The sequence below is a fragment of the Actinocorallia libanotica genome (genome assembly GCF_039525175.1).
GTDB classification, from domain to species: Bacteria; Actinomycetota; Actinomycetes; order Streptosporangiales; family Streptosporangiaceae; genus Actinocorallia; species Actinocorallia libanotica.
Genome location: NZ_BAAAHH010000043.1, coordinates 1 through 54,778 on the forward strand (window position 1 = coordinate 1; position 54,778 = coordinate 54,778).

General features: G+C 72.7%; 41 protein-coding genes, 1 rRNA gene and 1 pseudogene. 25 read left to right on the forward strand and 18 right to left on the reverse strand.

Going from position 1 to position 54,778, the window contains the following annotated elements:
• The 4 genes and pseudogenes from ABD140_RS34035 to ABD140_RS34050 all read right to left on the reverse strand — a co-directional run.
• Positions 1-427, reverse strand: a pseudogene (locus tag ABD140_RS34035) (glycosyltransferase family 2 protein); the annotation flags it as partial.
• On the reverse strand, positions 388-3,042 hold the full coding sequence (locus ABD140_RS34040) for a glycosyltransferase (protein ID WP_344245995.1): 2,655 nt from the start codon (positions 3,040-3,042) through the stop codon (positions 388-390). The gene ABD140_RS34040 and the pseudogene ABD140_RS34035, both read right to left, overlap by 40 nt.
• 92 nt (positions 3,043-3,134) lie before the next feature.
• Positions 3,135-3,401 (reverse strand): WhiB family transcriptional regulator, encoded by a 267-nt coding sequence (locus ABD140_RS34045; protein WP_344245997.1) that lies wholly within the window; start codon positions 3,399-3,401, stop codon positions 3,135-3,137.
• Between the two features lie 186 nt (positions 3,402-3,587).
• Positions 3,588-4,499, reverse strand: a complete 912-nt coding sequence (locus tag ABD140_RS34050; RefSeq protein WP_344245999.1) for a hypothetical protein — start codon at positions 4,497-4,499, stop codon at positions 3,588-3,590.
• Positions 4,500-4,644: 145 nt separating this feature from the next.
• On the opposite strand from ABD140_RS34050, the gene cofD reads away from it, so the two are divergent.
• The 3 genes from cofD to ABD140_RS34065 all read left to right on the forward strand — a co-directional run bounded on the left by cofD (position 4,645) and on the right by ABD140_RS34065 (position 7,831).
• A complete protein-coding gene (cofD, locus tag ABD140_RS34055) occupies positions 4,645-5,592 on the forward strand; it encodes a 2-phospho-L-lactate transferase (protein ID WP_344246001.1) in 948 nt (315 codons plus the stop codon).
• A complete protein-coding gene (locus tag ABD140_RS34060) occupies positions 5,589-6,857 on the forward strand; it encodes a coenzyme F420-0:L-glutamate ligase (protein ID WP_344246003.1) in 1,269 nt (422 codons plus the stop codon). The genes cofD and ABD140_RS34060 overlap by 4 nt, the downstream gene beginning before the upstream one ends.
• A gap of 125 nt (positions 6,858-6,982) precedes the next feature.
• Positions 6,983-7,831, forward strand: coding sequence for a hypothetical protein (locus tag ABD140_RS34065; protein ID WP_344246005.1), 849 nt, complete (start codon positions 6,983-6,985; stop codon positions 7,829-7,831).
• 88 nt (positions 7,832-7,919) lie between these two features.
• Here the strand turns inward: ABD140_RS34065 and ABD140_RS34070 are convergent, their stop codons facing one another.
• The 3 genes from ABD140_RS34070 to manB form a co-directional block, all read right to left on the reverse strand.
• On the reverse strand, positions 7,920-8,456 hold the full coding sequence (locus ABD140_RS34070; RefSeq protein WP_344246007.1) for a DUF4240 domain-containing protein: 537 nt from the start codon (positions 8,454-8,456) through the stop codon (positions 7,920-7,922).
• Positions 8,457-8,593: 137 nt separating this feature from the next.
• Positions 8,594-11,137, reverse strand: coding sequence for a bifunctional FO biosynthesis protein CofGH (locus ABD140_RS34075; protein WP_344246009.1), 2,544 nt, complete (start codon positions 11,135-11,137; stop codon positions 8,594-8,596).
• A 111-nt stretch (positions 11,138-11,248) separates the two neighbouring features.
• Positions 11,249-12,316 carry a mannose-1-phosphate guanylyltransferase gene (manB, locus tag ABD140_RS34080; RefSeq protein WP_344246011.1) on the reverse strand — a complete coding sequence of 356 codons (1,068 nt, stop codon included), beginning with the start codon at positions 12,314-12,316 and terminating at the stop codon, positions 11,249-11,251.
• Between the two features lie 86 nt (positions 12,317-12,402).
• Here manB and ABD140_RS34085 point away from each other — a divergent pair, with 86 nt between their 5' ends.
• Together ABD140_RS34085 and trxA are read left to right on the forward strand one after the other, a co-directional pair.
• Positions 12,403-13,344: a lysylphosphatidylglycerol synthase domain-containing protein gene (locus tag ABD140_RS34085; protein WP_344246013.1), complete on the forward strand. Its 942-nt coding sequence runs from the start codon at positions 12,403-12,405 to the stop codon at positions 13,342-13,344.
• A complete protein-coding gene (gene trxA, locus ABD140_RS34090; protein ID WP_344246015.1) occupies positions 13,341-13,664 on the forward strand; it encodes a thioredoxin in 324 nt (107 codons plus the stop codon). Before ABD140_RS34085 ends, trxA begins: the two co-directional genes overlap by 4 nt.
• Here the strand turns inward: trxA and ABD140_RS34095 are convergent.
• A complete protein-coding gene (locus ABD140_RS34095) occupies positions 13,645-14,712 on the reverse strand; it encodes a glycosyltransferase family 4 protein (protein WP_344246017.1) in 1,068 nt (355 codons plus the stop codon). The genes trxA and ABD140_RS34095 overlap by 20 nt on opposite strands.
• Complete coding sequence (locus tag ABD140_RS34100) at positions 14,709-15,617, reverse strand: glycosyltransferase family 2 protein (protein WP_344246019.1); 909 nt, start codon at positions 15,615-15,617, stop codon at positions 14,709-14,711. The genes ABD140_RS34095 and ABD140_RS34100 overlap by 4 nt, the downstream gene beginning before the upstream one ends.
• Positions 15,618-15,750: 133 nt before the next feature.
• Between ABD140_RS34100 and ABD140_RS34105 the strand changes: the two genes are divergently transcribed.
• Positions 15,751-17,262: an LCP family protein gene (locus tag ABD140_RS34105; protein ID WP_344246021.1), complete on the forward strand. Its 1,512-nt coding sequence runs from the start codon at positions 15,751-15,753 to the stop codon at positions 17,260-17,262.
• 24 nt (positions 17,263-17,286) lie between these two features.
• Here ABD140_RS34105 and ABD140_RS34110 read toward each other — a convergent pair whose 3' ends face one another.
• Positions 17,287-19,326: a hypothetical protein gene (locus ABD140_RS34110; protein ID WP_344246023.1), complete on the reverse strand. Its 2,040-nt coding sequence runs from the start codon at positions 19,324-19,326 to the stop codon at positions 17,287-17,289.
• 77 nt (positions 19,327-19,403) lie between these two features.
• Here ABD140_RS34110 and ABD140_RS34115 point away from each other — a divergent pair, with 77 nt between their 5' ends.
• The 6 genes from ABD140_RS34115 to ABD140_RS34140 all read left to right on the forward strand — a co-directional run bounded on the left by ABD140_RS34115 (position 19,404) and on the right by ABD140_RS34140 (position 27,819).
• The gene (locus ABD140_RS34115) at positions 19,404-20,156 is read left to right on the forward strand and encodes a TIGR03089 family protein (protein ID WP_344246025.1); all 753 of its coding nucleotides are present in this window, start codon (positions 19,404-19,406) and stop codon (positions 20,154-20,156) included.
• A 17-nt stretch (positions 20,157-20,173) separates the two neighbouring features.
• Positions 20,174-21,601 (forward strand): LCP family protein, encoded by a 1,428-nt coding sequence (locus ABD140_RS34120; RefSeq protein ID WP_344246027.1) that lies wholly within the window; start codon positions 20,174-20,176, stop codon positions 21,599-21,601.
• Between the two features lie 44 nt (positions 21,602-21,645).
• The gene (locus ABD140_RS34125) at positions 21,646-22,719 is read left to right on the forward strand and encodes an acyltransferase family protein (RefSeq protein WP_344246029.1); all 1,074 of its coding nucleotides are present in this window, start codon (positions 21,646-21,648) and stop codon (positions 22,717-22,719) included.
• Between the two features lie 186 nt (positions 22,720-22,905).
• A complete protein-coding gene (locus ABD140_RS34130; RefSeq protein ID WP_344246031.1) occupies positions 22,906-25,098 on the forward strand; it encodes a bifunctional glycosyltransferase/CDP-glycerol:glycerophosphate glycerophosphotransferase in 2,193 nt (730 codons plus the stop codon).
• A gap of 76 nt (positions 25,099-25,174) precedes the next feature.
• On the forward strand, positions 25,175-26,485 hold the full coding sequence (locus tag ABD140_RS34135) for an FG-GAP and VCBS repeat-containing protein (protein ID WP_344246033.1): 1,311 nt from the start codon (positions 25,175-25,177) through the stop codon (positions 26,483-26,485).
• Between the two features lie 137 nt (positions 26,486-26,622).
• On the forward strand, positions 26,623-27,819 hold the full coding sequence (locus ABD140_RS34140; RefSeq protein ID WP_344246035.1) for a phospholipase D-like domain-containing protein: 1,197 nt from the start codon (positions 26,623-26,625) through the stop codon (positions 27,817-27,819).
• 67 nt (positions 27,820-27,886) lie between these two features.
• Here ABD140_RS34140 and ABD140_RS34145 read toward each other — a convergent pair whose 3' ends face one another.
• The 3 genes from ABD140_RS34145 to ABD140_RS34155 form a co-directional block, all read right to left on the reverse strand.
• A complete protein-coding gene (locus tag ABD140_RS34145; RefSeq protein WP_344246037.1) occupies positions 27,887-31,246 on the reverse strand; it encodes a bifunctional glycosyltransferase/CDP-glycerol:glycerophosphate glycerophosphotransferase in 3,360 nt (1,119 codons plus the stop codon).
• Between the two features lie 105 nt (positions 31,247-31,351).
• Positions 31,352-32,827, reverse strand: coding sequence for an MptA/MptB family glycosyltransferase (locus tag ABD140_RS34150; protein WP_344246039.1), 1,476 nt, complete (start codon positions 32,825-32,827; stop codon positions 31,352-31,354).
• Positions 32,782-34,299 (reverse strand): hypothetical protein, encoded by a 1,518-nt coding sequence (locus ABD140_RS34155; RefSeq protein ID WP_344246041.1) that lies wholly within the window; start codon positions 34,297-34,299, stop codon positions 32,782-32,784. The genes ABD140_RS34150 and ABD140_RS34155 overlap by 46 nt, the downstream gene beginning before the upstream one ends.
• Before the next feature lie 47 nt (positions 34,300-34,346).
• Here ABD140_RS34155 and ABD140_RS34160 point away from each other — a divergent pair, with 47 nt between their 5' ends.
• Positions 34,347-35,735, forward strand: a complete 1,389-nt coding sequence (locus ABD140_RS34160; protein WP_344246043.1) for a glycosyltransferase family 39 protein — start codon at positions 34,347-34,349, stop codon at positions 35,733-35,735.
• On the opposite strand, the gene ABD140_RS34165 is transcribed toward ABD140_RS34160, so the two are convergent.
• Positions 35,708-37,615: a glycosyltransferase family 2 protein gene (locus ABD140_RS34165; RefSeq protein ID WP_344246045.1), complete on the reverse strand. Its 1,908-nt coding sequence runs from the start codon at positions 37,613-37,615 to the stop codon at positions 35,708-35,710. The genes ABD140_RS34160 and ABD140_RS34165 overlap by 28 nt on opposite strands.
• Before the next feature lie 127 nt (positions 37,616-37,742).
• Between ABD140_RS34165 and ABD140_RS34170 the strand changes: the two genes are divergently transcribed.
• The 6 genes from ABD140_RS34170 (at position 37,743) to ABD140_RS34195 (ending at position 44,531) form a co-directional block, all read left to right on the forward strand.
• A complete protein-coding gene (locus ABD140_RS34170) occupies positions 37,743-39,152 on the forward strand; it encodes a glycosyltransferase family 39 protein (RefSeq protein WP_344246047.1) in 1,410 nt (469 codons plus the stop codon).
• Between the two features lie 80 nt (positions 39,153-39,232).
• Positions 39,233-40,390, forward strand: coding sequence for a cytidylyltransferase domain-containing protein (locus tag ABD140_RS34175; RefSeq protein ID WP_344246049.1), 1,158 nt, complete (start codon positions 39,233-39,235; stop codon positions 40,388-40,390).
• 1 nt (position 40,391) lies between these two features.
• Complete coding sequence (locus ABD140_RS34180) at positions 40,392-41,267, forward strand: N-acetylneuraminate synthase family protein (RefSeq protein WP_344246051.1); 876 nt, start codon at positions 40,392-40,394, stop codon at positions 41,265-41,267.
• Entirely contained in the window at positions 41,264-42,232 is a 969-nt protein-coding gene (locus tag ABD140_RS34185; RefSeq protein ID WP_344246053.1) for a glycosyltransferase family 2 protein, read from the forward strand. The genes ABD140_RS34180 and ABD140_RS34185 overlap by 4 nt, the downstream gene beginning before the upstream one ends.
• Positions 42,229-43,578, forward strand: coding sequence for an alpha-2,8-polysialyltransferase family protein (locus tag ABD140_RS34190; protein WP_344246055.1), 1,350 nt, complete (start codon positions 42,229-42,231; stop codon positions 43,576-43,578). Before ABD140_RS34185 ends, ABD140_RS34190 begins: the two co-directional genes overlap by 4 nt.
• Entirely contained in the window at positions 43,575-44,531 is a 957-nt protein-coding gene (locus tag ABD140_RS34195; protein WP_344246057.1) for a glycosyltransferase family 2 protein, read from the forward strand. Before ABD140_RS34190 ends, ABD140_RS34195 begins: the two co-directional genes overlap by 4 nt.
• Before the next feature lie 9 nt (positions 44,532-44,540).
• On the opposite strand, the gene ABD140_RS34200 is transcribed toward ABD140_RS34195, so the two are convergent.
• Together ABD140_RS34200 and ABD140_RS34205 are read right to left on the reverse strand one after the other, a co-directional pair.
• Positions 44,541-45,695 (reverse strand): DUF6716 putative glycosyltransferase, encoded by a 1,155-nt coding sequence (locus ABD140_RS34200; RefSeq protein WP_344246059.1) that lies wholly within the window; start codon positions 45,693-45,695, stop codon positions 44,541-44,543.
• Positions 45,692-46,657, reverse strand: coding sequence for a hypothetical protein (locus tag ABD140_RS34205; protein ID WP_344246061.1), 966 nt, complete (start codon positions 46,655-46,657; stop codon positions 45,692-45,694). Before ABD140_RS34205 ends, ABD140_RS34200 begins: the two co-directional genes overlap by 4 nt.
• Positions 46,658-46,812: 155 nt before the next feature.
• On the opposite strand from ABD140_RS34205, the gene ABD140_RS34210 reads away from it, so the two are divergent.
• The 3 genes from ABD140_RS34210 (at position 46,813) to ABD140_RS34220 (ending at position 50,456) form a co-directional block, all read left to right on the forward strand.
• A complete protein-coding gene (locus ABD140_RS34210; RefSeq protein ID WP_344246063.1) occupies positions 46,813-48,381 on the forward strand; it encodes an arylsulfatase in 1,569 nt (522 codons plus the stop codon).
• A gap of 116 nt (positions 48,382-48,497) precedes the next feature.
• On the forward strand, positions 48,498-49,352 hold the full coding sequence (locus tag ABD140_RS34215; RefSeq protein ID WP_344246065.1) for a sulfotransferase family protein: 855 nt from the start codon (positions 48,498-48,500) through the stop codon (positions 49,350-49,352).
• An 87-nt stretch (positions 49,353-49,439) separates the two neighbouring features.
• Positions 49,440-50,456, forward strand: a complete 1,017-nt coding sequence (locus ABD140_RS34220) for a glycosyltransferase family protein (protein WP_344246067.1) — start codon at positions 49,440-49,442, stop codon at positions 50,454-50,456.
• On the opposite strand, the gene ABD140_RS34225 is transcribed toward ABD140_RS34220, so the two are convergent.
• A complete protein-coding gene (locus tag ABD140_RS34225) occupies positions 50,376-50,963 on the reverse strand; it encodes an HD domain-containing protein (protein ID WP_344246069.1) in 588 nt (195 codons plus the stop codon). The genes ABD140_RS34220 and ABD140_RS34225 overlap by 81 nt on opposite strands.
• Positions 50,964-50,993: 30 nt before the next feature.
• On the opposite strand from ABD140_RS34225, the gene ABD140_RS34230 reads away from it, so the two are divergent.
• Genes ABD140_RS34230 through ABD140_RS34240 form a run of 3 tightly spaced genes read left to right on the forward strand, consistent with a single transcriptional unit; the run spans position 50,994 to position 54,589 of the window.
• Positions 50,994-51,506 carry an SRPBCC family protein gene (locus ABD140_RS34230; protein ID WP_344246071.1) on the forward strand — a complete coding sequence of 171 codons (513 nt, stop codon included), beginning with the start codon at positions 50,994-50,996 and terminating at the stop codon, positions 51,504-51,506.
• Positions 51,507-51,555: 49 nt separating this feature from the next.
• Positions 51,556-52,254 (forward strand): acetoacetate decarboxylase family protein, encoded by a 699-nt coding sequence (locus tag ABD140_RS34235; RefSeq protein WP_344246073.1) that lies wholly within the window; start codon positions 51,556-51,558, stop codon positions 52,252-52,254.
• A gap of 28 nt (positions 52,255-52,282) precedes the next feature.
• Complete coding sequence (locus ABD140_RS34240; RefSeq protein WP_344246075.1) at positions 52,283-54,589, forward strand: HelD family protein; 2,307 nt, start codon at positions 52,283-52,285, stop codon at positions 54,587-54,589.
• A 116-nt stretch (positions 54,590-54,705) separates the two neighbouring features.
• Here ABD140_RS34240 and rrf read toward each other — a convergent pair.
• A 5S ribosomal RNA gene (gene rrf / locus ABD140_RS40235) occupies positions 54,706-54,778 on the reverse strand; the annotation flags it as partial.

Sequence of the window (54,778 nt, forward strand, 5' to 3'; positions counted from 1 at the left end):
GCTGCCCGTCCGGCCGCCGGACGGGCAGCTCGCCGCCGGGCAGCGCCAGCACCACCACGAGCAGGACCGCCACCCCCTGCACGATCACCCACTTGGGCCACAGGGGGTCGTGGCGCTCCAGCGTGAAGACGCCGCCGCCCGCCGGTACCCGCCACGACGCGGCCCAGCCGTCCGCCGTCCCCGCCTCGGCCGCGGCGCCGTCGAACCGGCCGGTCCAGCCGCCCGCGGGCTCGGCCAGCAGGAGCTCGCGCCCCTCCTCCCCCGCCGGGATCGACACCCGCGCGGCCGTCTCGCCGGACTCCAGCGGGGTGATCTCCCCGCCGTCCACCAGCATCAGCCGCCCGCCGGGCTCGGCCAGCCGCCACACCGCGAAGTCCGCGCCGCGGCTCAGCCGCACCAGCTCGGGCACCGCGTCGAGCACCCCCACCAGGTTCCCCTGGCCGCCGGGGTCGCGGACCACGAGGTGGTGCACGCCCATGCGGCCCAGCCCCGCCACGCCCTCCGGCGGCCAGCCGGCCGACGAGCTCGACCGGCCGCTCCCGCGCCGCGCAGCAGCGGGTAGGCGAAGCCGCCGTCCTCGCGCAGGCCCAGCACGAGCGCGCGGGCGCCGGAATCGTCGACCGCCGCGGAGACGAACGCCGGCAGCGGGCCGCTCCCGGCCGCGCCGACCGGACCGCGCACCCCGGTGCCGATCCAGACGGCGCCCGCCAGCAGGGGCGTGCTCACCGCGATCAGCACCGAGCAGGCGCCGCCCACCCGGTAGAGCCAGTCGCGGCCGGACAGCAGTTCCACGGCGCGCTGCAGCGCGGCGCCCGCGGTGAGGATGAGGCCGCCCGCCGCGATCGCCAGCGGCACACCGGGCCAGGCGGGGGCGCCCTCCCCCGCGACCTCGGTGACGGTGGTCGCCGAGACCGCGACCGCGGTGAGGAGGCCGATGAGGATGAGCGCCCAGCCGCCCAGCACCGCGGTGCGGCGGGTGCGCAGCGGCAGCGCCGCGACGGCCAGGGCCAGCAGCCCGGCGGTCGCCCAGCCCAGGTCGGTGCCGGGGCCGCCGGGGTCGAGGGTGAAGACCGACAGTGCGGAGAGCTCGCGGTCGACCAGCTCCGGCCGGTGCAGCCCGGCCTCCAGCAGGAGCCGCGAGGGGTGCAGCACGAGGCCGACGGTCGTGGGGAGCAGCAGCAGCGGCGGGACGGCCAGCGCGATCACCGCGTCCAGCGGCCGGCCCGTGCCCGGCCACCACAGCGCCAGGCAGCCGATGACCGCCACCATCAGCCAGGTCAGCGGCACGAACGCCATCGCGACCGTCAGCAGCGCCGCCAGCGCCCACGCCGCGCGCCGGGCGTGCCGGGCGTCCACCCTGCCCTCCGGCAGGCGCAGGACCCGCGCGCCCGCCAGCCCGATCGGCGGCAGCAGCACGTACACCAGGCAGGTGCCGAACCTGCCCGCCGCGATCGCCCCGCTGACCACGGGCAGCAGCGCGTAGGCGAGCGCGATCCAGACGCGGATGGCGGCGGCCGGGACCCGGCGGCGGCCGATCAGCCGCGCCGCGCGGCGCCCGACCGGCAGGCCCACCGGGACGAGCCGCTTGGCCACCAGGTAGGCGGTGAGCCCCGACAGCGGCACGCAGCCCAGCAGCAGGCCCGCCACGGCCAGCGAGGGCTTTCCGAAGGAGAGCACCGAGAGCCCGGCCAGCACCGCCGTCCAGGGCGGGGAGGCGTCGGCCGAGCCGAGCCCCGCCGGATGCCAGCCGGAGGTGTAGGCGGCCCACAGCTCGCCCGCGCTCTGGGTGAAGGGGACCAGCGCGCCGCCGCCCAGGCTCCCGCCCGCCGCCAGCAGCGACCTGCCGGCCAGGAAGGCCACCGCCGTCAGCACGAGCAGCACCACCGCGCCGGGGTGGGCCAGGACCCGGCGGACCGCGCCCAGCCCCACGCTCAGACCGCGGTCGGGCGGCGGCTCCTCCTCGTCGGTCAGGTCGAGCCCGTACTCGCCGGGCGCGATCATCGACGCGAGCCGGTCGGCCAGCTTGCGCAGCGTGACCAGGCGCGGCTGGAGCCGGCGGACCGAGCGGTAGACGTGGGAGCGGCCCTCCGCCCGCGCGGCGCGCAGGGCGCGCAGCCGCAGCGGACCGCCCAGCACGTCCCGCACGGCGTCGAGCTCGTCGCGCAGCGCCGCCGGCTTCTTGGCCATCAGCAGCCCGATGATCCGGACCAGGGAGCCGAACATCAGCCGGGCGAAGGTCACCAGGGCCGGGCGCAGCGGCTGGTTGGCCAGCAGCACGTACATCGCGTTGCGCCGGTCCAGCCTGCGGTGGGAGACGGGCTGCTCGCGCAGGCCGCGCGCGGAGGCCTCGGCGTGGAAGACCACGGCCTCGCTGGTGGCCGCCACCCGGTGGCCCGCGGCGTGCACCCGCCAGCCGAGGTCGACGTCGTCGCGGAACAGGCCGAACGCCGGGTCGAGGCCGCCGGTCCGCTCCCACACGTCGCGGCGGATGAGCATCCCGGCGGTGCTGACGCCCAGCACGTCGGGGGTGCCGTCGTGCTGGCCCTGGTCGAACTCGCCGCGGTCCACGCCGGTCTCGCGCCTGCCCTGGCCGTCCAGGGAGACGCCGACCTCCAGCAGGAGCCGCCGGTCCTCCCAGTCGCGCAGCTTGGGCCCCACCAGCCCGATGTGCGGGTCGGCGTCGGCCTCGGCGAGCAGGTGCTCCAGCGCGCGGGGGGCGGGCGCGGAGTCGTCGTGCAGGATCCACACCCACTCCACCGCGTCGGGGACGCCGATGGGGATGTGCGCGGCGGGCTGCTCCAGGGCGCGGGCCACGGCCTCGGCGAAGGGCACGTCCCGGTCCAGGGTGAGCAGGTTGCCGGGGCCGACGACGCCGGCGATGACGGCGGGGCCCTTGTCGGTGCTGCCGGTGTCGACGACCACGAGCCGCTGGATCCGGCGGGACTGGGTGAGCAGCGCCTTCAGCGTCTCGGGCAGCCACCGCGCGCCGTCGTGGGCCACGAGCACGGCGGTGACCACATGCCGGTCGGAGGTGAGCGCCACGGTTACTCGCAGGGGAAGGCGGGGGCAGGAGAGGTCAGCCGCGCGGGGGCCGCGCGGCTGACCACTTTACTCACAAGTACGGAGGGGGACCGCTAGACGGCCGCGCGCTTCAGCTTGCGCCGCTCCCGTTCCGACAGTCCGCCCCAGATACCGAACCGCTCATCATGCTGGAGCGCATACTCCAGACATTCCGCACGCACCTCGCAAGCCCGGCACACCTTCTTGGCTTCGCGGGTCGAGCCGCCCTTCTCCGGAAAGAACGCCTCCGGATCCGTCTGAGCGCACAGGGCGCGCTCCTGCCAGCCCAACTCTTCGCCGTCTTCCGCGCCGTGCGCCAGCGGGATCACGACCTCGCCCACGCGCACCTCCTAGCCGCCCCCGTGAAACCCCGACAACCGCCTCCCCCGATCTCGGCCACGGGGTATGACGCCAGAACTACACACGAGAAATTACACGTGTGTAGTCCCTTGCGCGTCAAGCGCTCCAGGAGTAAAGCAGGACGGACCAGGGCCTTACCTGACGAAATCAGATGGCTACGGAGGGGATTATTGCGGTCCTTGATCGCCCCGATACCAGTTCTGGTCATTCTGCTGGGGCTGGGCGGTCGGCTCCTCGCCGCCGAACTGGCGGGTCCACTGGCCCTGGTCGGCCTGCTGCTGGCCGTACTGCTGCTGGCCCTGCTGCGGCTGGCCGTACTGCTGCTGGGGCTGGCCGTAGTCCGGCTGGCCCTGCTGACCCGGCTGGCCCTGCTGCTGGCCGTAGTCCGGCTGCGCGGGCGGCTGGCCGTACTGCTGGCCCGGCTGGCCGTACTGCTGCTGCTCGGGAGCGCCGTACTGCTGCTGCTGCTCGGGGGCGCCGTACTGCGGCTGGCCCTGCTGCTGGCCGTACGGGTCCTGGCCGTACTGCGGCTGGCCGCCGTACTGCTGGCCCGGCTGGCCGTACTGCTGCTGGCCGTAGGAGTCCTGGCCGTACTGCGGCTGCGCACCGTAGACCTGCCCGCCCATGCCCTGCACCGGCGCCGGACGGGCCGGCTGCAGCTGCTGGAAGTGGAGGAAGACGAAGTAGGCGGCCGCCCCGCACACGACCAGCTTGCTCACCGCCCAGAAGAACATCGCAGCCTTGGAGGCGCCCCCGGGGCCCTCCGCCACCAGGCCCGCCAGCAGCGAGAGCAGGCCGAACAGCAGCGCACCGCCCGCCACGCCCAGCGCGGTCAGCACCACGTTGCGCGCCTGCGGCGAGGTGCGCCCCCAGGTGGCCAGGATCACGGCGGCCACTACGGCCAGCGCGAGCTGCAGGTTGGCGAACAGGCCGTAGCCCGCGGACTCGCTGTAGGCGCTGCCGGTGAAGCCCCCGTAGGAGAAGAGGTTGATCAGCCCGGCCAGCAGTTGCAGACCCGCCGCCCCGATGAGGGCGAAGGCAGCCGGCTCACGCAGTTTCTGCAGCGCTTCGGTGTTCACGGGGAATTCACTCCATACCGGGGGATGAATGGCGGTTCTTCTTGGGGCGGGAAGACTACCGTTTGCCGACGACAGCTTCGCACATCACCACCTACAGCGTCAGGCACCAGCGGATCATCACAGCGGGGATGCAAGACTGGCCCGTGTGAGAATCGTGGTTCTGGCCGGAGGGATCGGCGGCGCCCGCTTTCTGCGCGGGCTGAGGGCGGCGGCGCCGGACGCCGACGTCACCGTCGTCGGCAACACCGGTGACGACATCTACCTGTTCGGGCTCAAGGTCTGTCCCGATCTGGACACCGTGATGTACACGCTGGGCGGCGGCATCAACGAGGAGCAGGGCTGGGGCCGGCGCGACGAGACCTTCGTCGTCAAGGAGGAGCTCGCCGCCTACGGCGTGGAGCCCACCTGGTTCGGCCTCGGCGACCGCGACTTCGCCACCCACATCGTGCGCACCCAGATGCTGGACGCGGGATATCCGCTCTCCCAGATCACCGAGGCGCTGTGCGACCGCTGGGAGCCCGGCGTGCGGCTGCTGCCGATGACCGACGACCGCGTCGAGACGCACGTCGTCGTCGAGGACGAGAAGGGCAGGCGCGCCATCCACTTCCAGGAGTGGTGGGTCAAGCTGCGCGCCTCCCTTCCCGCGCTGGCGATCACCCCGGTGGGCGCGCCCGAGGCCAAGCCCGCGCCCGGTGTCCTGGAGGCCGTCGAGGAGGCGGACTTCGTCCTGTTCCCGCCGTCCAACCCGGTGGTCAGCGTCGGCACGATCCTGGCGGTCCCCGGCATCCGGGACGCGCTGCTGGCCAAGACCGTCGTCGGGGTCTCCCCCATCATCGGCGGCGCGCCCGTCCGGGGCATGGCCGACGCCTGCCTCACCGCGATCGGCGTGGAGACGTCCGCCGCGGGCGTGGCCGGCTTCTACGGGCCCGAGCTGGTGAACGGGTGGCTGGTGGCGCCGGAGGACGCCCCGCACTTCGCCTCGCCGGGCCTGGAGCCGATGACCGTCCGGGCGCACCCGCTGCTCATGTCCGACCCCGAGGCGACCCGCGCGCTGGCGCGGGCGGCCGTGGACCTGGCCCTGGAGCTCGCGTGATCGAGATCATCCCCGTCCTCGGACTGCCCGAGGTGCGCCCCGGCGACGACCTGGCCGCCCTGATCACCGCGGCCTTCCCGGACCTGCGCGACGGCGACGTGCTCGTCGTCACCTCGAAGATCGTCAGCAAGGCCGAGGGCCGCGTCCTGCAGGCCGACGACCGGGAGAAGGCCATCGACGCCGAGACGGTGCGCGTCGTCGCCCGCAAGGGCCGCACCCGCATCGTCGAGAACCGGCAGGGCCTGGTCATGGCCGCGGCCGGGGTGGACGCCTCCAACACCGAGCCGGGCACCGTCCTGCTGCTGCCCGCGGACCCGGACGCCTCGGCCTCGGCGCTGCGCGCGGCGCTGCCCGCCCGGACCGGCGTGATCATCTCCGACACCGCGGGCCGCGCCTGGCGCTCCGGCCAGACCGACATGGCGATCGGCGCCTCCGGCGTGCTGCCCCTGGACGACTTCCGCGGCCGCACCGACACCCACGGCAACCTCCTGGAAGCCACCATCACCGCCGTCGCCGACGAGATCGCCTCCGCCGCCGAACTGGTGAAGGGCAAGGTCGACGGCGTCCCCGTCGCGGTCGTCCGCGGCCTGGCGCACCTGGTCACCGACACCGACGGACCCGGCGCCCGCGCCCTGGTCCGCGACCCTTCGGGAGACCTCTTCCGCTGGGGCTCGGCCGAGGTCGTCCACGCCCGCCGCACCGTCCGCGAGTTCACCGGCGAGCCCGTCGACGGCGAGGCCGTCCGCCGCGCCGTCGCCGCCGCCATCACCGCGCCCGCCCCGCACCACACCACCCCGTGGCGCTTCGTCCTCCTGGAGACCGAGGAGGTCCGCGTCCGCCTCCTGGACGCCATGCGCGACGCCTGGCGCGCCGACCTGGAGCGCGACGGCTTCACCGAGGAGTCCATCGCCAGGCGGCTGCGCCGGGGCGACGTGCTGCGCCGCGCCCCGTACCTGGTCATCCCGTGCCTGGTCACCACGGCCGGCGCCCACGCCTACCCCGACGAGCGCCGCGCCGCCGCCGAACGCGAGATGTTCCTGGTCTCCACCGGCGCCGCCGTCCAGAACCTCCTGGTCGCCCTCACCGTCGAGAACCTGGGCTCCTGCTGGGTCTCCAGCACCATGTTCTGCCGCGAGACCGTCCGCGAGGTCCTGGACCTGCCCGCCGACTGGGACCCCATGGGCACCGTGGGCGTCGGCCGCCCCGCCGCACCGCCGCGCGACCGGGAGCCCCGCACCCCGGACGCCTTCATCACGGTCCGCTGACGCCGGACGGGGGGCCGGTCACACCTGAGAGCGACGCATGATCGCTCCGCAGGCCGATGTGGACCGGTTCCCCGGAGGGACATCCTCGGCTGAGGCCCTGCCCGCCCTCAGCCGAAGGAATCCCCGTGCCCTCTCTCCAGGCCCCGTCACGACCGGCGGGCGTTCCCGGCCGCGCCCTCTGGGCGCTCACCGCCCTCGCCGCGGTCCTCATCGCCGCCTTCATCGCCGCCCCCGGAGTGCTGGCGGGCGGCGGCTTCGCCGGTGAGCGCGGCCTCGCCGACGCCCTCCGCGGGTCGTTCATCGGGTACTGGAGCTCCGGCGACCGGGACCCGTCCCCCGGCCTGGAGGGGGTCATCGACTACTGGTCCCGCTACCACCTGGCCAAGGGCGCGATCGCAGCGCTCCTGCTGGCCGTGCTCGTCGCGCTCGGCGTCGTCCTCTGGAAGGCCTTCCTGAACGCCGGCGGCTCCGGGAAGGGGCGGAAGGCCCTCGTCCCGGCCGGCCTTCTCGTCACGGCGCTCGCACTGGTCTCCCTGCTGGCGGTGATGGCCAACCTCCAGGGTGCGGCCGCGCCCTTCTCCTCGCTGCTGCCGATGCTGACGGACGGCGAGCCCGGCGCGCGGCTCACCGGCGTGCTCGACCAGATCAGGGCGCAGCTCGCCGCCTCCCCCGACGCGAACGGCGACGTCCGGCCCGCCCTCGACGCGATGATCGACGACTTCGCCCGGTACCACGCGGTGATGGCCGTGAGCGCCGCGGTCGTGGCCGCGGCGCTCATCGGCCTCAGCGCGGTCCTGTGGCGGAGGTTCGCGGCCGCGGAGCCGTCCGGCGGGCGGACCCGGCGCGTGCTGGGATCGTTCGGCGCGCTCTCGGCGCTGCTCGCGCCGGCCATGATCGTCGTCGCCGCGGCGAACACGACCACCGCGGCGGACCCGGTGCCCGCGCTCCTCGCCTTCTTCGAGGGCGGATGGTGACGCGCCGAACCCGCTGGGGAGCGCCGCCCTCACCGCCATGGCGTCCTGAAAGGCCCACCGCCGCGGACGCGTCGGCCGAGCCGCCTCTTCAAAAGGCCCAGCCCACCGGATTCGAGCAGGATTCCCGCGAGATCCCCGACCCCGTCTCCGGAAAACTCCCGAAACGTTCCTTGTGCAACCGGGAGAAGAAGTAACACATCTCCTCGCATTCGGCGTCCAGCACCGCCATCCGGGGATCCCGCACGACCGCCTCGTAGAACTCCCGCCCCATCGCGACGATGAAGCCCCGCGCGTAAAGGAACCCGTCGTCCGACCCGTCGGTCACCTCCTGGACGTCCGCCCGGTCCACCTCGAAGAGCTTCCGCTCCACCACCCGGTCCAGCGCCGTCAGCTCCTCCGCCGGCATCCCGCGCCCCAGCCCGGCGAGCTCCCCCAAGAACACCTTCAGCCCTCCGTCGACGACGGCGAGCAGATCCCACGCCTCGCTCCCCGGCTCCCGCCCGGCCAATGCCCTCCGCGCGCGGCCGACCTCCTCCCCCGCCGCCGCCCAGGCCTCCTCCACCAGCGCCCAGAACCGCTCTACCTCCGCCGTGGCCGGCACCCGACCGCTCTCGCCCACCGTCATGCCCGCAGGCTAATTCCGCCCACCGACAATCCGCCGCCGGCCGTCAGGCGGACCTGCCGAAGGCTCCGAGCGCACCTTGGGGTCCGGTCCCCGTCCGTGCGTCGCGGACGGGGACCGTTCTTGTCGGCGGCGGCCGGCTACTTGGCCGTCAGGGGGAGGAAGTGGCCCACGCCGTCGGTCTTGCGGGCGGCTTCGATGCGCTCGGAAGTGGGGCGGCCGTAGGTGGTGGTGCGCTGGGCGGAGGGGCGGCCGGCGCGGGTGGCGATCTCCTCCAGGGAGGAGATGGTCTTGAAGCTGCCGTTGTCGGAGCCGGCCATGCGGGAGATGGTCTCCTCCATCAGGGTGCCGCCCAGGTCGTTGACGCCGCCTCGGAGGACCTCGGTGACCAGGTCCTCCGACAGCTTCACCCAGGAGGTCTGGATGTTGGGGATGGCGCCGTGGAGGAGGATGCGGGCCAGGGCGTGGACGGCGCGGTTCTCGCGGACGGTGGGTCCGGGGCGGGCCAGGCCGGCCAGGTAGATGGGGGCGTTGTGGTGGACGAAGGGGAGCAGGACGAACTCGGTGAAGCCGCCCGTCTTCTCCTGGATGGAGCGCAGGAGCTTCAGGTGGCCGACCCAGTGGGCGGGGGTGTCGACGTGGCCGTACATCATCGTCGACGTGGTGGGCAGGCCGACCTCGTGGGCCGTCGTCACCACGTCCACCCAGGCCGAGGTGGGGAGCTTGCCCTTGGTCAGGACCCAGCGGACGTCGTCGTCGAGGATCTCGGCGGCGGTGCCGGGGAGGGAGTCCACGCCCGCCTCCTTGGCCGCGATGAGCCACTCGCGCAGCGACAGGCCCGTACGGGAGACGCCGTTGATGACTTCCATCGGGCTGTAGGAGTGCAGGTGGATCTCGGGGGCGCGCTTCTTCACCTCGCGGGCGAGGTCGAAGTACGCCGTGCCGGGCAGGTCGGGGTGGATTCCGCCCTGCATGCAGATCTCGGTGGCGCCCGCCTCCCACGCCTGGTCGACGCGGTCGCCGACCTGGGAGAGGGAGAGGCTGTAGGCGTCGGCGTCGGTGCGGCGCTGCGCGAAGGCGCAGAAGCGGCAGCCCGTGTAGCAGACGTTGGTGAAGTTGATGTTCCGCGTGACGATGTAGGTGACCTCGTCGCCGACGGCGTCCTTGCGCAGGTCGTCCGCCAACCGGGCGAGGGCCTCCAGCTCGGGGCCTTCGGCGTGGAGAAGCGCCAGGGCGTGCTCGTCCGACAGACCACCCGGGTCGATCTCGGCGGCGGAGAGAGCCGCCTTCACGTCGGCGTCGAAGCGCTGGGGAGCGTTGACGCGTTCGCGTAGCGCCTCCCAGTCGCCGTACACCTCGTCGAAGTCGTCGCGGCGGTCGGACGTACGGCCCTCAGTGTCGATTTCGACGTGCAGGTCCGTCCGTCCGGAGGAGACGAAACCACCGTCGGGCTCCTGCCAGGTCCGCCCCTCCAGGACGGCGTCCTCCTTCGCCAGCCCGTCGGAGTCCGCCAGAGCACGGACGTGCGCGAACAGCCGCGGGTCCAGCCACGGCTCGCCCTTGCGGACGTACTCGGGGTAGATCGTGAGCCGCTCCCGCAGCCGGAAGCCGGCGGAAGCGGTCCGCGAAGCGAGGTCGTCGATCTGCGGCCAGGGCCGTTCGGGGTTCACGTGGTCGGGCGTCAGCGGGGACACCCCGCCCCAGTCGTCGATCCCGGCGCGCAGCATCAGCGCGTACTCGGAGTCCACGAGGTTCGGCGGCGCCTGGATGCGCGCCTTCGGCCCGAGGACGAGCCGGGCGACGGCGATCGTGGCGGCCAGCTCCGACAGCTCGGCGTCGGGGGTGCCGCGCATCGCGGTGTCGGGCTTGGCGCGGAAGTTCTGGACGATGACCTCCTGGACCGCCCCGTACTCGCGCATCGTCCGCCGGATGGCGAACAGCGCGTCGGCGCGCTCGTCGACGGTCTCGCCGATCCCGATGAGGATGCCGGTGGTGAACGGGACGTTGCAGCGCCCGGCGTCCTCCAGCACCCGCAGCCGCACGGCGGGGTCCTTGTCGGGCGAGCCGTAGTGGGGGCCGCCCTTCTCGCTGAACAGCCGCGTCGCGGTGGTCTCCAGCATCATCCCCATGGACGGCGCGACGGGCTTGAGCCGCTGGAAGTCGCGCCAGGACAGCACTCCGGGGTTGAGGTGGGGCAGCAGCCCGGTCTCCTCCAGCACCCGGATCGCCATGGCGCGCACGTAGGAGAGCGTGTCGTCGTAGCCCTGCTCGTCGAGCCACTCGCGGGCCTGGTGCCAGCGGTCCTCGGGCCGGTCGCCGAGGGTGAAGAGCGCCTCCTTGCAGCCCATGGCCGCGCCCTGCCGGGCGATCTCCAGCACCTCGTCGGGGCTGAGGAAGGGGGCCGGGAGCTTGTTGGGGGCGGTGGCGAAAGTACAGTAGCCGCACCTGTCGCGGCAGAGCCTGGTCAGCGGGATGAACACCTTGCGGCTGTAGGTGATCACTCCCGGCCGTCCGGCGGCCTCCAGGCCGGCGTCGCGGGTCCGCGAGGCGTAGGTCAGCAGTTCGTCGAGCTGAGGACCGCGGGCGTGCAGCAGGATCGCCGCCTCGGCCTGGTCCAGGGTCTTGCCGTCGCGGGCCCGTGCGAGCGCCCGCCGCAGTCCCGATTCACTCACAGCGCTCTCCATGAGGCGAACTCTATGCCAATCGTCATAATGGAGACAGAGGCAGGGTCCCGCTCGGAGAGCCGACCGGGAGAACAACGGGGGCGGCGGTTTTCTTCCGCCGCCCGGCACACCTCACACGTCGCTGGAGAAGCGCACCGCCGTCGGCGGCAGCTCGATGCCCGGCCACAGGCGCAGGCCGTCGCCCAGCTCGTTGCCGGGGCCCACGACCGCGCCGTCGCCCAGGATCGCGCCGTCGAGCATCGCGCCCGACGCCACCCGCGCGCCGCGGCCGAGCACCGAGTTGCGCACCCACGCGCCCTTGGCCACGACCGCCTCGTCGAACAGCACGCTGCCCGAGACCGTCGAACCCGCCTCGATGACGGCGTCGGCGCCGACGACGGTGCCCGCGGTCACCACCGCGCGCGGCGAGACGTTCGCGCCCTCCAGCGCCAGCACGGGGCCGGTCGGGCCGGGCAGCGCCGGGGAGTCCAGCCGGCCCAGCACCAGGTCGCACGAGCCGCGGACGAACGCCGAGGGCGTGCCCACGTCCAGCCAGTACTGCGGGTCGACGAACCCCATGACGGTGTGGCCCGCCGCGATCAGGCCGGGGAACGTCTCGCGCTCCACCGACACGACCTCGTTGAACGGGATCGTGTCGATCACCGAGCGGCGGAAGACGTACGAGCCGGCGTTGATGCGGTTGGTCACCGGGTTGTTGGTCTTCTCCAGGAACGCGGTCACCCGCCCCGTGCCGTCGGTGGGCACGCAGCCGAACCGCGACGGGTCGTCCACCTCGCTGAGGTGCAGCGTGACGGCGGCTTCGGCCTTCTGGTGCATCGCCACCTGGTCGGGGATGGAGTGCCCGGACAGGATGTCGCCGTTGAGCACCAGGACCGGGTCGTCGTCCCCGCCGCGCAGCTCCTGCGCCGCGTTGCGGATCGCCCCGCCGGTGCCCAGCGGCCGCCGCTCGTCCACGTAGACCAGCTCGACCCCGTAGGCCTCGCCGCCGAAGGCCGCCTCGAACATCTCCGCCCGGTAGGAGGTGGCGAAGACGATCCGCGTGATGCCCGCGGCGCTCGCCCTCGCCAGCTGGTGGGCGAGGAAGGGCACCCCCGCGGTGGGCAGCAACGGCTTGGGAGTGGAGATCGTCAAGGGCCTCAGCCTCGTGCCCCTGCCACCGACCAAGAGAATCGCTTCCACGCCTCACCCTTCCGGACATACCCGAACCCGCTGGTCCTGACAGATCACAGAGCCTACTTGGCCGCCCGTCCCCGTAGGCTGGCCCGGTGACCTCACGCTGGCCCCGGCTCCTCTTCGTGCTCGTCGCGCTGGGCTTCTGCGCGTACGGCGTGGTGACGCAGTGGGACGCCTTCGCCGACGCGCTCTCCCGGCTGTCCCTCCCCCTGCTGGCCGGCGCCCTGCTGGCCGGCATGGCGGGACTGGGCTGCTGGATGCTCGGCTGGCGGTCGCTGCTGGCCGGTTTCGGCGCGCCCCTTCCGGTGCCGGCCACCACCAGGATCATGTTCCTCGGCCAGCTCGGCAAGTACGTACCCGGATCCGTGTGGGCGCTCCTGGGCCAGGTGGAGCTCGCCCGGCCCTACGGGGTGCCCCGCGTCGCCTCGGGCGGCGCGACGCTCCTGGCGATGGCGACGACGGTCGCGACGGGCTGCGTCACCGCGGCCGTCACCCTGCCGCTGACCTCCGCCGACGCCGCCCGCGGCTACTGGTGGGCGCTCGCCCTCGCACCCGTCCTGCTGGCCTGCCTGCACCCGAGGGTCGTCACGTGGGGCCTGAACCTCGTGCTGCGGATCGTGCGGCGGCCACCCCTGGCCACCACCCTGGGCCTCGCCCCGATGAGCAGGGCGGTGGCGTGGACGCTGGCCGGCTGGGCCCTCTTCGGGCTGCACGTCTGGCTGCTGCTGCCGTCCGGCTCCCCCATGCTCGCCTCCGGCGCCTACGCCCTGGCCTACGTGGTCGGCTTCCTCGTCATCTTCGCCCCCGGCGGCCTCGGCGCGCGGGAGGCCGCGCTGACGCTCGCGCTCGCCCCGGCCATCTCCCCGGCCGAGGCGCTGCTCGTCGCCCTGGCGTCACGCGCGGTGCTCACCGTGGCCGACCTCCTGTGGGCCGGCGCCGGCTCTCTCATCCGCCCTCCGGCGAACGGGAATGAAACCAGGACCGGGCGCCTTGTCCCCGGTGACGATCAACGCCCGCTGGAGGAGTCACCGTGAGCGCACCCTTCCCCGTGACCGACGCGACCTTCGAGGAGGAGGTCCTCAAGTCCGACCTGCCGGTCCTGGTGGACTTCTGGGCCACCTGGTGCGGCCCCTGCCGGATGGTCGCCCCGGTCCTGGAGCAGATCGCCGCCGAGTACGAGGGCAGGCTGAGGATCGCCAAGGTGGACCTGGACGAGAGCCCGCAGACCGCCCTCGACTACGGCATCCTCGGCGCCCCCACCCTCAACCTCTACAAGAACGGCGAGGTCGTCACCCAGATCGTCGGCGCCAAGCCCAAGCGCGCCATCCTCCAGGTCATCGACCCGCACCTGTGAGCGCGTCGAGGTAGGCGGCCCAGACCGGGCCGTGGTCGGGGGCGAGGACCTCGGCGCGGAAGCGCTCCGGGGCCTCGTAGAACCGCGTGATCGCCTCGCGCAGCGACGCGGCGTCGCCGGGGTCGGCGAGCAGGCCGTCCACTCCCTCGCGGAGCTGGGACGCGAAGCCGCCGACCCGGGTGGCGATCACCGGGACGCCGTGTTCGAAGGCCATGAGGACGTTCTGCGAGGCGGTGGCCGAGCGGTAGGGCAGGACGAGGGCGTCGCAGGCGGCGAACAGGGCGCCGATCCGCTCGGCGGGGACGTAGCCGGGCAGCAGCTCGACGCGGTCGGCCAGGCCGAGCTCGCCGACGAGGGCGCGGGTGTCGTCCAGGCCGCTCCAGAACTCCCCCGCCACCGTCAGGCCCACGCCGTCCGGCAGGGCCCGGAGCAGGACGTCCAGCCCTTTGTAGGGGCGCACGATCCCGAAGAAGAGCAGGCGGCCCCGCACGCCTTCCGCAGGCGGCTCCGCGCGACGCGTCACGGGGAGGTGGGCGGGCATCTCGGCCGCCGTCACCGGAGTGGGGCCCAGGGAGCGGGCCAGCCCGGCCTGCTCGTCCGAGTGCACCAGCACCCCGTCGACCCGCTTCAGCAGCGCGCGCATCAGCGGACGGTCGTAAGGCTTGGGCTCGTGCGGCAGCACGTTGTGGCACAGCGCCACCGTCCGGGCCCTTCCGCCGATGCCCCGCAGCAGGCCCAGATAGGCCGGGACCTGGACGGACGAGAGCACCGCGAAGACCACGAGGTCGCAGGAGCGCAGCCGCCGTCCCACCCGGTACCAGCCGTCGGGGCGCCGCCACGACAGTTCGCGGCGCGTGCCGGGGAACACCTCGCCCTCGGGCGCGTCGATCGTCTGCCGCCCCGGGTACAGGAAGCCGGGGTACTGCGCCTTCCACGACTCCAGCACCACCTCGTGCCCCGCCGCGCGGAGCCGGTGCGCCAGCTCGGTCGTGTGCTGCGCCCCGCCGCCCTTGTACGGAAAGGCGGGGCCGACCAGCGCGATCCTCACTCGTCTCCCCGCGAGCGCACGATGAGGTCGGCCAGCAGCGCCAGCGACGCGATGAGCAGCCCGCTCATGAACATCAGCATCGTGTTGTTGGAGAAGTACAGGAGGTTGTGCCGGAACTGGTCGACGACGCCCTTCAGCACGGCCAGGCCCAGCAGCCACAGCGCGAGCGGCATCAGCACCTTGAGCGGGTTGAAGTACATGACCATCCGCAGCACCTGGAGGATGTAGCGGTAGGCGTCCTTGGTGAAGTGGAACTTCGACTTCCCCGCCCGCTTGAAGTAGTCGATGGGCAGGTACATCACCGGGTGCTGGTTGCACAGGAACGCCAGCGTGATCGTGGTGACGCAGGAGAAGCCGGGCGGCAGCAGCCGAAGGTAGGGCCGGGCGACGTCCCTGCGGAACGCCCGCAGCCCGGAGTTCAGGTCCGGGATCCTCGAACCGGACAGCCGTTCGGCGATCTTGCGGATCGCCCACTTGGCCGGCACCCGCAGCAGCTTGTGGCTGCCCTCCTCGGTGCGCCGGGCGCCCACGACCTGGTCGACGGACGGATCGGTGTCCAGGACCTCCACCAGCTCGGGGATGCGCTCGTTGGGGTAGGTCATGTCCGCGTCGGTCCACACCACGACGTCGCCGCGGGCCTGCTGGCTGCCGATCCGGCGGATCGTGCCCGAGCCGCTGTTGTGGTGGAAGGCGGTGACCTTCAGGTGCGGGTAGCGCGGCTCGGCGTCGCGCAGCCGCTGGAGCGTGTCGTCGGTGGAGCAGTCGTCGTAGGCCAGCAGCTCGTAGGTCATGCCGCTGGCGTCCATCGCCTTGGTGATGCGCTCGACCTCGTCGATCACGTGGTCCTGCTCGTTGTAGCAGGGCAGGACGATGGTGACGTGCGGGGACGGCTGCTCGTGACTCACGGTCGCCAAGGGTAGCGGCACCCCGCGGGCAGGGTGCGATTCCCCGCACTCTGGACCCGATGATTAGGACAAGGCGCGTGACTTACGCAATACTGCTCCGCATCTTTGGCGCACCGGAAGAGATCACGAGGTCATGCGCGGCGGAGTCGACTACGGCTTGGACTATCTCGAACGCCCCGAGATCACCGGACACGAGATCCCCGTGGTCCGCGGCACCGGCTGGAAGATCGTCCAGTGGGTCTCCATCGCGCTGGCATCCGTGCTGGTGCTCGGCTGCCTGACGGCCTACGGCTTCTACTACAAGCTGGTGGCGGGCAACATCGAGCAGCTCGACGACGAGCACGGCAACCTCGCCGACGAGGAGAAGCGCCCCGACAAGCTCAACAGCTCGGTGAACATCCTCGTCATGGGCTCCGACACCCGCGCGGGGCGCGGCAACGCCAAGTACGGCAGGGACGAGGGAGAGCGCTCCGACACCACGATCCTGCTGCACATCTCGGCGGGCGGCGAGAAGGCGATCGGCATCAGCTTCCCGCGCGACTCCTGGGTGAACCTCCCCCAGTGCAAGAGCACGACGGGCCAGACCATCGCCGCCCACTCGGGGATGATCAACTCGGCGTTCGCCAACGGCGGCCCGTACTGCACCTGGAACACCATCGAGACGCTCACCCAGATCCGCATCGACCACTTCGTGAAGGTCGACTTCAGCGGGTTCAAGGGCATCGTGAACGCGCTCGGCGGCGTCGAGGTCTGCTCGCCCAAGGCGTTCACCGACCCCAAGGCCAAGCTGGTCATCCCCAAGGCCGGACGGCAGACCCTCAACGGCGAGCAGGCGCTGGGCTGGGTCCGCACCCGCTACTCCCTGGGCGACGGCTCCGACCTCGGCCGCATCCAGCGCCAGCAGCAGTTCATGAGCGCGGTCATCCAGAAGGCCACCAGCAAGGGCGTCATGACCGACCCGGCGAAGATGCTCAAGTTCGTCAACGCCGCGACCAAGTCCCTGAAGACCGACAAGGGCTTCAACTCCACCGAGATCCTCGACCTCGCCACCAAGGTCAAGGGCATCAACACCAAGTCCATCAAGTTCGTCACGGTGCCCTGGTACTACCCGACCGACGCGGAGATCGCCGCCAACTCCTCCCTGAGCGGCCGGGTCCTGTGGAAGCAGGAGGAGGCGCAGGAGCTGTTCGCCGCGATCCGCCGCGACAACACCCTGCCCAAGGCCGAGAAGACCCCGCAGGCCAAGGCCCAGCCCGTCAGCACCCCGGCGAAGAAGGTCGACCCCTCCACCGTCACGGTCAAGGTCTACAACGGCACCAACCAGCAGGGCCTGGCCGGCCGCGCGGTCACCGACCTGGCAGCCAAGAAGTACCAGGCGTCCCTGGGCTCCACCGGCGTCTACAAGAACGGCGCCCTGGAGAAGACCGCCGTCCACTACGGCCCCGGCGGCGAGGACGCCGCCGCCCAGCTGGCCAAGCTGGTGCCCGGCGTGGTCCCCGCGGCCGCCGCCGACGGCCTGGCCGGAGTCGTCTACCTCTACCTCGGCGCCGACTACACCGGCCTGGGCGGCAACGGCTCCGCCTCGATCCCGAAGGTGGACGGCGAGATCAAGGCCAGCGACAGCATCTGCAAGAAGACCGCCTGAGCCCGCCCGCCCCGGCGGCCGGGCTCAGCCCTGCGGCGGCGCGTACTCGGACTGCCAGACGGTGATGTGCAGCGACCAGGTGTGCTTGGGGCGGTCGTCCAGCGCGTGGCCGTCCTGGCGGGTGTCGAGGTCCACCGCCCTGGCGGGCTCCCCGTAGGGCGCGACGTCGGCGGGCTCGGCGCCGAGCAGCACCGGGCGGCGGCCCTCGGCGATGATCCGGTCCGCGACGCGCCGCACGTCCTGGACGCTCGCGCCGTCCACCCGCGCCGTCGGCACGCCGCACATGTTGCGCACCACGGGTGAGAACCGGTCGGCGGTCACCCGTTCCACGATGAGCACGGTCGTGCCCTGCCGCAGCCCGGCGCACAGCCTGTCGATCGCTCTCAGCTCGCCCTGGTCGACCGCCTTGAAGACCAGCCCGGCCGAGGACGCGCCGACCGGGACGAGCAGCACCAGCACCCCGGCGAACGCCATCGCGAACGTCGCGGCCCTGCCGTAGCCCAGGCGGCGGAACCGCCGTGTCGCCCACGCCAGCGTCCACACCGCCAGCAGCAGCACGCCGGGGACCACCACGGCCACCAGCCGCCGCGACGCCCACGGGTGGTCGGGGGTGATGCCCGGCCGCAGCAGCGTCGCCACGGTGGTCAGCGCGATGATCGAGAACGGCAGCGCCCAGGCGGGCGAACCGCCGCGCAGCAGCCGCCGCACCAGGAGCGCGGCGCCGAACGTGGCGAGGATGAGGACGGGCAGCCCGACGTACCAGACGACCCAGTGCAGGGCCAGCTCGGTGTACTGGCGGGCGCCGTCGACCGGCAGCCCGGTGCTGCGCTGGATGTGCTCGATGTAGCCGGAGTTGAAGGCGTCCTCGGGGTTGGCCGGCACCCGCCGCACCGTCTGGACGTAGGGGCGCACCGCGAAGGCCAGCACCAGCAGCACCGTGAGGGCGGCCGCGGCGTCCGGGAGCCTGCCCCGCGCGATCCCGTCTCCCACGCGCAGGAACCAGCCGGGCCACAGCCGCCACACCGCGACCAGGAGGAGCGTGCCGGCGACCGCCGCGCCGCTGAGCAGCAGCAGCGGCCGGAGCGACCCGCCTATGTAGTCGAGGTAGGGCCGGGAGAGCAGGAAGCCCTCGGCGAGCCCGGCCGCCGCGCCGAGCAGCAGCCCCGCCGCCAGCGGGATCCCGGTGCGGCGGCGCCGGGCGAACAGCACGCCCGCGAAGACGACGACCGGCAGGACGTCCCGCAGCCCGTCGATGCGCACCAGGACGACCAGGCCGAGGCAGAGCCCGGCCAGGAACGCGCGGAGGCGCCCCTCCCACAGGTCGCGCACGTCGTGCAGGAGGCACAGGCCGCCCAGCAGCAGCACCAGCGCGGCGGTCTCGCTGTAGGTGGAGCGGGAGACGAACATCAGCGGCCAGCACAGGGCGAAGGCCAGCGCCCCGACCGGCGCCCACAGCGGGCCGACCAGCCGGGCGGTGAGCCCGCCGAAGGACAGCACCGCGCCCGCGCCCAGCAGCGGCGCCATCGCCAGCAGCACCGGCGTCCCGCCGATCCAGCCGCCCAGCGCCAGCAGCAGCGGCAGCCCGGCCAGGAACTGCGGGACGATCTCGCCGCCGGACGCGTAGAAGCCGGGGCTGTCGAACCGCAGGATCGGGTCGGCGCCGCCGAAAGCCCACTCCGACGTGGTGATCGGCAGGCGGCCGTGGTCGTTCAGCCAGGTCGCGAACTGCACGTACGTCGCCGGGTCGCGGCGCACGATGATCTGCTCGGAGTTGTACTTCAGCTGCACCAGCAGGAAGGCGAGGCTCACCAGCAGCACCCCGGTGGCGGGCCACCAGGCGAGGCGGGGGCCGGGCGCGGGCGGGGCGGGCGCGCGGATCGCGCCGCGGCAGCCGATGGTCACCACCGCCGCGGCGACGGGGACGAACAGGGCCAGGGCCGGCCCGATCGTGTAGGAGCCCGCCAGCAGCAGGGGCAGGCTGACCAGCAGCCATGCGACGACGAGGAGCGCGGGCGCGAGGGAGAGCCGCGCCAGCAGGAGGGATGGCACCGCTGGTCTGTTCATACGGTGCAGCAGGCTATCGCCCGCGCCTGGCGAAAACAGGAGTCCTTCGGCGGGAGAAGGGTCTGTAGCCTCCCTCCATGGAGTTGACGCGCGGGGCGGCGCAGCGGCCGCTGGTGACCTTCTACGACGACGCGATCGGAGAGCGCCTGGAGTTCTCCCGCCGTACCTTCGACAACTGGGTCGCCAAGACGAGCAATCTGCTGCTGGAGGGCATGGACGTCCAGCCGGGCGGGACGGTCGTGCTGGACCTGCCCGCGCACTGGCAGACGGCCGTCATGCTGTTCGCGGCCTGGCACACCGGCCAGCGGGTGGTCATCGGCCCCCGCGAGGAGCTCGCCTCGGCCGTGGACGAGGGGATCTGGGTCACCGACACGCCCGACGGCGCACCCGCGTGGGCGGACGAGGTGCTGGGGCTCTCCCTCGACGCGTTCGGCGCGCCGCTGGCGGACGCGCCCGCCTGGATCACCGACTACGCGGTGGAGGTCCGGTCGTACGGGGACCGCCCGCCCTCTCCCGTACCGGTCCCCGCGCACACCCCCGTCCTGAATGTGACGAACATCACATTCACCCGGGAGCGGCTGGACGCGGAAATCCGCGAATCCGTCGCGCGACACGGACTGACGGCCCAAGACCGTACCCTCAGCACGGTGGAGTACACCACTTGCGACACTTTGGTCGCCGGGCTCCTCGCCCCTCTGGAAGCGGGGGGATCCGTCATACTTTGTCGCAACCTGGAGGATGATCTGATCCTTCGCCGCATCGAAACGGAGCATGTGACTGCGATAGCCGGACCGGATGCGCCGTACGCCCCCGTACGACGCCTCCTCTGACCTACTCTCGTGGAGCCATGAACAGCCCCCTCTATCTCGACTACGTCGACGAGTCGCAGCGGACCGGGCCCCCTCCCGCGGAGGGCAAGACCCTCTCCCGCGGCTGGCGGACGCTCGGCTGGACCTCCGTGGCACTGTCGGGGGTGCTGGTCGCCGGCAGCATCTCCGCCTACGGCTACGTCCGCTATCTCGACAGCGGCATCAAGCGCGTCGCCACCGATCCAGGCGTCCTCACGCAGGTGCCCAAGCTCAACGACGCGGTCAACATCCTGCTGCTGGGCTCCGACAGCCGCAAGGGCGGCAACGCCAAGTACGGCCGCAGCCTGGCCGACGAGACGCCCCGCGCGGACACCACGATCCTGCTGCACTTCTCCCCGGGCGGCGAGCAGGCCGTCGGCATCAGCTTCCCGCGCGACCTCATGGTCGAGATCCCCTCGTGCAACACGCCGGACGGCGGCAAGTCCCTCGCGCAGGTGGGGATGATCAACTCCGCGTTCTCCCTCGGCGGCATGATGTGCACCTGGAAGACCATCCAGCACATCAGCAACATCCACATCGACCACGCGGTGGTCGTGGACTTCAACGGCTTCAAGGGCGTGGTCAACGCCGTCGGCGGCGTCAAGATCTGCATGCCCTACGACGTCAACGACCCGCAGAGCAAGCTGAACCTGAAGAAGGGCACGCACACCGTCAGGGGCGAGCAGGCGCTGGCCTTCGTGCGCGCCCGGCACGGCTTCAAGGACGGCTCGGACCTCCAGCGGGTCAAGCGCCAGCAGCAGTTCCTCGGCTCGCTGGCCAAGAAGGCGCTGAGCCAGGACGTGCTGGGCAACCCCGCGACGCTGAACGCGCTGCTGCGCTCGCTCACCAAGACCGTCACGGTCGACGAGGACTTCACCTTCAACAAGATGACCGACCTCGCCGGCAAGCTGAAGGGCATCACCCCGAGCAAGGTCCGGTTCATCACCGTGCCCTACACCGCCTATGCGCCCGACCCCAACCGGGTGGCCCTGCGCGAGCCGGAGGCCGGGGAGTTCTTCGCCCAGATCGCCAACGACACCGAGATCGACGACCCGACCAAGAAGAAGGTCACCAACGTCCCGCCCTCGGAGATCAGCGTGCGGGTGCTCAACGGCAGCGGCTTCGACGGGGCGGCGGCCCGGGTCGGCGAGGCGCTCGGCGCCAAGGGGTATCAGATACTCTCGGTCGGAAACCCCAAGAAGAACCCGCCCGCCACCCTGATCCGCTACGGCGAGGGCGCCGAGGACGCCGCCACCACCCTGGCCACCCTCGTCTCCGGCGCCAAGGTCGTGCCCTATCCGAGCACCCCCGCCGGCACGGTCGACCTCGTCCTCGGTCCGAACTGGACCGGCCAGCTCAAGAGCAGCATCCCCAAGAAGATGGACGGCGAGGTCAAGGCCACCGACAACATCTGCAAGACCACCTGACCCGCCGCTCCCGCGGCGGGGGAACAGCGCTCTAGGAACGACCGGTGACCCAGCAGCTCGCTCCCCTCGTCCCCGCCCCCCAGCAGGCGCCGGCCCCGGCGCCCCGGGCACGCGACCCCTTCTTCGACAACGCCAAGTTCCTGGCGATCCTGCTGGTCGTGGTCGGGCACACCATCGTGGGGCTGCGCGGCACGGTGGAGACGGCCGAGACGCTCTACTTCTTCATCTACTCCTTCCACATGCCGCTGTTCGTGGTGATCACCGGCTACTTCTCCAAGGGCTTCGCCGGCGGGAAGAACCGCACGCGCAAGCTGGTCGCCGGGGTGGCCGCCCCCTACCTCGTCTTCGAGGTCGCCTACTCGCTGTGGGAGTGGCACTTCAACGACAAGCCCAAGCTGGTCATCAGCCTGCTGGACCCCATCTACCTGGTGTGGTTCCTGCTGGCGCTGCTCCTGTGGCGCCTGTCCACGCCGTTCTGGCTGAAGGTGCGCTGGCCGCTGGCGATCGCCGTGGCGGTCTCGCTGCTGGGCTACACCGGCCCGCTGTCCAGCCACCTCGACATGCACAAGGTGCTGGGCCTCGTCCCCTTCTACGTGCTGGGCCTTTGCCTGCGGCCCGAGCACTTCGACATGGTGCGCGGTTCCCGGACACGCCTCGCCGGAGCGCTGATCCTCGTCGGCGGCTTCCTGGTGGCCTGGTGGGCCAAGGACCGGATGAACTACCAGTGGCTGTACTGGTGGGACTCCAACAAGGACCTGGGCGTGGACAACCTGACCGGCACCGTGATGCACCTGGCCCTGATGGTCGCCGCCTGCGTGCTGCTCTTCGCCTTCCTCGCCGTCATCCCCCGCGGCCGCACCTGGTTCACCCCTCTCGGCTCGGCGACGATCTACACCTATCTGCTCCACGGTTTCCTGACGAAATTCATGCAGTTCCAGGAATGGGACCACCTGGAGTGGCTGCAGAACATCTGGGGCATGCTGGGCATGATCGCCTGCGCGCTGATCGTGGGCACGGTACTGTGCACCCAGCCCGTCATCCGGCTCACCCGGTGGGCGGTGGAACCGCGGACCGACTGGCTCTTCCGCGAGGAGCCGCGGCCCGCGACGGCGAAGTGATCGTCGCCACAACCCCTCGGGCGGCCGCCGGGCACCCGAACCGTCCATCAGACGTTGGCGAATTCTGTAGAGTCTTCCAATGCCTAACGCATGATCGAAGCCCGGCCCACGATCCCGGCGTCGGTAGACTCGAACGCGGGCGCGCGGCCCGATAAGCCACCCATGCTTGAAACGGATTCTTCTGGAATGAGCAGTGTGTTCCTGAGTGTCATCGTGCCTGTGCACGGCGTCCAGGGTTACCTTCGCCAGTGCCTCGACTCGATCCTGGAACCGGGGTGCCCTGGCCTCGAAGTGATCGCCATCGACGACAGGTCACCCGACGGGTGCGGCGCGATCCTGGACGAGTACGCCTCGCACGACCCGCGGGTGCGCGTCGTGCACCTGGAGGAGAACGTCGGCCTCGGCGAGGCCCGCAACGTGGGCCTGTCGCTGGCCACGGGCGAGTACGTCTGGTTCTTCGACAGCGACGACTACACCGCCGACGGCGCGATGCTGTCGGTGTACGAGCGGCTGCAGGAGACCAAGCCGGACGTCCTGATCTTCGACTACGCGCGCTCCTACTGGCACGGCAAGGTCCAGCGCAGCGTCATCAACAAGCTCTTCCGCGAGCCCCCCGCGCCCGACACCTTCGCCCTGCGCGACCGCCCGAGCGTGCTCCAGCTGATGATGACCGCCTGGAACAAGGCGATCCGCCGGGAGTTCCTGGTCGGCCTGGGCCTGAAGTTCAGCGGCGGGTACTACGAGGACATCAACGTCACCTACCCGATCCTCATGGCCGCCGAGAAGCTCAGCCTGCTGGACGAGGTCGTCTACATCTACCGGCAGCGGCGGCGCGGCGCGATCACCCGGACCGGCGGCAAGAAGCACTTCGACGCGTTCAAGCAGTACGAGCGCATCTTCGCCTTCATGGCCCAGCACCCCGAGACCGACCAGTACCGCCCCCTGATGTTCGACCGGACCATCTGGCACCTGCTGGTGATCCTGGGCCGCGGCGACCGGGTCCTGCCCGAGGACCGCGAGCGGTTCTTCGGGGAGATGTCCCGGATCTACCGCACGTTCCGGCCGGCCGACCACACCCTGCCCGAGGACGTCCAGCTCGCCGCCAAGTACCGGCTGATCGAGAAGAACAACTACCGGGCGTTCGAGACCTCCAAGAAGCTCAACGAGCGGCGCATCGCCGCCAAGAAGCAGGTCCGCAAGTACCGGGGCAAGGCGCGCAAGGCCGTGCGGTTCACCAAGGGCAAGGCCAACGGCCTGCGCTACCGCACCCAGCTGCACATGGCCATCGACGAGAACCTCGCCGTCTACGCCGCGTACTGGTACCGCGGCTACGCCTGCAACCCGGCCGCGATCTACGAGAAGCAGCGGGAGCTCGCGCCGCACATCAAGGGCGTCTGGGTGGTCAAGCGGGGCAACGCCGCCAAGATGCCCGAGGGCGTGCCCTACGTGGTGGCCGGCACCCCCGAGCACGCCCGCCTGATGGCCCGCGCCAAGTACTTCGTCAACAACGTCAACTTCACCGACGACCCCATCAAGCGCAAGGGCCAGGTCCACGTCCAGACCCAGCACGGCACGCCGCTGAAGAAGATGGGCCTGGACCAGATGGAGTATCCGGTCGGCGCCAACGACATGGACTTCCGCGAGCTCATCGACCGGGCCGACCGCTGGGACTTCCTGGTCTCCTCCAACCCGCTGTCCAGCGAGGCCTGGGACCGCGGCTTCCCCTGCGGCTACGAGATGCTGGAGACCGGCTACCCGCGCAACGACCGGCTGGTGCGGGCCACCGCCGCCGAGAAGGCGGCCCTGCGCGAGCGGCTCGGCGTCCCCGAGGGCAAGAAGGCCGTCCTCTACGCCCCCACCCACCGCGACTACATGAAGCGCTTCACCCCGCAGTTCGACCTGCGGAACGTCACCGAGGCGATGGGCGACGAGTACGTCCTGCTGCTGCGCGCCCACTACTTCTACCGGGCCAAGGACCGCGGCCTGCCCGAGGACCGCATCATCGACGTCTCGGCCCACCCCTCGGCCGAGGACCTGATGATCGCCTCGGACGCGCTGCTGACGGACTACTCCTCGATCATGTTCGACTACGCGGTCCTGGAGGACCGGCCGATCGTGATCTACGCCAACGACTGGGAGACCTACAAGCGCACCCGGGGCGTGAACTTCGACCTCGTCCAGCAGCCGCCGGGCGTCATCGCCTTCACCGAGGAGGAGCTGATCGACGCCTTCGCCTCCGGCCGCGCCTGGAACGACACCGCCGTCAAGGACCGCGCCGCCTTCCGCGCCCGGTTCTGCTCCTGGGAGGACGGCAGGGCGGCCGAGCGGGTCGTCCGCCGCGTCTTCCTGGGCGAGCAGCTCCCCAAGCCCGCCAAATAGGCAGTATTCACCACGAACCCTTCTTCCGGCCGGCGCGTCTCACCTGACGACCGGTCCGGAAGAAGGGTTCGTCGTCTTGAGAGCCACCCCGCTCCTGCTCGCCACCGCGCTCACCGCCACCGCGCTGGGCGCGCTCCCCTCCGCCGCGGCGGCCGAGGCCCCCGCGAAGCCGCACGACTTCAACGGGGACGGGCGCACCGACCTGGTCGTCAACGCCCCCGAGCTGAAGCAGCGCGGCCACGGCGACACCGGGGTCGTCGCGGTCGCCTACGGCGGAACCGGGGTGTTCGCCCGCCGCGGCGTCGGCCGCAAGCAGCTCATCACCCGGCACTCCCCCGGCGTGGACGCCGTCTCCGAGCACGGGGCGGGATTCGGGGAGGCGACGGCCTCGGCGGACTTCGACCGCGACGGCTACGCCGACCTCGCCATCACCGGGCCCAACGAGCACGGCGCCACCATCGTCTACGGCTCGGCCACGGGACTGTCGGAGCGCGTCGCGTTCCTGGAGACCGACGAGAGGCGCGGTCCGCTGCCCCGGCGCCTGGCCGTCGGCGACTTCGACCGCGACGGCCGCGCCGACCTGGTGCTGACCAGCACGACCAAGTTCTGGGTCTTCTCCCGGGTGGACAAGGGCGTGGACGTGGCGGCGCCCTTCCGGCACGCCTTCCTCTCCTACGAGATCCCGATGAACGACCTGCGGCCGGCCGTCGGCGACTTCACCGGCGACGGCAGGGACGACATCTTCCTCGCCTCCAGCATGGACCCGCACTTCACCCGCCTGGTGAAGGCGACGTCCTCCGGCTTCGCCGCGCCCGTGGCCGTCCCCGAGCTCCGCCAGGTCCGCACCGCGGTCGTGGGCGACTTCAACGGCGACGGCCGGGACGACCTCGTCACCCGGCGCGCCAGCAAGATCTACATCCGCCTGGGCGGGTCCTCGGGCCTGCGCGGACCGAAGCTGGTGAAGAAGGTCTCCTCCGGCGACCCCGTCCCCATGGCCGTCGCCGACGTCGACCGCGACGGCCGGGACGACCTGGCCGTCGGCTTCCCCGGCGCGGGCCCCCGCAAGTCGGGCCAGGTGGTCCTGATCTACGGGAGCAGGAGCGGTCCCACCACGAAGAAGGCGCGGATCATCCACCAGGGGACGGCGGGCATCAAGGGCGGCGCCGAGAAGGGCGACGCCTTCGGCTCCGCCGTCCGCCTGCTCGATGTGACCGGCGACCGCCGCCCCGACCTCGTCATCGGCTCCTCCGGCGAGGACAAGGCCGCGGGCCGCCTCCACGTCCTGATCAACCGCGGCGGCGCGGTCTCCACCAAGGGCGCCCGGCAGTACACGCCGAAGTCCTTCGGGCTCCAGGGACGCCGCCTCGGCTCCCACCTGTCCGCCTGATCCGGTCTGCTTCTCCGCCCCTGACACGGGCAGCGGTTTCGGTCACGGTCCGGGGCAGGACACCGCAAAACCATAATTCTTTCTTAAAGTCCGGTAAAGTCCTGCCCGTACTTCTTGCGTGACCCAGGAGGTCCTTGGTGCTGGGACAGAGACGGTTGTGGTCCACCCTTCTGACGGCGGTCTGCGCGGTGGGGTTGGCGGTGGCCGTTCCGCAGAGCGCGTCGGCGGCGAAGGTCAAGTCGCAGATCGTCTTCAACAACCCGCTGGACCCCCAGGGCGCCAAGCGGATCGAGGACAAGATCTACGACCTGGTGAAGGGCGCGCGGGCCGGCTCCAGCATCCGGCTGAGCGTCTACCGGTTCACCAACGCCAACGGCATCGCCGACGAGCTCATCGCCGCCGACCGGCGCGGGGTCGACGTCCGGGTGATCGCCGACTCCGGCGCCACCGACCGCAACAACGGGCAGCCCACCGCCTATGAGCGGGTGCTGTGGGCGCTGGGCGCCAACAAGGTCACCACCTGCCCGGAGAACCGCGGCTGCATCGGGACCAAGCTGAACCACACCAAGTTCGTGCTGTTCAGCAACACCCGCGGCACCAAGAACGTGGTCGTCCAGACCTCGCAGAACCTCAACGCCACCGGCGGCACCACCACCGACTGGAACGACGCGGTCGTCCTCGCCGGCGCCGGCGGCACCTACAACGCCTACCGCAAGTACTTTGACGACCTGTGGAACCGCAAGGTCATGCCGAACTACTGGAAGAAGCGCGGAGGCCAGGTCGCCAGCCGCGAGGCCACCGTGCAGTTCTTCCCCAAGGCCAGCGGCGACCCCATCGACAGCATGCTGCGCAAGGTCCGCTGCTCCTTCACCTACAAGGGCCGCAAGGGCGCCACCCAGATCCGCATCGCCACGGGCGCCTTCAACAACAAGCGCGACTGGCTGCTGAAGTCCCTGAGCTCCCTGCAGAAGAAGGGCTGCCTGATCGAGGTCATCGTCACCGTCGACCCCGGCGACGTCAGCCGCACCGCCGTCGTCACCGCGCTGCGCGCCGCGGGCATCAAGGTCTACGACTTCGGCCTGTACTCCAGCCCCAACCCGATGCACTCCAAGTACATCCTGGTCCAGGGCGGGATCGGCAAGAGCGTCGGCAAGTGGACCTGGACCGGCAGCGCCAACCTCACCTGGGGCTCGCTGCGCCAGGACGACGAGACCATCGTCCAGCTGAAGAAGGTCGGCTCGATGGGCCCGTGGAAGATCCACGACACCTACCGCTGCAACTTCCGCCGCGCCAAGGCGCAGTTCCTCGGCAAGCCGATGCCCTGCAAGGGCTGACGCCCCCTTCCGCGACAGAGAAAGAAGGGCCGTGCCGCTCACAGCGGCACGGCCCTTCTCCGTCTTCTCAGGCCCCGGAGCCCCTCGGCCCGAAGACCCGGTCGACCACCCTGCCCGCGGCGGCGCCGTCGTCCAGCGAGCAGAACCGCTCGTGGAAGACGTCGTAGGCCGCCGCGTACTTGCGGCTCACCTCGTCGACGTCGCGGATCGCCGCGATCAGCTCGGCCGAGGTCTCCAGCAGCGGCCCCGGCGCCTCGCGCTCGAAGTCGAAGTAGAAGCCGCGCAGCTTGTCGCGGTAGTGCGCCAGGTCGTAGGTGTAGAAGAGCATCGGCCGGCGCAGCCCGGCGAAGTCGAACATCACCGAGCTGTAGTCGGTGACCAGCAGGTCCGCCGCCAGGTACAGCTCGCCGATGTCGGGGTAGGAGGAGGCGTCGTACACGAACGGCCGGTCCGGCGCCCCGTCGACGACGTTGGGGTGCAGCCGCGCCACCAGCACGTGGTCGGCGCCCAGCTCCCGCTCGAACAGGTCGAGGTCGATCCGCCAGTCGGACTTGTAGCGGCCCACCCCGTAGAACTGGTCGTCCCGCCAGGTCGGCGCGTACAGCACCACCTTCTTGCCGTCGGGGATCCCCAGCAGGGCGCGCACCCGGTCGGCGGTGCGCCGGGCGTCCGGCGAGTGGAGCAGGTCGTTGCGCGGGTACCCGGCCTCGATCAGCTCGCCCTCGAACTTGAACGCGCGCTGCAGGATCGGGGTGCTGAAGGGGTTGGGCGAGACCAGGTGCGTCCACTCGGGCAGCCGCGGCTCCTTCTCCACCGAGGCCATGGCCTTCTGCATGCCCGGCGAGTAGGCGAAGTGCACCTCCTTGACGTCCCGCCCGATCTTCTTCAGCGGGGTGCCGTGCCAGGTCTGCAGCACGATCTGGTCGGGGTGGCGGTGGAACCAGTCGCCCAGCCGGTGGTTGGTGACGATGTACCTGGAGGAGGCCACCGCCTCGTGCCACTCGACGCCGTTCAGCCGGACCGGCTTGACCGTGGGGGGCAGCTCCACCTGGCCGTCGCCCACCACCCACAGCTGCTCCAGGGGGCTGCCCCGGCGCACCAGCTCCTCGTGGATCGCGCGGGGGCTGTCGCTGTACTGGCGCCCGTTGAAGCAGGAGAACAGCACCGCGTCCCGCAGCCCCGTCTCCTTCACCCGCAGCCGCGCCTCCTGGCGCAGCTTGGACCCGGCGCTGGTCTCCTCCGGGCGCAGGTCCGAGCCGACGCCGACGACCAGCCTGCCGTTCTGGTTCTCCAGCGCATAGGGGCGCCGCGCCACCTCGACCGGCTCCGGCAGCCGCACCGACTCGGCGATCTGCAGCGCCAGCGGACGGCCCTGCGCCTGGTACAGCAGCTCCCACCTGCCCTGCCGCAGCGGCAGCGTCCCGGCCAGGGTGCGCATCCGCGCCAGCGGCAGCCGCGCGCGCCCGTCCTCCAGCGCGAAGCGGTAGTCCAGCTTGCGGTTGCGGCTGCTGAGCACCAGCGTGCCCGAGCCGCCGTGCGCGGGGTGCTCGCCCCCGACCGTGAGGACCCCGTCCGCGTCCAGCTCCAGCGACCGGACGGTGAACCGCGCGGTCCGCAGGCTCAGCCGCAGGTACCCCGACGGGTTGCGGCCCGCGATGGCCTCGCGCTCGCCCAGCAGCCGCCGGATCGGCTCGACGTCCTCGGCCAGCACCATGGGCACCTCGTCGAGGAAGGCCCGCCACACGACCGTGTCGTCCAGGCGGCTCTCGTCGGCCCGCACGTCCAGCAGGTCGGCCAGCGGCAGCCGGGCGGTGAACCCGTCGCCGGTGGCCGTCACCGGGACGGCGGCCTCGCGGTCCATGCGGACGAACTTCAGCCGCTCGGGCACGCCCGAACGGACCTTTCCGGTGATCTCCAGGGCGTCGCCGTCCCAGCGCAGCCCCGTCACCCGCACCCGGACGGTCTCGACCCGCAGCCGCAGTGTCTTCTCCACCACCTCGGGGACGATGCGGACGTCGTCCTCGACGTAGGCGTAGGGCGGGTTCGCCCCGGAGCCCGACGTGCCCGCCTGGATCTTCCCGCGCCGGAACACCCCGGCGTTGAAGACCGCGGCGTCCAGCTCCCAGACGCCGTCCTTCCAGCCGCGGGCGCCGCGCAGCAGCCTGGGGTTGATGGTGAACTCCATCCCCCGCCACGCCTTCTTCACCAGCTTCTTGCGGGCGGGGACCACGATCCGGCGGCTGCCCTGGCGCAGCACCACGCCCTTGACCGAGGTCCACCTGCGCCGCATGCCGACGGAGTTGATGTAGGCCTCGCCGGAGATGACGAGCTTCCCGTCGCGCCACTCCACCGAGGTGGCGCGGCTGCGCAGCTTCAGCTCGTCCCGCGCCCGGTAGACGTCCTCGGGGACGGCGAGCTTGTCGTCCTTCCAGTACGGGTAGACCACGTACCTGCGCAGGGGGCTGCGCACGATCGACGGGCTGGACTTGCCCCGCTCGTAGCGGACGACCTTGACCAGCTCGGTGGTGAGCCGCCGGGAGGCCAGGTGCCACTTGAGCCGGCTGAGCGCGGACAGCCGCTGGAACAGCCGGGGGTCGACCCGCTCGGTGTAGCGGGCCGCGAGGTCGATGAGCAGCTCGCGGTCGGCGGGCTCGCAGTCGGGCAGCGCGTTCAGGAACACCTTGAACTCCCGGCCCAGCACGGTGAGGTGGAACCGCCGCCGCGCCGAGGCCCGCCAGTGCCCCTCCAGCATCCGCTCGATCCACACGACCGCCGCGAAGCCGTCGGCGATCTCCCGCGCGTCCGTCGTCGCCGGGGGAAAGAGCTCCCTTCTGCGGTAAACCGTCATCTCCGGCAGAACCTCCACCGAGGAGGCCAGGAAATGTGCGGGAATCGCCACGGCCAGGTCCTCGTACCGGGAACCGTCGGGAAAACCCAGACCCGCGGACTCCCAGAACGAACGGCGGAACAACTTCCCCGTCACATATCTGTCATGGAGCAGAGAGGAATGCCGCTTGATGTGGGCGTGCCGCAGCCGCTTGGCGAAGGCCTCCTTGTGGGTGTAGGCGCGCCAGGCGCCGCCCGACTCGGTGATCACGCTCACGTTGCCGGTGGCGAAGTCCGACCGCGAGCCGGCGAGCGCGTCGTGCAGGAGTTCCAGCGCCTGGGGCGGGATCCGGTCACCGCCCTCCACGAAGGACAGGTACTCCCCCCGCGTCTCGGCCACGCCGAGTTCGTACGCGGCACCCCGGCTCAGCCCCTCGCCCTTGACCGCGCGGAAGCGCGAATCGGGCAATTCGATTCCGGTGCCGGCGGCGGTGCCGACGACCACCGCCTCGAAATCGGAAAAGGTCTGCCTGGCCAACGACTCCAGGCTTTCGGCCAGATGATTTCCGGCCCCGTGGGCGAGGACGACGACACTGATCATTGAGGCTTCTCACAAGGTCGAAGAGAGATCTCCCGAGTTTAGGGCAGGATCCCTCCGGTCATCCCGAACATGTCTTCGGGCGGGGCGGGGGGCGCGGTCCTCGGTTCAGACCGGTTGGAGCTCCTCCTCCCTGCGCGCCGCGGACCTCTGCGGTCCGGGGGCCGCGCGGCCGGACGGCGCCAGCAGCACCAGGACGATGAGGACCGCCAGGACGCCCAGGGCCGCCGAGACCCACCAGTTGTTCACCGGGTCGCGGACGAACGGCATCGGGTCGGGCCAGGGGTTCCCGGTGAACTGCGGCACCCCCGGCAGGTAGCCGAGCGTGCCCGCGGCCAGCCGTGTCTGGAAGAGCCCGTCGACGCGGGTCGGCGGCACCAGCGCCAGCAGCGGGAAGATCAGCGGGTCGTACCAGGGGTGCTGCACCGGGGAGAGCAGCAGCAGCGCCGCGCCGCACGCGAAGGACACCCGGGCCGCCCGGCCGGCGGCGTCCGGCGCCGGGGACAGCCGCCACAGCAGGACCGCCAGGACGGCCAGCCCGCAGGCGTACCCCCAGGTGGCCATCTGCTCGTGCGTCATCTCCACGCCCCAGCGCGGGAGGTAGCGCCACGGGTTGGTCGGCGCCACGTCCCCCGCCTTGTCCAGCAGGATCTCGAACGCCGCGGGGCCGGCCAGCAGGTAGGAGCCGAGCCCGGTCGCGGTCACCCCGCCGGCCAGCCCCGCCAGGGCGGCCGGGGAGCGGCGCGCGACCCAGGCCAGGCCGAGCCCGGCGAAGAAGAACGGCGCCTTGACACCGCCGGCGATCCCGATCAGCGCTCCGGCGTACATGCCCAGGGCCCAGCCGGGGGCGGGCGTGCGGCGCAGGAAGACGGCGAAGGCCAGCACCATGGCGGCGGCGCCGTAGACGTCGGCGTGCGCGCCGGCGACGCAGGCCCACAGCATCAGCGGGTTGCACGTCCACAGCAGGTGCGCCCGCACGGGGTCGCGGGCGATCCGGTGCAGCACCGCCGCGATCAGCGCGAAGGCCGCGCCGGCCGCCAGCTTCAGCAGGAAGACGATCTTGAACATGGACGCGCCGCCGACCGCCGCCGCGGCGGCGAAGGCCCAGTTGGCGACCGGCCCGTACACCGAGGGCGTCTTGCGCCAGGCCTGCGGCGAGTACTCCCCCACCGGGTCCTTGGCGTCGATGAGCGCCTGCGGGATCGTCTGGTACGGGTCGAGGCCCAGCGCGCCCATCCGGCCGTAGAGCGCGTAGCTCTGCACGTCCGTGGAGCCGCCGACGGGCACCAGCGCCAGCAGGAGCGCGGCGGCCAGACCGCCCCACAGCAGGGTGCGGGCCCGCGGCCGCCAGCCCCGGCGCAGCGCGAAGAGCCCCAGGCACACGCCCAGCGCGCCGAGCCCGACCATGGAGAAGGTCAGCAGGACGATCAGCCGGGCACTGGGGTCGGCCTCCAGCGACCAGCCGCCCCCGCTCTCCGGGACCGTGTTGGAGGGCCCGAGCAGACAGGCGTAGGCGCCGAGACCCACCGAGGCGCAGATCAGCAGGAGAGCCGCGGCTCCCGCCCCCGAGGATTTCGCAGACATCGCGGTAAGAATAAACGGCAGGTCAACAGCAGGCGGCCCTTCGCCGCGCGCGCCCGCACCTCGAAACCGGGGAGATCGACGCGGTTGCGCCGGGTCGTCATGAGGCAGTCCACCCGGTAGCGGGCGATGATCGCCTCCCGCTCGGCGTCCGTGGCGTCCCGGGCGAAGAAGCGCCGCACGTCACGGCGTCTCGCCGCCTCGTCCACGAAGGGGTAGGGCCAGCCGGGGACGACACTGTAGGCGCCCTTTCCGTTGGCCAGCCGCCCCGGCCAGGTCCGGTCACCGAGCACCACCATGCCGGGTTCGATCCTGCGGACCAGCCGAGCGTAGGCGGTGCGGGGGTCGCGCGCCTTCCAGGCCTGGAGCGTGCGCGGGGAGACCGGCTCCCACCAGGCGCGGATCAGCCCGCCGCTGTTGCCGTACAGGCCGACGGCGCAGGCGACGGCCGCCGCCCCCGCGTAGACGGCCTTGCGCGCGTCCCACCCGGGCGCGCCCAGGTAGGAGGCCAGGGCCAGGTGCAGCGGCAGCAGCGCGACGGGCAGCACCCTGGCGAACCCGTAGGATCCCGTGATCGCGCCCAGGCCCACCGCGGAGACCGCCAGCACGCACAGCAGCAGCAGTTCCCTGCCCAGCGGCCTGCGGTCCACGCCGGTCACCAGCGCGGGCAGGCCGGTCAGCGCCAGCCCGTAGTGCCCGAGGCCGAAGTCCCCGCCCAGGTCCAGGATCAGGCCCTGGTGGATGCGGGAGAGCCCGCCGGCGGCCGCGGGCAGCGCCGTCAGGTCCGACCAGGGCCAGGCCAGGGCCAGGACGACGGCCGCGGCGCCCGCGGCGTACTGCCCCCTGGCGCGCAGCCGGGCGGGCCGGGCCAGCGCGAAGGCCAGCAGCCCCAGGAGGGTGTTGAGCGCGGTGAACGGGTGGATGAGGACGATCAGCGCCAGCAGCGGCGCCAGCGGCGTCCAGCGGGCCTCCAGGTAGGCGCGCCAGGCCAGCAGCATGAGCGCCGTGGCGGTGAGGCTGGGGTAGGCCATCGTCCACGACAGGGAGTACAGCCCGAAGAAGCCGCTCCACTCGTGCGGGCGCAGGCCCCACAGCAGCAGGGAGAAGACGACGGCCAGCGCCCCGGTCGCGGGGCCGCCCAGGAGGCGGCAGAAGCGGATCAGCGCCCACAGCCACAGGGCGACGTTGGCCAGGCCCGCCAGTTCCAGGGCGGTCCGCGGGCCCAGCCCGGCGATCTTCGCCACGGCGGCCAGCGCCACCATGTACGGGGAGTAGTAGGGGCTGCCCTCGACCGCGCCGACCAGCGGGTCGACCGGGGACCACGGGTCGCGCAGCAGGCCGTGCAGGGTGCCCAGGTGCAGCCGCATGTCCCCGGCCCAGCTGTGCCGCAGCACCACCAGGACGGCCCAGCCGAGCACCAGCGCGCAGACCGGCGCCCACGGGGGCGCCGGCCGCGGTGCGCGAACCTCGGCCATGCTCACCCATCGTAGTAACATGCCTGCGATGTGTATCCCCCTGCCCCGTGAGCACGGTGATCCGTAACCGCCTGGTACCGGCCGTCCCCGCGCTGGCCGCGCTCGCCGCGGGCCTGTGGGGGCTGACCGGGCCGTCCTTCTGGCGGGACGAGGCGGTCACCGCCGAGGTCTCCCGGCGCTCCCTCGGCCAGATCCTGCGGCTCCTGCCCGAGGTCGACGCCGTCCACGGCCTCTACTACCTGCTGATGCACCTCGTCACGGGGCTGCTCGGCTCCGGCGAGGCGGCGCTGCGCCTGCCCTCGGTGCTGGCGGGCGCGGTCACCGCCGGGTGCACCGCCGAGCTGGGCCGCCGGTACGGCGGCGCGCGGCTGGGCCTGGCGGCGGGGCTGCTGACCGCCTTCTCCCCCTTCCTCACCCGCTACGCCCAGGACGCCCGGCCGTACGCGCTGGTCACCGCGGCCGCCGCCGTCTCCACCCTGCTGCTCGTCTCGGCACTGGAGCGGGGCGGGCGGCCGAGGTGGGCGGCCTACGCGGCCTCCGTGGTGCTCCTGGGGCTGTTCAACCTGTTCGCCCTGCTGCTGCTCGCCGCGCACGCCTTCCCGGCGCGGCCGGCCCTGCGCTCCTGGGCGGCGGCGTCCGGGGCGGCGCTGGCCTGCCTGTCGCCCCTGGTCCTGCTCGCCTCGACCCAGCGGGGCACCCAGCTCTCCTGGCTGGCCCGGCCGGGCCCGCAGGCCGTGGCGGAGTGGCCGGTCCTGCTCGCCGGAAACGCTTGGCTGGTGCCGCCCCTGGCCGTCCTGGCCGTCCTGGGCGCCCGGCGGCTGCCCGCCCTGCGGACGGCCGCGGTCCCCTGGCTGCTGCTGCCCCCGGCGGTGCTGCTGGCCGTCTCCCTGATCAGCCCCGTCTACACCCCGCGCTACGTCCTGTTCACCGCTCCGGCGGCGGCCCTCCTCGTGGCGGCGGGCCTGGACGCCCTCCCGGCGGCGCGCGCCTGGGCGGGCACCGCGCTCCTGCTCGCCGGGACGGTGCCGATGCACCTGCAGCAGCACGCCGTGGACAACAGAGCGGACGACCTGCGCCGCCTCCGCGCGATCGTCGAGCGGCACGCCCGGCCCGGGGACGGCCTGCTGTTCCGGGTCAGCGAGCAGCGGACGATCATGGGCGCCTATCCGGAGACCTTCACCGGCCTGGACGACCTGGCGCTGGAGCGCACCGGAGCCGAGGCCGGGGACCTGGTGGGCGACCTGGCGGGGCCCGCCGCCTTCGCCCGGCGGCTGGCGGGCGCCGACCGGGTCTGGGTGGTGAGCAAGCGCCCCGACCGCGCCTCCCCCGCCTATCCGGTGGACGAGTCCCGGTTCCTGGTGCTGCGCGAGTCGTTCGGCAAGGTGCGGGGCTGGCGGTTCAAGGGCGGCTATCTGGCGCTGTACGCGCGGGAGTGACCCCGGTTCTGCCGCAGGACCCGGCGCGCCAGCCCGCCCAGCAGCGCCGGGACCGCCAGATGCAGCGCCCGCGCGCCGAGCTGGACGGCCAGCCGCCCCTTGCTGGTGCGGTAGGGCTTGGCGATCCGGCGCAGGCCGACCCGCCCGCCGGTGAGCCGGTCGGGCGTGAACACGCCCGGAACCGTGCCGTCCCGGTCGACGATCTCGTACTCCAGCCGCCAGGTGCCCGTCTCCCAGTTCCGCAGGGGCAGCTCCGCGGTGAAGGACGCGCCGTCGAGCACGGCGTCGGCGGTCGCCACCACCGGCTCCTCGGCGCGCAGCCGGGCCAGCACCCGCAGGCCCAGGCCCGTGCCGAGCGGGAGGCGGCCGGAGACCACCAGGCGCCCGCCCGTCACCGCGGCCGAGGCCGCGCGGTCGGGGGCGGCGCCCGGGATGCCGGCCTCCAGGCTCAGGTTCCCGAAGTCGGTGGCGTACAGCCGCACCATCGGCCGTCCCCCCTCCACCGGCAGGAAGGCCGGGTCGGGCAGGCCCGCCTCGCCGACCGCCAGCCGGGTGGAGATCGCCACCTCGCCGATCCGCGCCTCCACCGACAGGTCCCAGCGGCCCTTGGCCGGGCGGAGCGCCGCGACTACGAGCGCCGCGGCGAGCCCGCCGAGCCCGAGCCGCAGCGGTGCGGTGCCCGCCTGGCCGCCCTCGCCCCTGCGGCGCAGCACCAGCACCGGGTCGGCGATCTCGCCGCCGGGCAGCTCGGCCTTCAGCTCGGCCCGCAGGACGCCGCCGTCCCAGGAGACCCGCGCCAGCTCGCACCGGAACGGCAGCCGCGCGGTGACGTCGTAGCAGGGGTCGGGCAGCTCGCCGAAGCCCGGTGACGCCTCGTAGACGCGGCCGTCCCGGGCCACCAGGGGCGCCGTGCGGCCCGACACCCGGTGGCGGACGATCTCCGTCAGCAGCTCGCCCTCGCCGTGCTGCAGGCAGTGCGCCACCTGCCGGAAGAAGGGCGCCATCGTCTCGGTGATCCGCGGGGTGAGGTGGGCGCGGATGAGCCGGAGCGCCCCCTCCTCGGTGACCGCGCGGGTCTCGGCGTCGGCGGCCAGGTAGGCGGCGCCGAACCGCGGCATGATCTCCTCGCGGAAGTTGCGGCGCAGCATGCGGTCGCGGGCCTCGCCGGGCGCGGTGTGCTCCTCCACGACCCGCATCACCCGGCCGATGGCCGGGAAGAAGTCGAGGTCGGGCGCGCCGCCCTGCTGCATGACGCTGGTGCCGTCCTCGCGCTCCACCCAGAAGTAGCAGTCGTGGTCGGCCAGGACGCTCACCCCGCCGGCCCGGAAGTAGGCACGGGCGGTGAACTCCTGGTCCTCGTGGGAGAGCAGGCCCTCGGCGAACCGCAGGTCCTTGATCAGCTCGCGCCGGAACAGCTTGAGCGGCGCGAGGGTGGCGTACAGGTCCGGCGGGTTGTCGTGCACGGTGGTGCGCGCCACGGTGCGGCGGAACAGCCTGCGGGGGACGTTGCGCCCCACGCCGACGTACTTGCCGATCACGATGTCGGTGCCGTTCTCCTCGGCCATCGCGACCATGCGCTCCAGGGCCCGGGGGTCGAGCCAGTCGTCGGCGTCGAGGAACTGCACGAACTCCCCGGAGGCCAGCTTCAGCCCGACGTTGCGGGGGGCGCCGGGGCCGCCGGAGTTGGGCTGGTGGCGGACGATGAGGCGCGGGTCGTCGTAGGAGGCGAGCAGACTCCGGCTGCCGTCGGTCGAGCCGTCGTCCACGCAGATGAGCTCGATCTCGGCCAGGCTCTGCCCGAACACCGAGTCGACGCAGCGGCTCAGGGTCGACCGGCAGTTGTACACCGGGACGATCACGCTGACTTTGGGCTGGGGCACTCGAGACTTCCTGTCACACGGGAGCATGAGCACATTAGCCCCACCCTCGGAAATTAGCGAAGGGTCCCGGCAAGGTGATCATCACCGGGTCCGGGCGATAGGGTCCTACGTGCCCACTTTGCCGTCAATGCCGGGCCTGAGCCACCGTACCCCGGCCCCGGCGGTGGTGATCTCCGCCCTGTCCGCCCTGGTGATCGCCGGAGTCGGCCTCGACCGGCCCGCGCTCTGGCGCGACGAGGCGGTCACCGCGGGCATGGCCCGGCGCGACCTCGGCTCCTTCGGCTCCGTGCTGGGGGAGATCGACGCGGTGCACGGGCTCTACTACCTGCTCATGAAGGGCGTCGTCGCCCTGTTCGGCGACGGCGAGGCGGCCCTGCGGGCGCCCTCGGTGCTCGGCGCGGTCCTGGCGGCGGGCGCCACCGCCGAACTCGGCCGGCGGCTGGGCGGCGCGCGGACCGGGCTGTTCGCCGGACTCCTGGTGGCCCTCGCCCCCGCGCTGAGCCGCTACGCCCAGGAGGCGCGGCAGTACACCCTGACCGCCGGCCTCGCCGCCCTGGCCACCCTGCTGCTGGTCCGGGCGCTGCGGGACCGGTGTCACCTGCGGTGGTACGGCGTGGCGCTCGCGCTGCTCGGGCTGCTGCACCTGTTCGCCCTGCTGCTGGTGCCCGCCCATCTGGCCACCGTGCTGCTGCGCCGCGACCGCGCCCTGCTGCGGCGCTGGGCCGCGGCCGCCGCGGCGGCGCTGGCGCCCTGCGCGGCCCTGGCGGTGGTGGCCCTGCCCCAGAGCTACCAGGTGAGCTGGATCGAGCGGCCCGACGCCGCGGCCGTCACCGAGATGCTCGACAGCCTCGCCGGGACGCCCGGTTTCTTCGCCTTCACCGTGGTGCTCGTCCTCCTGGGCCGCAACGGGGAACTGTGGCGGACCGCCGCGCCCTGGATGGTCCTCCCGCCGCTGCTGCTGCTCGTGCTCTCCCTCTGGAACCCCTTCTACGTCTTTCGCTACGTCCTGTTCTGCCTTCCCGCCGTGGCGCTGCTCACCGCCGCGGGCCTGGACCGGCTGCGGTGGTCGGCGGGCCTGCCGGTGCTCCTCGCCGCGGCGCTGCTGGCGCTGCCCGCCCACCAGCGGATGCGCCAGCCCTCCGAACGCGCCGACGACCTGCGCGAGCTGGCGCGGATCGTCCGGACCGAGAGCCGCCCCGGGGACGCCGTCGTCTTCCACTACACCAGCTCCCGCCGCGCCATGTCGGCGTACCCGGACGCCTACACCGGCCTGGACGACGTGCTGGCCGTCCGCCCCGGCCAGGGCCTGGACGGGCTGGAGGCGCCCTCCGAGCAGTTCGCGGGCCGCCTCGCGGGCGTCCGGCGGGTCTTCTACGTCCACCACTCCCGCGAACCCGCCGCCAACCCCTTCGCCGACGCCGACGCGCTCAAGGAATCGCTACTCCGCTCCTCCCCCGCCACCTGGACCCGCACGGGCCGATGGCTGTTCAAGGGCGGTTCCGTCCATCTATACGAGCGCCGCCCGCCGTTCACCTGAGCGTGCGCACGGGGCCACACACAGTCCCTAGCCTGAAGTCCTCTGCCCGCAACGGCGGGTGATGACCACGAGGTGGTGCGTTGCGCGTCGTCTGTGTGATCCCCGCCCGCGGCGGCTCCAAGGGAGTGCCCGGGAAGAACCTCGCCCGGGTCGGCGGTGTCCCCCTGGTGGTGCGGGCCGTCCGCGCGGCGCGCCGGGCCGGGACCGTCGAGGAGGTCCTGGTCTCCACCGACGACGACGGGATCGCGGCGGCCGCCCGCGAGGCGGGCGCGCGGATCGTGGAGCGGCCCGCCGGCCTCGGCGGGGACACCGCCACCTCCGAATCCGCGCTGCTGCACGCGCTCGGCACGCTGCCCGAGCGGCCCGAGGTGACGGTGTTCCTGCAGTGCACCTCGCCGTTCATCGACCCGGCCGACCTCGACGCCGCCGTCCGGGAGGTGCTCGGCGGCGCCTCCGACGTGGTGTTCTCCGCGCTGGAGACCCACGAGTTCCAGTGGAGCCGCGGCGAGGACGGCATGACCGGCATCGGCCACAGCGCCGCGTTCCGCCCCCGCCGCCAGGACCGGGACCCGCACTACCGCGAGACCGGCGCGTTCTACGTGATGCGCACGGACGGGCTGGTGGAGCACGGCCACCGGTTCTTCGGCCGGATCGGCGTGCGCGCCGTCCCCGCCCTGCACGCCGTCGAGATCGACACGCCGGGGGACCTGGCCGTCGCCCGCGCCCTGGCGCCGCTGGCAGGCCGCCCGGAGCCGGTGGACGCGGACGTCCTGGTCACCGACTTCGACGGGGTCCACACCGACGACCGAGCGCGGGTGCACCAGGACGGCACCGAGTCGGTGTCGGTCTCCCGGGAGGACGGCATGGGCGTCGCCCTGCTCCGGAAGGCGGGCGTGCCCGTCCTCATCCTCTCCACCGAGGCCAACCCCGTGGTCGCAGCACGGGCCCGCAAGCTCGGGGTGTCCGTCCTGCACGGGCTCTCCGACAAGGCGACGGCACTGGCCGAGTGGCTGCACGACGAGGGGTACGACCCGCGCCGCGCCGCCTACATCGGCAACGACGTCAACGACCTCGGCTGCCTCGCCCTGGTGGGGTGGCCGATCGCGGTACCGCACGCCCATCCGGAGGTCCTGGCCGCGGCGCGGCTGGTGCTCGGCCGTCCGGGGGGCGGGGGCGCGGTCCGCGAAGCATGCGAACTCATCCTGCAGAGCAGGGCTCTGCCGAACGAAGGTAAGTGATATGTCCGCTTCTGTGAAGATCGGCGACCGCCTGGTCGGCGCCGGGCGGCCGGTCTACGTGATCGGCGAGATCGGCATCAACCACAACGGCGACATGTCGATCGCCCGCCGGCTCATCGACGTCGCCGCCAACGCCGGATGCGACGCCGTCAAGTTCCAGAAGCGCACCCCGGAGATCTGCGTCCCGGTGGAGCAGCAGGGCAAGATGCGCGCCACGCCGTGGGGCGAGATGACGTACCTGGAGTACAAGCACCGGGTCGAGTTCGGCGAGGAGGAGTACGCCGAGATCGACCGCTACTGCGCCCAGCACGGCATCCAGTGGTTCGCCTCCCCCTGGGACGTGCCGTCGGTGGAGTTCCTGGAGCGGTTCGACGTGGTGACGCACAAGGTCGCCTCGGCCTCCATCACCGACCGGGAGATGCTGCGCGCCCTGGCCGCCACCGGCAAGCCGGTCATCCTGTCGACCGGCATGTCGGAGCTCAAGGAGATCGACGAGGCGGTCGAGATCCTCGGCACCGGGCGGCTGGTGATCCTGCACGCCACCTCCACCTACCCGCTGCCCGCCGAGGAGGCCAACCTCCGCACCATCGACACCCTGCGCGAGCGCTACGGCGTCCCCGTGGGCTACTCCGGGCACGAGCGCGGCCTGCAGATCAGCCTCGCGGCCGTCACCCTCGGCGCGTGCGCGGTCGAACGCCACATCACCCTGGACCGCACCATGTGGGGATCCGACCACGCCGCGTCGCTGGAGCCGACCGGCCTCCAGCACCTCGTCCGCGACATCCGGGTCATCGAGTCGGCACTGGGCGACGGCGTCAAGCGCGTCTTCCCGGGGGAGGTCGAGCCCCGCGAGCGGCTGCGGCGGGTCACCTCTTGAGCCCTTCCACGGCGCTCTCGGTCATCGTCCCCATGCGGAACGTGGAGCGGTACGCCGGCGACACGCTGACGAGCCTGGTCCGGAACGTCTCGGAGGACGTGGAGTTCATCCTGGTGGACGACGGGTCCACCGACCGCACTCCCGAGCTCATCGAGCAGTTCCGGCCCAGGCTGGGGCGGGTCGAGGTGATCCGGCACGCCGAGGCGGCCGGGCTCAGCGGGGCGCGGAACGCGGGCATGCGCGCCTCCTCCGGCCGGTACCTCACCTTCCTCGACGGCGACGACTACGTCCGCCCCGGCTACTTCGGGGAGCTCGCCTCCGCGATGGACCGGCTCGGCTGCGACTACGTCAAGGTCGACCACATCAAGGTCTTCGGCAGGCGCCGGGTGCCCGACCGCGCCCCCATGGGGGTGCGCGGCACCCCGCTCAAACCGCGGGACGGCATCCTGCCCGTGCACGGGCGGGCCATGGTCGACTACCCGAACGCCTGGTCGGGCGCCTACCGGCGGGAGCTGTTCACCTCGGGGACGCTGCTCTTCGACGAGCAGCTGCTCACCTGCGAGGACCGCCCGTGGACGTGGCGGCTGCACCTGCGCGCCGAGTCCTACGCGGTCGTCTCGCTGTGGGGCCCGTTCTACCGGCGCGAGGTCGCCGGCTCGCTCACCAAGGTCGGCGACGAGCGGCAGCTGCACTTCTTCGACGCCTTCGACCTCGTGCTGGCCGAGCTGGCCGCCGATCCCGAGGGCGAACGGTTCCGCACCAAGGCCATCCGCAACTACTGCGCGATGATCGCGTTCCACCTGAACGAGCGCGCCCGGCTCAGCCCGCTGCTCCAGCGGAGGCTGCGGGCCCGCGCCAAGGCCACGGTCGCGGCGTTCCCCGCCGACCACCTGGCCAAGGTGATGCCCGGACTGGGACCGGAGCGCGAGCGGCTCTTCACCGAACTGCTGGGGGTCACCGCGTGACGCAGATCTTCGTCGCCTCGACGCTGTTCGGCGCCATGACCGTCGCCGCCGCGATCGACGCCGGACGGTTCGGCCCTCCCGGGCGCCGCCGCATGCTGCTGGTCAGCGACAACACCGCCATCCCCGAGCTGGGGCGCGACCTCACCCTCTCGCCCGACTTCGCCGCCCTGGGCGGCCGGTTCGACGAGGTGCGCTCCTGGAACGCCGAGATCAGCCCGCTGCACCCGTCCGGGTGGATGCCGCGCGGCGAGGACCTCATGCTGTGGGAGCGGCTCTTCCGCGAGCGCTGGGGCCTGGCCGACGAACCGCTGGAGCTGGCGGTCGAGACCATCGCCGCCTCCCCGGCCCGCGCGCTCACCTCGATCTTCTCCGAGGCGCTGATCACGGTGTACTCCGACGGCCTGATGAGCTACGGGCCGACCCGTGACGGGCTGCCCGACGGGGTGGGCGGCCGCATCACCCGGCTGCTGCACCTGGACCTGGTGGAGGGCCTCGCCCCCCTGCTGCTGAACGAGCACGGCGTGCCCTGCGAGCTCGTCCCGGACGACGCCTTCACCGCCGTTCTCCACAAGCTGAACCCGCCCGTGGCCCCTGCTGACGGGCTGGAGGGCGGGGCGCTGCTCGTCGGTCAGTACCTCGCGGCACTGGAGATCCTGAGCGAGCAGGAGGAAGATGAGCTCCATGTGGCGATGCTGCGTGGCGTCGTGGCCCGAGGGCACACGACAGTGCTGTTCAAGCCCCACCCCTCAAGCCCGGTGCGGACGGGCGACCGGCTGGCCCGCGAGGCGGCACGGCTGGGCGCCCGGCTCCTGGTCCTCGACGCTGCGGTACCTGCGGAGACCTGGTGCGCGGCGCTTCGGCCAGCACTGATCGTCGGCTGCTTCTCCACCGCGCTGGTCACCGCCTCCCGCTACCACGGGATCCCGGCCGCCGCGGTGGGCACCGACCTGCTGCTGCGGCGCCTGTCCCCTTATCAGAACAGCAACCGCGTGCCGGTGACCATCATCGACGCGACGGTGCCGCACCTGGCGCAGGACGGCACGCTCGGCGAGCCGCTCCTGACCTCGACGGCCGACCTCCACGCGCTGCTCGTGGCGGTGGCGTACGCGATGCGCGCCGCCTCCCTGCCCGAGCGGCGCAAGGAGGCGGTCGCGTTCCTGGCCGCCCACGGCAGGGGCGAGCTGATGCGCTACTTCAAGAAGCGCAGGCTCTCGGCGCTGGGCCTGCCCGGCGGGCTGTCCCCGGCCAAGCGGACCCTGCTGGCCACCGCGCTGCCGCCGCGCAGCCGCAGGCGCAGGATCGCCGTCCGCGCCTTCGAGGCCGCGGGCCTGGAACGCGACCCGTGACCACCACGCTGTCGGTCGTCGTCCCGGTCCGCGACGTGGCGCGGTACGTGCCCGACCTGCTGCGGTCCCTGCTGCACAACACCCGGCGCGACTTCGAGTTCCTCGTGGTCGACGACGCCTCCCGCGACCGGACCGCCGAACTGGTGGCCGGCGCGGGGGTCCCGGGGCTGCGCCTCATCCGCCACCCCGCGCCCCTGGGGCCCGGCGCCGCCCGCAACACCGGCCTGGCCCAGGCCTCCGGCCGCTACCTGACCTACCTCGACGGCGACGACTGGATCCGGCCCGGCTACCTGGCCGAGCTGGTCGCCGCGATCTCCGGGCTCGGCTGCGACTTCGTGATCGGCGACCACATCCGGGTCACCGGACGGCGGCGGCAGCCGCGCCGCCCCCCGCAGGGCAGGCTGCGCGAGGTGCTCGACCCCCGCGCGAGCATCCTCCCGGTCGGCCAGCCCTCCATGGTCGACTACCCCTACTGCTGGGCCGGGGTCTACGACCGGCGGCTGGCCGAACGCGGCCTGCTGGACTTCGCCCCCGGGCTGCACACCGCCGAGGACCGGCCGTGGTTCTGGCGGCTGTACCGCCAGGCCTCCTCCTACGCGGTCGTCCCGCTGCGCGGCGTCTTCTACCGGCGCCACCGCGAGGGCGCCCTGACCCGGATCGGCGACGAGCGGCAGCTGCACTTCTTCGACGCCTTCGACCTCGTGCTGGCCGAGCTGGCCGCCGACCCGGAGGCCGAGCGGTTCGCGCCCAAGGCCGTCCGCGGCTACTTCGCCGTGATCGGCTACCACCTGACCCGCCGGGCGCGGCTCAGCCCGCCGCTGCGGGTGGAGCTGGTCGACCGCGCGCGGGCCGCGATGCTGGCGGTGCCGCCGGAGCTGCGCGCCGAGGTGCTGCCCGCGATGGGCGTCTACCGCCAGGAGCTGTTCGAGGAGCTGCTGGGCGTCCGGATCTGAGCGGCGGGCTCAGCGCAGGGCGCGGCGCAGCCGCAGCGCCCCGCGGTAGGCCGCCGGGGGCAGCTCCACCCGCAGCGACGCCCTGGTCCTGGCCCACCTGCCGCCGGGGTCCCCGGCCGGGGGCGGCAGCCGATCCCCCTCGGCCACCAGCTCCGCCAGCCGCCGCACCCAGTCGTTCTCGGCCTCGGGGTGGAAGTAGTTCGCGGCGCACCATGCCTCGTCGGGGACGCGGAACCGGCCGCGGGCCAGGTCGTCCAGGGTGCCGAGCACGCCGCTGCCCTCGAAGACCAGGTTGATCATCTCGGCGCCCACCCCGAAGTCCGAGAGCACCAGCAGCGGGACGCCGGCGGCGATCGCCTCCAGCGCGGCGGTCGAGCTCACCGTCACGAACCCCGCGGCGCGGGCCAGCTGGGCGTGCATGGGCCCCGTCTCGAAGCGCAGCAGCCCGTGCCCGACCGGCATCTCCCGCCACAGCGCCGCGTAGTGCAGGTCCTCGCGGTGGGTCTGCTCCTCCCCCTCCCCGGCCCGCAGCTTCACCACCACGTCCAGGTCGGGCCGCGCCCGCGCCAGGCCGGCCAGCGCGTACAGGATCCGCTCGCGCTCCTCGCGCCGCCGGGGGACCTTGGCCTGGGTGGCGAAGACGACACGGTCGCGGTCCGGACCGGCGCGCCCGCCGGACGGCGCGGCGTCGTGCAGGAACGGCAGCGTGGCCCGCGCCGTCCGGCCGGGCAGCCCCAGGTCGCGGGCGATCGCGTCGAACTCGGCGACCTCCCGGCCGCTGTGCACCACGAACAGGTCGGCGGCCGCGCGCAGCCGCCACGCCTTCTCGCTCGCGGGCACCGAGATCCCCGGCAGCCCGGTCACCAGGACCCGGCGCCGGCCCCGCGACACCCAGGGGGACAGCGCCCGCACGACCGGCCCGGTGCAGGCCAGCAGCACGGCGTCCGGGTCGTCCGCGCGCAGCAGCGCCCGCAGCCGGCGGGCGGTGACCACCTCGGGGGCCGCGGCGCCCTCCCGGCCGCCGACGGCGGCGCGGCGCTGCCCGGCCGACGGCGTGATCGGCGAGCGCACCACCACCAGGCGGTGCTCGCCGGGCAGCCCGCGCAGCAGGGCGGCCGCCCACTTCAGGTACGAGTCGGAGTCGGCGACGGCGAGCAGTCTCAAACGAACTCCGGACCCAGGACGGAGAGGCTCAGGTGGGTGCGCAGCGCGGGGTCGGCCCGCTCGGTCCACCACGCCGCGGGGACGCCGACGCCCTCGACGCGGGGCCCGCCGGGGCCGTGCAGGACGCGCAGCGAGGTCAGGGCGGTGGAGGGCAGGCTGAGCACCCGGTGCTCGGAGGTGAGGCCGCGCAGGCTCAGCTCCACCGGCAGGTCGCCCTCGACCAGGGTGACCGCGGGGTCCTCCCGCAGCAGCTCCAGCACCCGCGGGCACTCGCGCCGGTGCGGGTGGTAGACCACCGGTTCACGCGCGGTGACGCCCTCCAGCCACCGCAGGTAGGGCTCCCGCTCGACCAGCCCGTTGGCCACCAGCGAGGTGCCCAGCACCACGGTCCGCCGCTCCGGCGGCGGCGCGGGCGGCAGGGAGCGCAGCCAGGCGAAGTCGTGGGAGACGACCGGGATGCCGACCCGGCGGGCGCGGGCGAGCAGCGGCGCGGGCACGGGGAGGCCGGTGAAGAACACCACCCTGCCCCGGTGGGCGAGCGAGCGCAGCCGGCGGCCGGCCAGCCCGGAGAAGGCGCGCCGGAGCCGGCCCGGCCGCGCCCTGGCCCGCACCAGCGGCTGCTTCCACGGGCCGCACAGCAGGCCGAGCAGGTGGAGGGTGGCCAGCCCGTCGTCCAGCAGGACGATCCGCTCCGGCGCCCGGTGCAGCAGCAGGCCCGCCTGCGCCCGGCCGGAGAAGGCGTCGCCGATCGCCCCGGTGCTCCTGGTACGCCCGGTCTTCTCGGTGAAGATCAGGTCGGTTTTCGGTGACAACCCCAACCGGATCACTTCTCGGGCGGTAGCGTGCAACGCGTCCGATCCGGGGCGCACGCGCACCTGCACCGGCCCCAGCAGGCCGGCGTGCCGGGCCTCCAGGGCCGACAGAAGCTGGAGCGGCGACTCCGCCCAGGCCAGATCAGTCATGCGTCCCCAAGCATCGGATCAGGTACCGGTGCCAACCTGGCATCCGAGCATGAACAGGAGACCAACGGAGGCCGTCGACGCCGTTGCGCGGACCCGGCGGCACGAGATGTCGCTAAGCTGCCTCCGGTTCCCCCGCAAACCCCAGGAGTCCTCACTTGTCTGACAGGCGACGTTTCCTGCTGAGTACAGGTGCTCTGGCAGCCGGTGCCGCGGCCTTCGCGGCGTGGCCGTCCCGCGACGGCGGCGCCCCCGCCGGACCCCGGGCCCAGGGCGGGACCGAGAGCACGGCCCCGCTCTCCCCCCAGGCCGACGGCCGCCGGCCCGTCGCCTCCACGTCCCGGGCCCCCCAGGCGGCGCCCCAGGCCGCGCCCGCGCCCGCCCAGGGCGGGCCGCCGGCCAAGCGCCCCAACTTCGTGCTGATCCTCGCCGACGACCTGGGGTACGGGCAGCTCGGCTGCTACGGCCAGAAGAAGATCAAGACGCCCCGGATCGACCGGATGGCCCGCGAGGGCCTGCGCTTCACCGACGCCTACGCCCCCGCGCCGGTCTGCGCCCCCTCCCGCGCCTCGCTGCTCACCGGCCTGCACAGCGGCCACAGCGCGGTGCGCCGCAACCCGCCCAAGGAGGGCGAGATCCCGATCGGCGCGAACGAGCCGACGATCGCCGAGATGCTCCAGGCCGGCGGCTACCGCACCGGCCTGTTCGGCAAGTGGGGCTTCGGCCCCAACGCCGGGAACAACAACACCAACCCCAACGCCCGCGGGTTCACCGACTTCTTCGGGTACATGACCCACCACATGGCCAAGCGGTACTACCCGGAGTTCCTCTGGGAGAACGGGCAGCACCATCCGCTGCCGGGCAACAAGGGCGACAGCGGGCCGATCTACGGGCCCGGCCTGATCATGCAGCGGGCGCTGGCCTTCCTGCGCGACGCCGACCGCCAGGGCCAGCCCTTCCTGCTGATGCTCACCCTGCCGCTGCCGCACGCGCCCTCCGTGGTCTCCGGGCTCGGCCAGTACCGCGGCAAGGACTGGACCCGCCAGAACAAGGCGCACGCCGCCCAGATCACCCAGCTCGACGGGTACGTCGGCATGCTGATGGACGAGCTGCGCAAGCTGGGCCTGGCCGACGAGACCATCGTGGTCTTCACCTCCGACAACGGGCCGCACGAGGAGGACCACGTCAGCCCCCGGTTCTTCGAGGCGGCGGGCCCCTACCGCGGCCTGAAGCGCAACCTCTACGAGGGCGGCATCCGCGTCCCGTTCATCGTCTGGTCGCCCAAACTGCTCCGCAAGACCGCCAAGAAGCGCACCTCCCACCCGACCGTCCAGTACGACCTGATGGCGACGTTCGCCGACTTCGCCGGGCTCAAGGCGCCGAAGAACGACGGCATCTCCCTGCGGAAGCTGTGGGCGGGCACCGGAAGGCCCGCCAAGCACCAGTACCTCTACTGGCTGCGGCTGCACAACGGCTCCACCAAGAGCCACCGGGCCGAGGAGCGGGGCAAGGGAAGGCGCTGCGCGGCGGCGGTGCGGTTCGACGAATGGAAGCTGATCGGCTTCGCGCCCGGCACGGAGTACTCCACGCCCGGCAAGAAGTGGACGTACGAGCTCTACAACCTGAACAAGGACCCCGGCGAGCGGAACAACCTCGCCAAGTCCCGCCCGGCGCTCGTCAGGCGTGGCGAACGCTACCTGAAGCGATCATGGCGACCCCTGGACTAGGATCCGGGTTGCACGTTTCTCAGTTAACATTCAGCAACGTTCACTACAGTCAGTCCAAATTGCCCAATGTGTCGCTATCGTCTCCTGCGAGGCCACACTGACCCGGGACTTGAGGGATGCAGGAAGCACAGCGCAGCACCGCAGTCAAGCGGGCCATCCGCCGCCGTACCGAACACCTCGCCGAGGCCCTGCGGCCGCCGGGGGTCAAGCCCAAGCGCAAGGTCCTGCTGCCCGACCGCGGCAGCGGCAACAGGCTCGTTCCCTCCCCCGTCTTCGTCCTCTCCTCCGTCCGGTCGGGCTCCACCCTGCTGCGGGTTCTGCTGAACTCCCACTCCCAGATCCGCGCCCCGCACGAGCTGCACCTGCGCACGCTCGAGGTGCGGCCCAGCCGGGAGTACACCGAGAACATCATGGACGCCATCGGGTTGAGCCGCAAAGAGCTGGAGCACCTGCTGTGGGACCGCGTCCTGCACCATGAGCTCGAGCGCAGCGGCAAGCGCATCGTGGTCGACAAGACCCCGGCCAACGCCCTGATCTGGCGCCGCATCTCCTCGGCCTGGCCCCAGGCCCGCTACATCTTCCTGCAGCGCCACCCGCAGTCGGTCGTCGAGTCGGTGCTCAACCGCCGCAAGGGCGCCGAGAAGGACGCGGTCGTCAAGGAGATCTTCAACTACGTCAACGGCGTCGAGCAGGCCCGTCAGAACCTCAAGGGCCTGGCCGTGCGCTACGAGGACCTCACCGCCGACCCCGCCGCGTGGACCAAGCGGATCTGCGAGTACCTGGGCGTGGAGTGGGAGCCCGCCATGCTCGACTACGGCTCCCAGGACCACGGCCCGATCAAGCCGGTCTTCGGCGACTGGAGCAGCAACATCAAGTCCGGCCAGGTGCAGAAGGCGCGGCCGCTGCCCAGCGTGGACGAGATCGACCCGCAGCTGCAGGAGATCTGCAAGCTCTGGGGCTACCTGGACTGACGGCCCCCGGCCCTTCGGGGTTCACCTCGCGGACACGCACGGCGGCGACGATGCCGGTGAAAGTCCTGTGAACCCCGGAGACGCCGTATGCGGGTCTGTGTCTGCACGGTAGGCCGCCATCCCGAGGACGCCCGGATCCTGCACCGGCAGATCCGGGCCCTGCTGGAGCGCGGCCACCACGTCACCTATCTCGCCCCGTTCGGGGCGCACCACGCCGTTCCCTGGCCGGAGCTCACCCCGGTGGACCTGCCGCGCCTGTCCGACAGGTTCCGCGCGCTGCGCCACGCCCGGCGCGCCCTGGCCGAGCACGCCCCGCACAGCGACCTGGTCCTGCTGCACGACCCCGAGCTCGCCCTGGTCGCGCCCCGCCGCACGCCCGTCGTCATGGACGGCCCGGCCGGCCCGCGGCGCCTCCCCCGCCTGGACCACCCCACCCTCACCCCGGTGCCCGCCCGCCCGCCGCGCGGCCCCGACGACCCCCGGGTGGTGCACCTCGGTCGGCTGACCCGGCACGGCGGCGCCGAGGAGGTCGTCGCGGTGGCCCGCGCCCTGGCCGCGCACGGCGTCGCCACCGAGCTCGTCGGCCCCGCCGACGCGCAGGTCCGCCCGCTGCTGCGCGCCGCCCAGCGCGAGGGGGTCCTGCGCTGGTACGGGTTCGTGCCCAACGACCGGGCGCTGCGCATCGTCTCCGGCGCGACGGCCGGGCTGTCCCTCACCCGCGAGCGGCGCGCGCTGCCGCCGACGAAGGTGCTGGAGTACCTGGCCCACGGCGTCCCCGTGGTCTCCACCCCCGAGCCCGCCTCCTCCTTCCTGCTGGAGGAGACGGGAGCGGGCCGGATCGTCCGCGACCCGGCGGCCGCCGTCCGGGAGGTCCTGCGGCTGCGGAGCCTGCCCGGCGAGCGCGCGGAGATGGCGCGCCGCGGCCACGAGGCGGCCCGCGCCCGCTTCGACTGGGCCGAGCAGGCGCCGGTCTTCGTCGCCCGGCTGGAGGGCCTGGCCGCCGCCGGGCGGTGGCCCGCGGGGTCAGCGCAGGTGGGCGAACCGCTGGGCCCAGTCGGCGAACCAGGGAGCGAAGAAGGCGTGGTCCTGGGCCAGCGGCAGTAGGTAGACCACGGTCTCGGTGTAGTAGCGGCGCTGGAAGTCCGGGGGCATCCGGTCGAGGGTGCGGGCGTTGCTCGCCCGATCCGCCAGCTTGATCGCGATCGCCTGGGGCGGCGCCTCCCGAAGCCGGCGCAGGTAGCCCACCTTGGCCGCGCGCTTGTCCTTGCGCGAGCGCACGGGCGGCTTGGTCAGCCAGTCGACGTACTCGGCGACGACCGGCCCGAACTCCGCCTCGACGTCGGCGACCGTCGCCGGGGTGTCCTCCACCACGTCGTGCAGCAGGGCCGCCGCCAGGACGTCGGGGTCGCGCTCGCCCGCGCCGCGCGCCAGCACCTCCAGCGCCTCCAGCAGATGCACGGTGTAGGGCTCTCCGGTGGGCCGGGTCTGCTCCCCGTGCCAGCGCTCCGCGGCCCGCGCCGCCCGCCGGACGGTCTCCAGCGCCGCCTCCGGCAGCATGCTCCGCAGTTCCGGCTCCGCCTCGTCCCAGGTCCGCCAGTTCAGGTCGTCCATTCCCCCACGGTAATGCGGGAGGATCTCACCATGGAGAGCACGGCGGGCACCGAGGGCGGCGAACGGGAATGGGTGGCCGAGGAGAGCGTCCTCGTCGACGCGCCCGCCGAGCGGGTCTTCGCCCTGGTCGCCGACCCCCGGCGCGCCTCCGAGCTGTCGCCCGAGGTCTTCCGCGTCCGGCTGCGCGACGTCCCGGTGGAGGAGGGCTCCCGGTTCATCGGGTTCAACCGGCGCGGCCCGTTCGTCTGGTTCACCAACTGCGAGGTCACCGCCCACGTGCCCGACCGGGTGCACGCCTTCCGCGTCTACAGCTTCGGCATGGAGGTCGCGCTGTGGGGCTACCGGCTGGAGCCCGTCGGCGAGTCCACCCGGCTCACCGAGTACTGGCACGACCTGCGCCGCGACCACTGGACGGCGCCGGTGGTGTCCTTCCTGGGCAGGGTCTTCACCGGGGTCCGCGCGGACCGGCGGGCGGCGCTCAACCGGGCGGGCATGCGCGCCACGCTCGATCGGGTGCGGGCCGCCCTTGAGACTCCGGTCTAGAACCTGTTCTAATTTCATTCTCCGCGCCACCGACCCCAGGAGAGCCGCCGTGCACCAGGTACTGGACCAGACCGTCGCCATGCCCGTGGAGATCCGCCACGCGCAGGTGGCGTCCGCCATGTTCCCCGTCCCCGCCCGCGTCGCCCAGACCGTCATCGGCTACTCGGGCCTGGAGGTGGTGCGGCCGCTGGGCTCCCACACGATCTGCTCGCTCGCCTTCGTCGAGTACGTCGACGGCGACCTCGGCCCCTACCACGAGTTCGCGGTCGCCTTCCTGGTGCGCCACCCCCGCGGCGTCGCCTCCTCGGGCGTCGGCGCCTTCATCCACTGGCTCCCCGTCGACGGCGAGTTCACCCTCCAGGCCGGCCGCCAGATCTGGGGCTTCCCCAAGGTCCTCACCCGCCTGCCCATCGACTGGAGCGGGCCCCAGCGCTGCGCCGTCCACCAGGACGGGCGGCTCGTGGCGGCCATGTCCGTCAAGCCCGGCCTGGCCGTCCCCGACGGGCAGGCGGCGCCCGTGATCGACGCCTACGCCTGCTACGACGGCGTCACCCGGCGCGTCCCCTGGACCATGCGCCCCTCCCAGGTCCGCATGCGCCCCGGCGGCGCGGTCGTCACCCTCGGCGACCACCCCGCCGCCGAGGACATGCGCAGGCTCGGCCTGGACCGGGTGCCCGCGCTGTCCAGCACCACCGTCGGGCACCTCGGCATGACCTTCGGCGAGGCCGAGGAGGTCGCGACCGCATAAGCTTCTTCTCTTGCGAGAAGGAGAGCACATGCCGTCGTCCGCCCGTACCGGGGCCGCCCAGGCCCCGCAGGTCAAAGAAGCCGAGATAGCGGCCGAGCAGTCCCTGGTGGACGCCGCCCACGTCCGGCTCGACGAGATGCGGGAAGAGGCGCAGCGGATGCTCCAGGAGGGCTTCCGCCAGTCCCAGGCCGGCACCAAGAGCTCACTGGTGGACCGCGACGCCATGGTCTACCAGGCGGCGCTGCGCGCCCAGGCGCTCAACGTCGCCGACGACGGGCTCGTGTTCGGGCGGCTCGACCTCGCCCCCGGAGCCTCCGTCGGTCCGGCCGGCCTGGGCGGCCCCGCCTCCGCCGACCCGGGCGGGCCGGGCGGCCCGGCCGCCGCCGAGCAGCACGGCCCGCTCTACATCGGCAGGGTCGGGGTGCGCACCCGCGAGCACGAGTCGCTCGTCGTCGACTGGCGGGCGCCCGCCGCCGAGGCCTTCTACCGGGCCACCCCCGAGGACCCGCGCGGCGTCGTGCGCCGCCGGGTCCTGCACTCCCGCGGCCACCGGGTCATCGACCTGGAGGACGACCTGCTGCAGCCCGCCCTCGTCGACGGCCTCACCGTCGTCGGCGACGGCGCCTTCCTCGCCTCGCTGGCCCGCACCCGCGAGGGCGCCATGCGCGACATCGTCGCCACCATCCAGCGCGAGCAGGACCTCGTCATCCGGGCGCCCGCCGACGGCACCGTCATCGTGCGGGGCGGCCCCGGCACCGGCAAGACCGCCGTGGCCCTGCACCGCGTCGCCTACCTCCTGTTCCGCCACCGGCGCAGGTTCGGCGGCCGCGGCGTGCTCATCGTCGGCCCCAACCAGCGCTTCACCGCCTACATCGAACGGGTCCTGCCCTCCCTGGGCGAGGGCTCGGCCGCGCTGCGCTCCCTGGGCGACCTGCTGCCCGGCACGGCCGCCACCCGCCACGACTCGCCCGAGCTCACCCGGATCAAGGGCGCCGGGTCCATGGCGCGGGTGCTGCGCCGCGCCGTCACCGACCACCCGCCCGGAGCCCCCGACCTTCTCACCGTCGTGCACGCCGGCGTCGTCGTCCGCCTCGACCGCCCCCGCCTCGACAAGATCCGCAAGCAGGTGCACCAGCGCGTCCACGGCGCCGTCAACACCGGGCGCCGCAAGGCCGCCGACGCCCTCCTGGACGCGCTGTGGGAGCGGTTCGTGGAGATCGGCGGCCTCGTCGACGCCCCCGGCATCAAACGCGGCGAGTTCACCGCGAACGCCCGCGACCAGCTCGGCGACTTCCTCACCGCCTGGTGGCCGATCCGCACCCCCGACCAGGTGCTGCTCTCCCTGGCCGACCCCGGGCGGCTGGGCCGCGCCGCGGGCCGCGACCTCACCCCCTCCCAGGTCGGCAGGCTCGCCGGCTCCCTCGCCCACGAGGACGGCTGGTCCTACCAGGACGTGGCGCTGCTCGACGAGCTCGACTCCCTGCTGGGCCGTGCGCCGCGCCCCACCCGCAAGGTGCGCGAGGACGACCCGTACGTCGTCGACGGCGTCAACATCCTCACCGGCGAGGAGGTCGCCGAGTGGGAGCCGGAGTTCCGCGAGCTCACCACCTCCATCGAGCGCTTCGAACGCGCCCGCCGCGTCGACGACGAGGCCGAGGAGGCCACCGACTACGGCCACGTCGTGGTCGACGAGGCGCAGGACCTCTCCCCCATGCAGTGGCGCATGCTCGGACGCCGCGGCCGCCAGGCCACCTGGACGGTCGTGGAGGACCCCGCCCAGTCCGCCTGGGAGGACCTGGAGGCCTCCCGGCAGGCCATGGCCGCCGCCCTCGGCACCGCCGGCACCCGCCGCAACAAGCGCCCCCTGCACTCCTTCGAGCTCACCACCAACTACCGCAACTCCGTGGAGATCGCCGCCGTGGCGACCCGCGTCCTCGCCAAGGCCGTCCCCGACGCCGTCCCTTCCCGCGCCGTCCGCACCACCGGCCACGAAGCCGTCGTCTCCCTCCTGCCCGACGGCACACGGCCGACGTTCCTCCACGCCGCCCGCGACGCAGTCATCGACCTCCTGGGCCAGGTCGAGGGCACCATCGGCGTCATCCTCCCCCTGGGCTGGCCCCAGGACCCCTGGGACGTCCCCGACCGCGTCCAGCTCCTGGACGTCCTGGACGCCAAGGGCCTGGAGTTCGACGCCGCCGTCATCGTCGCCCCCGAGGAGATCGCCGCCCAGTCCCCCATGGGCCTGCGCACCCTCTACGTCGCGGTCTCCCGGGCCACCCAGCGCCTCACCGTCCTCACCGCCGACCCCGCCTGGCGCGAGACCCTCACCACCTGACCCGGAGCACGAAAGAACCCTCCAGGGCCGTCGGCCCTGGAGGGTTCTCTCTCGCCGAAAACACTCCGGAAATGCGGAAAGGCCCCGGACAATGTCCAGGGCCTTTCACACGATGATTGCGGCGGTGACCTACTCTCCCACACAGTCTCCCGTGCAGTACCATCGGCGCTGGAGGGCTTAACTTCCGGG

Coding starts and splice junctions, on each gene's coding strand:
- ABD140_RS34070 (WP_344246007.1), bottom strand. CDS start 8,456: ATGACGGTGGGCGAGAGCGGTCGGGTGCCGGCCACGGCGGAGGTAGAG.
- ABD140_RS34075 (WP_344246009.1), bottom strand. CDS start 11,137: ATGGAGAGCGCTGTGAGTGAATCGGGACTGCGGCGGGCGCTCGCACGG.
- ABD140_RS34105 (WP_344246021.1), top strand. CDS start 15,751: ATGCGCGGCGGAGTCGACTACGGCTTGGACTATCTCGAACGCCCCGAG.
- ABD140_RS34110 (WP_344246023.1), bottom strand. CDS start 19,326: ATGAACAGACCAGCGGTGCCATCCCTCCTGCTGGCGCGGCTCTCCCTC.
- ABD140_RS34115 (WP_344246025.1), top strand. CDS start 19,404: ATGGAGTTGACGCGCGGGGCGGCGCAGCGGCCGCTGGTGACCTTCTAC.
- ABD140_RS34120 (WP_344246027.1), top strand. CDS start 20,174: ATGAACAGCCCCCTCTATCTCGACTACGTCGACGAGTCGCAGCGGACC.
- ABD140_RS34130 (WP_344246031.1), top strand. CDS start 22,906: ATGAGCAGTGTGTTCCTGAGTGTCATCGTGCCTGTGCACGGCGTCCAG.
- ABD140_RS34145 (WP_344246037.1), bottom strand. CDS start 31,246: ATGATCAGTGTCGTCGTCCTCGCCCACGGGGCCGGAAATCATCTGGCC.
- ABD140_RS34150 (WP_344246039.1), bottom strand. CDS start 32,827: ATGTCTGCGAAATCCTCGGGGGCGGGAGCCGCGGCTCTCCTGCTGATC.
- ABD140_RS34155 (WP_344246041.1), bottom strand. CDS start 34,299: ATGGCCGAGGTTCGCGCACCGCGGCCGGCGCCCCCGTGGGCGCCGGTC.
- ABD140_RS34170 (WP_344246047.1), top strand. CDS start 37,743: ATGCCGGGCCTGAGCCACCGTACCCCGGCCCCGGCGGTGGTGATCTCC.
- ABD140_RS34180 (WP_344246051.1), top strand. CDS start 40,392: ATGTCCGCTTCTGTGAAGATCGGCGACCGCCTGGTCGGCGCCGGGCGG.
- ABD140_RS34205 (WP_344246061.1), bottom strand. CDS start 46,657: ATGACTGATCTGGCCTGGGCGGAGTCGCCGCTCCAGCTTCTGTCGGCC.
- ABD140_RS34215 (WP_344246065.1), top strand. CDS start 48,498: ATGCAGGAAGCACAGCGCAGCACCGCAGTCAAGCGGGCCATCCGCCGC.
- ABD140_RS34220 (WP_344246067.1), top strand. CDS start 49,440: ATGCGGGTCTGTGTCTGCACGGTAGGCCGCCATCCCGAGGACGCCCGG.
- ABD140_RS34225 (WP_344246069.1), bottom strand. CDS start 50,963: ATGGACGACCTGAACTGGCGGACCTGGGACGAGGCGGAGCCGGAACTG.
- ABD140_RS34230 (WP_344246071.1), top strand. CDS start 50,994: ATGGAGAGCACGGCGGGCACCGAGGGCGGCGAACGGGAATGGGTGGCC.
- ABD140_RS34240 (WP_344246075.1), top strand. CDS start 52,283: ATGCCGTCGTCCGCCCGTACCGGGGCCGCCCAGGCCCCGCAGGTCAAA.